The 51484-nt window shown below is 37.6% G+C and carries 46 protein-coding genes and 1 tRNA gene (1 of these 47 only partly in view); 7 read left to right on the top strand and 40 right to left on the bottom strand.

Going from position 1 to position 51484, the window contains the following annotated elements; all coding sequences use genetic code 11:
* Nucleotides 1–348: 348 nt before the first annotated feature.
* The 7 genes from AC6UDF_RS02000 to ykzS all read right to left on the bottom strand — a co-directional run bounded on the left by AC6UDF_RS02000 (nucleotide 349) and on the right by ykzS (nucleotide 8108).
* A complete protein-coding gene (locus AC6UDF_RS02000; protein WP_500693603.1) occupies nucleotides 349–2409 on the bottom strand; it encodes an LTA synthase family protein in 2061 nt (686 codons plus the stop codon).
* Nucleotide 2410: 1 nt separating this feature from the next.
* Nucleotides 2411–3475 (bottom strand): lysylphosphatidylglycerol synthase transmembrane domain-containing protein, encoded by a 1065-nt coding sequence (locus AC6UDF_RS01995; protein ID WP_500693602.1) that lies wholly within the window; start codon nucleotides 3473–3475, stop codon nucleotides 2411–2413.
* A gap of 4 nt (nucleotides 3476–3479) precedes the next feature.
* On the bottom strand, nucleotides 3480–4502 hold the full coding sequence (locus AC6UDF_RS01990; protein ID WP_500693601.1) for a glycosyltransferase family 4 protein: 1023 nt from the start codon (nucleotides 4500–4502) through the stop codon (nucleotides 3480–3482).
* 12 nt (nucleotides 4503–4514) lie between these two features.
* Complete coding sequence (locus tag AC6UDF_RS01985) at nucleotides 4515–5699, bottom strand: glycosyltransferase family 4 protein (RefSeq protein WP_500693600.1); 1185 nt, start codon at nucleotides 5697–5699, stop codon at nucleotides 4515–4517.
* Nucleotides 5700–5801: 102 nt separating this feature from the next.
* Nucleotides 5802–7532 (bottom strand): phosphoenolpyruvate--protein phosphotransferase, encoded by a 1731-nt coding sequence (gene ptsP / locus AC6UDF_RS01980; RefSeq protein ID WP_500693599.1) that lies wholly within the window; start codon nucleotides 7530–7532, stop codon nucleotides 5802–5804.
* Between the two features lies 1 nt (nucleotide 7533).
* Nucleotides 7534–7800: a phosphocarrier protein HPr gene (locus AC6UDF_RS01975; RefSeq protein ID WP_500693598.1), complete on the bottom strand. Its 267-nt coding sequence runs from the start codon at nucleotides 7798–7800 to the stop codon at nucleotides 7534–7536.
* Between the two features lie 113 nt (nucleotides 7801–7913).
* Nucleotides 7914–8108 carry a protein YkzS gene (gene ykzS / locus AC6UDF_RS01970; protein ID WP_500693597.1) on the bottom strand — a complete coding sequence of 65 codons (195 nt, stop codon included), beginning with the start codon at nucleotides 8106–8108 and terminating at the stop codon, nucleotides 7914–7916.
* A 163-nt stretch (nucleotides 8109–8271) separates the two neighbouring features.
* Between ykzS and AC6UDF_RS01965 the strand changes: the two genes are divergently transcribed.
* Nucleotides 8272–10287 (top strand): ATP-dependent Clp protease ATP-binding subunit, encoded by a 2016-nt coding sequence (locus AC6UDF_RS01965; RefSeq protein ID WP_500693596.1) that lies wholly within the window; start codon nucleotides 8272–8274, stop codon nucleotides 10285–10287.
* Between the two features lie 90 nt (nucleotides 10288–10377).
* On the top strand, nucleotides 10378–11241 hold the full coding sequence (locus tag AC6UDF_RS01960; RefSeq protein ID WP_500709625.1) for a MucBP domain-containing protein: 864 nt from the start codon (nucleotides 10378–10380) through the stop codon (nucleotides 11239–11241).
* Nucleotides 11242–11271: 30 nt separating this feature from the next.
* Here AC6UDF_RS01960 and AC6UDF_RS01955 read toward each other — a convergent pair whose 3' ends face one another.
* From AC6UDF_RS01955 to recX, 7 genes are all read right to left on the bottom strand, one after another.
* Nucleotides 11272–12693, bottom strand: a complete 1422-nt coding sequence (locus AC6UDF_RS01955; RefSeq protein WP_500693594.1) for a C69 family dipeptidase — start codon at nucleotides 12691–12693, stop codon at nucleotides 11272–11274.
* 58 nt (nucleotides 12694–12751) lie between these two features.
* The gene (locus AC6UDF_RS01950; RefSeq protein ID WP_500693593.1) at nucleotides 12752–14329 is read right to left on the bottom strand and encodes a peptide chain release factor 3; all 1578 of its coding nucleotides are present in this window, start codon (nucleotides 14327–14329) and stop codon (nucleotides 12752–12754) included.
* A 75-nt stretch (nucleotides 14330–14404) separates the two neighbouring features.
* The gene (locus AC6UDF_RS01945; RefSeq protein ID WP_500693592.1) at nucleotides 14405–16429 is read right to left on the bottom strand and encodes a CDP-glycerol glycerophosphotransferase family protein; all 2025 of its coding nucleotides are present in this window, start codon (nucleotides 16427–16429) and stop codon (nucleotides 14405–14407) included.
* Between the two features lie 9 nt (nucleotides 16430–16438).
* On the bottom strand, nucleotides 16439–17314 hold the full coding sequence (locus AC6UDF_RS01940) for a hypothetical protein (RefSeq protein WP_500693591.1): 876 nt from the start codon (nucleotides 17312–17314) through the stop codon (nucleotides 16439–16441).
* A gap of 59 nt (nucleotides 17315–17373) precedes the next feature.
* Nucleotides 17374–17784: a glycerol-3-phosphate cytidylyltransferase gene (tagD, locus tag AC6UDF_RS01935; protein ID WP_500693590.1), complete on the bottom strand. Its 411-nt coding sequence runs from the start codon at nucleotides 17782–17784 to the stop codon at nucleotides 17374–17376.
* A gap of 106 nt (nucleotides 17785–17890) precedes the next feature.
* Nucleotides 17891–19054 (bottom strand): AI-2E family transporter, encoded by a 1164-nt coding sequence (locus tag AC6UDF_RS01930; RefSeq protein WP_500693589.1) that lies wholly within the window; start codon nucleotides 19052–19054, stop codon nucleotides 17891–17893.
* Between the two features lie 14 nt (nucleotides 19055–19068).
* Nucleotides 19069–19884, bottom strand: a complete 816-nt coding sequence (gene recX, locus AC6UDF_RS01925; RefSeq protein WP_500693588.1) for a recombination regulator RecX — start codon at nucleotides 19882–19884, stop codon at nucleotides 19069–19071.
* Between the two features lie 84 nt (nucleotides 19885–19968).
* Between recX and AC6UDF_RS01920 the strand changes: the two genes are divergently transcribed.
* Nucleotides 19969–20418: a flavodoxin gene (locus AC6UDF_RS01920; protein ID WP_500693587.1), complete on the top strand. Its 450-nt coding sequence runs from the start codon at nucleotides 19969–19971 to the stop codon at nucleotides 20416–20418.
* 21 nt (nucleotides 20419–20439) lie between these two features.
* Here the strand turns inward: AC6UDF_RS01920 and AC6UDF_RS01915 are convergent, their stop codons facing one another.
* Together AC6UDF_RS01915 and wecB are read right to left on the bottom strand one after the other, a co-directional pair.
* Nucleotides 20440–21363 (bottom strand): YihY/virulence factor BrkB family protein, encoded by a 924-nt coding sequence (locus AC6UDF_RS01915; protein ID WP_500693586.1) that lies wholly within the window; start codon nucleotides 21361–21363, stop codon nucleotides 20440–20442.
* A gap of 3 nt (nucleotides 21364–21366) precedes the next feature.
* Nucleotides 21367–22470, bottom strand: coding sequence for a non-hydrolyzing UDP-N-acetylglucosamine 2-epimerase (gene wecB, locus AC6UDF_RS01910; protein ID WP_500723786.1), 1104 nt, complete (start codon nucleotides 22468–22470; stop codon nucleotides 21367–21369).
* Nucleotides 22471–22662: 192 nt separating this feature from the next.
* Here wecB and AC6UDF_RS01905 point away from each other — a divergent pair, with 192 nt between their 5' ends.
* Nucleotides 22663–23601 carry a glycosyltransferase family 2 protein gene (locus tag AC6UDF_RS01905; protein ID WP_500693585.1) on the top strand — a complete coding sequence of 313 codons (939 nt, stop codon included), beginning with the start codon at nucleotides 22663–22665 and terminating at the stop codon, nucleotides 23599–23601.
* Between the two features lie 92 nt (nucleotides 23602–23693).
* On the opposite strand, the gene AC6UDF_RS01900 is transcribed toward AC6UDF_RS01905, so the two are convergent.
* From AC6UDF_RS01900 to AC6UDF_RS01870, 7 genes are all read right to left on the bottom strand, one after another.
* Nucleotides 23694–25055, bottom strand: coding sequence for a gluconate:H+ symporter (locus AC6UDF_RS01900; protein WP_500693612.1), 1362 nt, complete (start codon nucleotides 25053–25055; stop codon nucleotides 23694–23696).
* A 134-nt stretch (nucleotides 25056–25189) separates the two neighbouring features.
* Complete coding sequence (locus AC6UDF_RS01895; protein ID WP_500693584.1) at nucleotides 25190–26077, bottom strand: GRP family sugar transporter; 888 nt, start codon at nucleotides 26075–26077, stop codon at nucleotides 25190–25192.
* A gap of 132 nt (nucleotides 26078–26209) precedes the next feature.
* A complete protein-coding gene (locus AC6UDF_RS01890; RefSeq protein ID WP_500693583.1) occupies nucleotides 26210–27097 on the bottom strand; it encodes a GRP family sugar transporter in 888 nt (295 codons plus the stop codon).
* Nucleotides 27098–27241: 144 nt separating this feature from the next.
* Nucleotides 27242–27314 (bottom strand) — tRNA-Arg (locus tag AC6UDF_RS01885).
* Nucleotides 27315–27364: 50 nt separating this feature from the next.
* Nucleotides 27365–28633, bottom strand: a complete 1269-nt coding sequence (locus tag AC6UDF_RS01880) for a DEAD/DEAH box helicase (RefSeq protein ID WP_500693582.1) — start codon at nucleotides 28631–28633, stop codon at nucleotides 27365–27367.
* A gap of 1 nt (nucleotide 28634) precedes the next feature.
* Nucleotides 28635–29630, bottom strand: a complete 996-nt coding sequence (locus AC6UDF_RS01875; RefSeq protein ID WP_500693581.1) for a Gfo/Idh/MocA family protein — start codon at nucleotides 29628–29630, stop codon at nucleotides 28635–28637.
* Nucleotides 29623–30435, bottom strand: coding sequence for a GH25 family lysozyme (locus AC6UDF_RS01870; protein WP_500693580.1), 813 nt, complete (start codon nucleotides 30433–30435; stop codon nucleotides 29623–29625). The genes AC6UDF_RS01875 and AC6UDF_RS01870 overlap by 8 nt, the downstream gene beginning before the upstream one ends.
* A 205-nt stretch (nucleotides 30436–30640) precedes the next feature.
* On the opposite strand from AC6UDF_RS01870, the gene gntK reads away from it, so the two are divergent.
* Together gntK and AC6UDF_RS01860 are read left to right on the top strand one after the other, a co-directional pair.
* Nucleotides 30641–32206, top strand: coding sequence for a gluconokinase (gene gntK / locus AC6UDF_RS01865; protein ID WP_500693579.1), 1566 nt, complete (start codon nucleotides 30641–30643; stop codon nucleotides 32204–32206).
* Between the two features lie 107 nt (nucleotides 32207–32313).
* Nucleotides 32314–33654, top strand: a complete 1341-nt coding sequence (locus tag AC6UDF_RS01860; RefSeq protein WP_500693578.1) for an APC family permease — start codon at nucleotides 32314–32316, stop codon at nucleotides 33652–33654.
* Nucleotides 33655–33680: 26 nt separating this feature from the next.
* On the opposite strand, the gene rlmD is transcribed toward AC6UDF_RS01860, so the two are convergent.
* From rlmD to AC6UDF_RS01810, 10 genes are all read right to left on the bottom strand, one after another.
* Complete coding sequence (rlmD, locus tag AC6UDF_RS01855) at nucleotides 33681–35057, bottom strand: 23S rRNA (uracil(1939)-C(5))-methyltransferase RlmD (RefSeq protein WP_500723780.1); 1377 nt, start codon at nucleotides 35055–35057, stop codon at nucleotides 33681–33683.
* 42 nt (nucleotides 35058–35099) lie between these two features.
* On the bottom strand, nucleotides 35100–36119 hold the full coding sequence (locus tag AC6UDF_RS01850) for a diacylglycerol kinase (protein WP_500693576.1): 1020 nt from the start codon (nucleotides 36117–36119) through the stop codon (nucleotides 35100–35102).
* A gap of 12 nt (nucleotides 36120–36131) precedes the next feature.
* A complete protein-coding gene (gatB, locus tag AC6UDF_RS01845; protein WP_500693575.1) occupies nucleotides 36132–37553 on the bottom strand; it encodes an Asp-tRNA(Asn)/Glu-tRNA(Gln) amidotransferase subunit GatB in 1422 nt (473 codons plus the stop codon).
* 2 nt (nucleotides 37554–37555) lie between these two features.
* The gene (gene gatA, locus AC6UDF_RS01840; protein ID WP_500693574.1) at nucleotides 37556–39010 is read right to left on the bottom strand and encodes an Asp-tRNA(Asn)/Glu-tRNA(Gln) amidotransferase subunit GatA; all 1455 of its coding nucleotides are present in this window, start codon (nucleotides 39008–39010) and stop codon (nucleotides 37556–37558) included.
* Nucleotides 39011–39012: 2 nt separating this feature from the next.
* Nucleotides 39013–39321 carry an Asp-tRNA(Asn)/Glu-tRNA(Gln) amidotransferase subunit GatC gene (gene gatC, locus AC6UDF_RS01835; RefSeq protein ID WP_500693573.1) on the bottom strand — a complete coding sequence of 103 codons (309 nt, stop codon included), beginning with the start codon at nucleotides 39319–39321 and terminating at the stop codon, nucleotides 39013–39015.
* Nucleotides 39322–39352: 31 nt separating this feature from the next.
* A complete protein-coding gene (locus tag AC6UDF_RS01830) occupies nucleotides 39353–40510 on the bottom strand; it encodes a CamS family sex pheromone protein (RefSeq protein ID WP_500723777.1) in 1158 nt (385 codons plus the stop codon).
* Entirely contained in the window at nucleotides 40491–42509 is a 2019-nt protein-coding gene (ligA, locus tag AC6UDF_RS01825) for an NAD-dependent DNA ligase LigA (RefSeq protein ID WP_500693611.1), read from the bottom strand. The genes AC6UDF_RS01830 and ligA overlap by 20 nt, the downstream gene beginning before the upstream one ends.
* 30 nt (nucleotides 42510–42539) lie before the next feature.
* Complete coding sequence (gene pcrA / locus AC6UDF_RS01820) at nucleotides 42540–44795, bottom strand: DNA helicase PcrA (RefSeq protein WP_500723775.1); 2256 nt, start codon at nucleotides 44793–44795, stop codon at nucleotides 42540–42542.
* 88 nt (nucleotides 44796–44883) lie between these two features.
* Nucleotides 44884–46017 carry an ATP-grasp domain-containing protein gene (locus AC6UDF_RS01815; RefSeq protein ID WP_500693570.1) on the bottom strand — a complete coding sequence of 378 codons (1134 nt, stop codon included), beginning with the start codon at nucleotides 46015–46017 and terminating at the stop codon, nucleotides 44884–44886.
* Between the two features lie 30 nt (nucleotides 46018–46047).
* Complete coding sequence (locus AC6UDF_RS01810; RefSeq protein WP_500693569.1) at nucleotides 46048–46659, bottom strand: glycoside hydrolase family 73 protein; 612 nt, start codon at nucleotides 46657–46659, stop codon at nucleotides 46048–46050.
* Between the two features lie 119 nt (nucleotides 46660–46778).
* On the opposite strand from AC6UDF_RS01810, the gene AC6UDF_RS01805 reads away from it, so the two are divergent.
* Complete coding sequence (locus AC6UDF_RS01805; RefSeq protein WP_500693568.1) at nucleotides 46779–47090, top strand: DUF2187 family protein; 312 nt, start codon at nucleotides 46779–46781, stop codon at nucleotides 47088–47090.
* A gap of 28 nt (nucleotides 47091–47118) precedes the next feature.
* On the opposite strand, the gene AC6UDF_RS01800 is transcribed toward AC6UDF_RS01805, so the two are convergent.
* The 7 genes from AC6UDF_RS01800 to AC6UDF_RS01770 form a co-directional block, all read right to left on the bottom strand.
* Nucleotides 47119–47700, bottom strand: a complete 582-nt coding sequence (locus AC6UDF_RS01800) for an ECF transporter S component (protein ID WP_500696540.1) — start codon at nucleotides 47698–47700, stop codon at nucleotides 47119–47121.
* Nucleotides 47701–47766: 66 nt separating this feature from the next.
* The gene (gene rpsI, locus AC6UDF_RS01795; RefSeq protein ID WP_010022758.1) at nucleotides 47767–48159 is read right to left on the bottom strand and encodes a 30S ribosomal protein S9; all 393 of its coding nucleotides are present in this window, start codon (nucleotides 48157–48159) and stop codon (nucleotides 47767–47769) included.
* Between the two features lie 13 nt (nucleotides 48160–48172).
* Nucleotides 48173–48616 carry a 50S ribosomal protein L13 gene (rplM, locus tag AC6UDF_RS01790; RefSeq protein WP_500693566.1) on the bottom strand — a complete coding sequence of 148 codons (444 nt, stop codon included), beginning with the start codon at nucleotides 48614–48616 and terminating at the stop codon, nucleotides 48173–48175.
* Between the two features lie 119 nt (nucleotides 48617–48735).
* Nucleotides 48736–49536, bottom strand: a complete 801-nt coding sequence (truA, locus tag AC6UDF_RS01785; RefSeq protein WP_500693565.1) for a tRNA pseudouridine(38-40) synthase TruA — start codon at nucleotides 49534–49536, stop codon at nucleotides 48736–48738.
* Nucleotides 49537–50319 carry an energy-coupling factor transporter transmembrane component T family protein gene (locus AC6UDF_RS01780; RefSeq protein WP_500693564.1) on the bottom strand — a complete coding sequence of 261 codons (783 nt, stop codon included), beginning with the start codon at nucleotides 50317–50319 and terminating at the stop codon, nucleotides 49537–49539.
* A gap of 13 nt (nucleotides 50320–50332) precedes the next feature.
* Nucleotides 50333–51196, bottom strand: a complete 864-nt coding sequence (locus AC6UDF_RS01775; protein WP_500693563.1) for an energy-coupling factor transporter ATPase — start codon at nucleotides 51194–51196, stop codon at nucleotides 50333–50335.
* Nucleotides 51175–51484, bottom strand: the end of a protein-coding gene (locus AC6UDF_RS01770) for an energy-coupling factor transporter ATPase (RefSeq protein ID WP_500693562.1). Its footprint extends 524 nt past the window's final position; 310 of the gene's 834 nt are visible here — the last part of the coding sequence; its start codon lies beyond the right edge, outside the window; it ends in the stop codon at nucleotides 51175–51177. Before AC6UDF_RS01770 ends, AC6UDF_RS01775 begins: the two co-directional genes overlap by 22 nt.

Raw genomic sequence — 51484 nt, 5'->3', positions numbered from 1 at the left:
CTCATTATTATTTGTTGTTATTCTTTTTCAAAAGAATTAAAAAGCGAATTGACTTCGCAAATGTTTAATTTTAAGTTCTACAACTTAAAATTACCTTACACTTGTAATCAAAATCTTGTTCAGTTTTCAAAGATCTACTCTGACGCAACGTCGTCTTATTGTATCTCAACGCCGCATGTAATAATATACCATGTGGTTAATTTATTGTCAATAGAAAAGTTTGACTAATTTTAACCAAATTGTTTTGGCGCACTTAACGACAAGAACTACTATACCAAGGAAACAAAATTACGTCAAGACTTTTTTACAAAAAAAGCACTTAGATCTTTATCTAAATGCTTTTTCTAATTATTTTAGTTCAGGAGCATCAGTATGATACATCGGAACCGTGGATTTGCCACCATTCTGATCAATTAGATCAGTTTTACGTTCTTTGTCAGCCTTATCCAACTGTTCCATTGCATTCTTCGGCTTATAATTATAGTCTTTTCGATCCACAGGCTTAAATCCTTTAGGATGATAGAAACGAAGTAAATCACCATAGATAACTCTATCAGAAAGAGACAAATCACTAGTTACATAGTTCTGAATTCCATCTACTTCCTGTTGTTGTTGCTTATTCGGCTTAATAACTTGACCAGTCTTAGAATCATAGATTGTTCCCCCAACCTTAGTGTATTTAGGAGTTACAAAATCTCCATCCCTAAATGGAACAATTTGATTAGGATTATTCCCCAACAAATCATGTCCAAACTGGATCATATCATCATTCTTAATTCCTAATAAATGAAGCAGCGTTGGTAAGACATCGATTTCTCCACCATAAGTATGATCAACGTGCCCATCCAAATTATCAGCATGGATCATAAATGGCACCTTCTGAAAGTTAGCCAAATCATAGTTATTAACCGACTTTTTACCTAACATCTTAGCAATTGCAGGACGATGATTATTAGAAATCCCATAATGGTCACCGTATAAAACAATGACACTATTCTTCATTAATCCCGTTGCTTTTAGATATGCTTCAAACTCACCAAAAGATTGATCTAAATAATGAGCCGTTTGGACATAAGGATCAACGGTACTATCCCCCGTTTTAAGAGCAGGAAAAGAAACATTTTGTTTATCTAATTCATAAGGATAATGATTAGTCAAAGTGATAATTTTGGCATAAAACGGCTGTGGTAGCTTTTCAAGATAAGGAACTGAATCTTTAAACATAATCTTATCTTTCATTCCATATCCAACATTATACGAAGGTTTCTTCTTATAGTAGTTGCTATCGAAGAAGTACTGATATCCCCAAGACTTATAAGTATTATCTCTATTCCAAAAGCTCGGAACATCTCCATGAAAGACAGCCGTCGAATAACCCTTTTGGTCTAAAATTGCTGGAGCCGCCTGGAAAGTATTCTGCGAACCATAAGTAACCATCGCAGATCCCTGGGGCAATCCATACAATGAATTTTCAAGCATCATTTCAGCATCTGAAGTCTTACCTTGAGCAACTTGATGGTAAAAGTTATCAAACGAAATCGTATGCTTATCACTATAAAACTTATTAATATTCGGAGTAACTTCCTGTCCATCAACTTTATAGTTGATTAAGAACTGTTGAAAACTCTCCAAATGAATAATAAAAACGTTTTTACCCTTTTCTTTCCCAAAATATTTAACGCTTGGATACGTCTGATGTTGATTAATAAATTTCTTGACACTATTCAAATCTGAAGCTTTCGCCTTTGCTCGCGTAGAACTCTCTTGGTGAGTTTGATATGCATTAAAAGCAGCGTATTCATTTAAGCCTAAATACTTAACGATATAATTATTATCAAACGTCCGAGTTAAAAGACCACTCCGATCCGAATTAGCAAGAGAATATTCTCCCCCCATAAGCAAAATCGAAAGTAAAGTAATTCCAATGGCATAGCGATACTTAAAGGGACGGTAATCAATTTTAATAATCCTGAAGACTAATAGTAAGATTAAAACCACAACATCCAAATAAATCAAAAAATCCGTTGGATGAAGAATTTCCATCATACTCTTGCCCAAATTATTTTGGACGTCTCCGGTTCCTTTAATAATACCAATTGACAAGAAGTCAGAGAATTCTCGATAATATAAAACATTAGCAAACATCCAAGTCGACTGTAGAAAATCAATTATCAGCATCAGCCAATAAGAAAGCTTGCCGCGAAAGTATAAAGCAATCCCAAACAAGAGCAGTCCTGATGGAATTGGATTAACAATCATCAAAAAGGTTTGCATGCCACCCTTAACACCCAAACTAAAGTCGACGTTATAAACAACCAAAGTAGTTATCCAATATAAAACGACTACCAGCACGAAGAAACCGATAGTAGTATTAAAAAAATTACGAATGCTTTTTAATATTCGAGACATTCTAGTTTCCTCCAAAACTCTTATGACTTTCGCTTTTAAGTATTTTCCTATTCTTTTGTGCCTTTTTACTTGGCTTCATCACGAGGGCAAAGGCTCCCAAAATCAAACCTAAGTAATACGTAAGAATCCGCCACAGGATCATCGCAAGTACTAGCTTACTTCCATTAGTAATATAACTTCTAAAAATCATCTCAAAGCTATACTCAGCTCCACCTGCTCCTCCAGGAATGGGAAAAATCGAGATAATCATCACAATCAAAATGTGGAGACTGGTTACCATTACCACATTAGCATTGGTATAACCTAACGAAAGCATAATAAAGTAGGGAATTAAGTAATAAAAAAGCAATTGAAAAAAAGTGATTATGAATATTTTAGCCATCAACTTCCCTTGGTGACCAATTCTCACACTCTCTTTATAAAAGTTATCAATCTTCTTATTTAATGTATTTACTAACTTATAAAATGTAGCATCTTTTACAAACCATTTCACTGGTTTGATACAAATATTAACAAATTTTTTAGTAAATGAATGCCAATACATGATCATAAGTAGTGAGACGATCACAAACATGTGAATTCCAAATCCGAACACAACAAACCATGCCAGAGCGTGCATTTTATCAATAACGTAGTTAAAACCGATTATTAACGCAATAAAAAAATTAATTACTATCATGGCTTGGTAAACAACAAACTTCATAAGTAGTGCAGAACTAGCCCGACCACCATCAACTCCCGATTGAATTAAAACAAATAGTTGAGCCGGCTGACCACCAGATGAAAACGGAGTGATCCCATTAAAAAGTTGCTCCACTAAAGGTACCCGGATTGCATCCCGAAAAGTAAAATTAGGATCACTATTTCGAACTAACATGTAAGTAATCACGGATTCAAGAGCAAAATAAAGCAAAATGCACCCTAAAGCAACTAATAACCACCATGGATTAATCTCAACAATATCTCTTATAAGAACGCTAAACTTAATGTCTCTAGCTGCATACCATGAAATAAGTAATCCAAGGGCAATCATGATAAGTAGTGAGACTTTATTTCTCCTGGACATTCAATTACCCCTTTTTCGCCTGGTCAAAATAAAAATCATGCCAAATCTTGGCTAGATGATCCTCGGAATAATAATCAGATGCTTTAAGTGATTTTTCAGCATATGCTTTCAGAAGCTTAGGATCATTTAACAACATCTTAAGTTTTTTATCCATTTCGGCCTCATTATTTGCTGAAATGTAATACCCGTCAATAATTTTTTTATAAAGGGATAAATCCCGCAACATAACAGGAATTCCACACGAGAATGCCTCTAAGACTGACATCGGGAATAACTCATTATACGACGGTAAAAGAAATAAATCAGCCATATTATAATAATTTACTAATTCTTTACGATCAACGATTCCGGGAAAACTCAGGTTTTGAGGTGGATTATCAACCAATTCTTTCAACTCAGAATATCCAGCTGTCATTTTTCCAAATGAAAATCCTCCTGCCCAAACAAATTGAACGTTTGGATTTTGCATTGCTAATTTACCAAAATCAAGAACGCCCTTTCTGGTCTGAACTTGACCGGTTCCGAGCACCGTAAACCGTTTTGTTTGATAACCATAACTACTTCTAAGAGCTTCTTTCTGGCTCTTTGAAACCGGATAAAATTCTTTTTTACTTACAAAATTTGGAATATATGTAATTTTCTTTTTATCAATCCCATATTTTTCAAGTTTAGGTATAAAAGTTGGATTTACAACGACAATATGATCCATCCGTTTATAAAAGGCAATTACATACTTATAAAAAATTTGTCGAAATGGAGTAGGAATTTTTAAACTCCCCTCAAGCGTTTCCGGCAAAAAATGAACGTATCCAATCTTTCGTCCCATTTTTTTTGAAAATGTAGACAAATAAAACGTTGGATTAATGGTGTGATAATGACTAATGTTCGCTTGATTAAATTTATTAATCTCAATGTCAAACTCGTTTGGAAAATGTTTCTTTAACATCTTAATTAACTCAATGTATGCACTACCAACTCCTTGACCTTTTACTTTGTCAGCAGTTGAAAACATATCTATCTTTAACATCAACAAAACTCCTCAGTCAGATGTGTTAGTTTGCTTAGCTTTAGTTCGATCAAACTCTTTGATTGTATCATCATAAAAGCTCAACATCTGATCCACAAAATACTCAGCTGAAATTTCGTGTAATTTCTCTTCACGGACATTTTCGGAATCGGGGTATTCACCTCGGTGTTGCAAATAATCCACCGTTTCAGAAACAAACCTTTCTTCTGACTCAAACGTCATTCCAATTGATTTATCATCAATTAAGTCATCGGTGTACGGACTTCTTGCAACGACAACTTTGGTGCCAGCAGCAACTGCTTCAATGTACGTTAACCCCTGAGACTCAGAATTAGACGTAGAAACAAAAACATCTGCCATTCGATAATAATCATTGACATGATTATTATTAATTTCCCCGGTGAAAATAACATGGTCGTTAAGTTTCATGTCAGACACTTGCTTCATTAAATCATCTTCGGCAGGTCCTTCACCCACAATTACAAGCATAGCATTTGGAACTTGATCCAAAATTTTAGGTAGTGCATCGATCATTTCGGAGATGTTTTTTTCATACGCAACTCGACTAACGGAAACCATCAATGGGGTCTCATCACTAATGCCTAATTTTTTTCTAATATCAACATGGTCATTTTCTTCATAATGCTTAACGTCAATCCCAGTTGGAATAATTCGAATGGGACTCTTAACCCCATAATCAGTAAGCTTGTCCAAGACACGCTTACTTGGTGCCACCACACCGTCCATGTGATGGCAAAAAGCTAACATCATTTCTTTTACGTGCACTGGTTTTAATAATTTGCCGTTAGCAACATAGTGCAAATAATCTTCATACATTGTGTGATAAGTGTGAATACAAGGAATATTCAAATTTTTAGCAACGAACTTCCCGATAATTCCAAGTGAAAATTCAGTTTGGGTATGAACGATATCTAATTTTAATTGCTTAGCAATTTGATAAGCCTGAAATATTCCTCTGACGGCGATTCTTCTTTCGGTAAAAGAAATAAAGGGAACACTTGAAAAACGGTAAATGTCTTTTTCATCGTCATCATTTTTTTCAACGTTAGGATCAGTTGTAGTAAAAATATAGACATGATTTCCACGCCTTTCTAACTCATCTTTTAACGTTTTGATTGACGTAGCAACTCCGCTAACTTGTGGAAAATAAGTATCTGTAAACAAACCAATATTCACGTTGTTTTCCCCTCTCTCTTTAACGTTAAACAAATGTAATTATATGGGTTTCCCGCATGGTTTGCAACTTTGTGCCTAACTACTCAAACCTAAGTAAACCATCTACTCTGGCATCTTAGAGATAAAGTCATCAATCATCTTATTAACGTCACTAGTGGTATCTGCATTTTTAATGACACTATCAGCTAACTTACTTGCTGATTTCGAATTAATTTTACTAATGTATGCTTTAGTTTTTAAAATTTGAGTTGGAGTGGCTGATAATTCATCCACTCCTAACCCAATCAAAAAAGGAATCACTTGTGGATCACACGCAACCTCACCACAAACACCCACGGTCTTAGAAGCGCTATGAACGATCCTAACGACCCTTTCAATTAAACGAAGCACGGCTGGATCACAAGCTTGGTACAAATAGGAAACACGCTCATTTAAACGATCAACGGCAACCGTGTACTGAACTAGATCATTAGTGCCAATACTTACAAAATCTACTCTTGAAATGATCTTATCAATCATAATTGCTGCCGCCGGAACTTCAATCATCGTTCCTAATTGAACATCTCCAAGTTTAACTCCTTTATCAATCAAATTCTGGCGTTCTTCAGTGTAAATCGAAAGAACCTGATCCAGCTCTGAGACCGTTGATATCATAGGAAACATGATCCGAATTGGTCCATAAGATGAAGATCTAAGGAGTGCCCTGATTTGAGTGCGAAAAACCTTGCTTTCACCTAAACTATAACGAATGGCACGATAGCCAAGAAAGGGATTCGTCTCATTATGGGAAATATTAGGCAAATAATTAACTAGTTTATCTCCACCAACATCCATTGTCCTAAAAGTTAACTGCTTTCCTTTTACTTTTGAAACAATGTTTTTGTACATCAAAAATTGTTCGTCTTCGCTCGGGAGATGGTCAGAATCCATGTAAATGTATTCGGTACGAAATAATCCAATTGAATCAGCCCCAACTTCTAAAGCATTATCAACTTCATTTTCGTTACTAACATTAGCCCCCAATAGCAGAGGGTGCTCATCTAATGTCTTGGTCGATTGGCCCTTGAACTTTTCCCATGACCTTTTTTGTTTTCTAAATTTTTCAAGCTTTGTCTGGAATTTCTCGATTTCATCTGAATTGGGACTTTCAATAACGTTTCCACTACTTCCGTCAACAATCAATTGTTCATCATTTTTTAAATGATTTAGGCTGTCCTGCAACCCTAGTACAGCTGGAACGTCCATACTTCTAGATATAATGGCTGCATGAGAATTCTTGGTTCCAACAGCTGTAACAATCCCTTTAATATTTTTCTTTTGAACTTGTGCAATCTGAGTTGGAGAAATGGAATTAGCAACAATAATAACTGGCTGGTTAATAAGTGATAGATCGGGAGTATCGACGCCAAGTAGACGTCCCAAAAGCTGGTCTCTGATATCTTCAATATCATGAACCCGTTCCCTTAAATACGGATCATTCATATTCAAAAAAATAGCTGCATATTGATTGAATACACGATTCAATGCAAATGCAGCATTCTTTTTTTCTTCTGTTATGACTCTTTTAACCTCATTAATCAACTCTGGATCAGATAAAACTTCTAAATAAAAATCTAAAATATCAAGATATTTCTCAGCCATTTCAACTCTATTACTTTGTTTGATTTTTATAATAGTAGTTTTGGTATCTTGAAACGTTTTTTTAAGGCGTGCTTTTTCTTCGTCTATACCCAAAAAGGCTTCTTTATTAAAAGTTAAATCTGGTTTAGTTAAACAATAAGCTTTTCCAAATGCGATCCCATCACTAACACCAATACCCTTAAAGGTAGTCATATTAGTCGATCAATCCTTCATCTTTCATGGTTTTAGCAATTGCATCAAGGGCTTCTTTAGCATCGTCACCATCGGCTGAAATAGTAATATCAGCACCTTGGCCAACTCCTAATGACATAACACCCATGATTGATTTTAAGTTTACAGATTTATCACCATATTCAAGACTAATATTTGAATCAAATTTGCTAGCGGTCTGAACTAACAAAGTTGCTGGACGAGCATGAATGCCAGTTTCTGCCGTGATTTTGAATTGACGTTTCTCCATAATGAACGCACTCCTTTAATCGTTTATTTAACTCTATTTACAGTTTAAGAATATCAATTTATCATCTAAAAAACAAGTAATTATCATAAATCGCTTACATAATTGTTATGACGCTAATTTTCAGACGAATAATGATAGGTTAAAATGCCCTTTTCGCTGGCTTTCCCTACGATTCTTTTCCGTGTTGGAAAGCTCATAAAAGCCTGCTGAAATTTCGGAAAATCCTTTGGTTCAACCGTCAAATATTTGATTTTTCCATCCTTTAATTGGTTTAAGAGTCCGGTAAAGTCATTTTCGTTTTTATCCATAATTATTGCCTCCTAATCGGTTTCAATGTTACCACATTAAAATAATTTCTAGATCAGTCAAAATACTTGATTGAATGTTATTAGTGCGTATAATATTCATGAATGGTCAATAAAGGTCAGACTTTCGTCTGACAATTTAGTTAAGCAAAAGGAGGCTTAAACTATGGAAGGACAAGGTTCATACGGATTTGGTAGTCTAGATGACTTTCTTCGTGCCATGCAAAATGGCCAAGTCAATGATTATCAAGTTCCACCACAAAGTGGACGCGGCAACGGCCGAAATGGTTCAAAATCAATTCTTTCAACTTACGGAACTGATTTAACTAAAAAAGCTAAAGCCGGAAAACTTGACCCAGTAATCGGTCGTGATAAAGAAACGGCTCGAGCAATCGAAGTTTTAAATCGTAGAGGCAAGAATAACCCAGTCTTGATTGGTGAAGCCGGAGTTGGAAAAACAGCAATCGTTGAGGGTCTCGCTCAAAAAATTGCTGATGGTACTGTTCCAGAAAAACTTCAAAACAAACAGGTAATTCAATTAGACATGGTTTCAATGGTTCAAGGCACAGGTATTCGTGGTCAATTTGAAAAACGAATGCAACAATTAATTAAAGAGGTTCAGTCAAACCGTAACATCATCTTATTCATTGATGAAATTCATGAAATCATGGGTGCAGGTAATGCTGAAGGTGGCATGGACGCAGGTAACGTCTTAAAACCCGCTCTTGCTCGTGGGGACTTTCAATTAATTGGAGCAACCACCCTAAAAGAATACCGTGACATTGAAAAAGACTCTGCTCTTTCAAGACGACTTCAACCAATCATGGTCAAAGAACCAACGGTTGATCAGTCCATCAAGATTCTAAAGGGTCTACAAAATCGTTATGAAAACTATCATCTAGTCAAGTATACCGAGCAAGCAGTGAAAGCGGCAGCTACCCTTTCCGATCGTTATATCAGTGATCGTTACCTTCCGGACAAGGCAATTGATTTACTTGATGAAACTGGTTCCAGAAAGAATTTAACTTTAAACATTGTTGATCCAAAAACAATTGACAAAGAGATTGACAGTGCTGAAAACGAAAAGAAGACGGCTTTAGATAAAGAAGACTACGAACAAGCCGCTTACTACCGTGATAAGATCAAACGACTTCATCAAAATAAGGATAAGGGTGCTACAAGTGAGAAACACAACACCGTTACTGAAAAGGATATGCAACAAGTTGTTGAAGAAATGACCAATATCCCAGTTGGAGAACTACAAACCAAAGAACAACAACAATTAAAGGACTTAGCTCCAAATTTAAAGCAACATGTGATCGGACAGGACAAGGCTGTTGATTCTGTTGCTAAAGCCATTAAACGAAATCGAATTGGTTTTAATGGTAGCGGTCGTCCGATTGGTTCATTCCTATTCGTTGGATCCACTGGGATTGGTAAGACTGAGATGGCTAAACAACTTGCCAAAGAATTATTTGGATCCGAAGATTCAATGATTCGATTTGACATGTCAGAGTATCGTGAACCACAATCAGTTGCTAAATTGATTGGTTCACCGCCTGGCTACGTTGGATACGATGAAGCTGGCCAATTAACCGAAAAAGTCCGTCGTAATCCTTACAGCTTGATTCTGTTAGATGAAGTTGAAAAAGCTCATCCAGACGTTCTTCACACATTCTTACAAATCTTAGATGACGGTCGTTTGACTGACTCACAAGGTCGAACGGTTTCCTTTAAGGACACTGTCATCATTATGACTAGTAACGCCGGAAGCAATGCCGAAGCAAGCGTTGGGTTTACACCAGAAGCAACTGGTAAAACTCATTCTGTGATGGATAAATTAGGACTTTATTTCAAACCTGAATTTCTCAATCGTTTTGATGACATCGTCGAATTCAACCAGCTTTCTAAGAATAACTTAAATCAAATTGTCGATCTGATGATTAAAGATATGAATAACATGTTAGCGTCAAGAAACGTTCACATTGATGTTTCCAAATCGGCCAAAGCAAAAATTGTCGAACTCGGTTACAATCCGTCAATGGGTGCCCGTCCGCTTCGACGAGTAATTCAAGAACAGTTAGAAGACCAAACGGCCGACTACTTCTTGAATCATCCAGAAACTAACAATCTTGTTGCTGATACAGACAAGAACAACAATATCGTTATTAGTACTAAGTAGTGAAAGAGACTTAGATTAGAATTCTAATCTAGGTCTTTTTTTATTTCCAGAAATGGTAAAATCAATATAAACCATCTTTGGAGGAAAATTATGTTTAATTGGATGAAAAAAATCTTTTCAAAAAATAATCATAACTACAAGCATTCAAAACATCGGATGAAAAGACCAATCAGACAAAACAACGTTAAAAAGACGACAACCTCCATAGATCCATCCGAAATTTCTTTAAACAAACCAAAATCAATTCATACCACCACTCCATTACCTGCCGAAAATCATCAATCAACTCCTAAAAAAGAGGTTATCAGAACCCCAAGTACAGTTTTTATGGAATTTGTCGATCAAAACGGGAATCAATTAAAATCAACTGAAATCATTAGTGGTTCAGTTGGTGATCCAATTAATTTCATCGTTCCCAAAATAAAAAACTACATATTAGTTAGTGTTGATGGAATGACTAAAAAAATGCAAGCAAAAAAACAACTAATCAAGTTTCATTACATCCCTAAGTTAAGCCAACCAGTTAGCGTTTACTGTTTTGATTTTGATTCATTTCGCTTGCTTCTCCCTCCCAAAATCGTGAATGGTCCATTAAACCAGCAGTTTACACTAAAGGCTCCTGTGATTCCTAACTACCAGCTTCACCTATCGGTTGGTGACTTAACCGGTCAATTCACAAATAAAACCAAAAATATCATCTTATATTACCGACGTTCTAACTGGAAAGTGGTTCAGTCAGTCAATTATTTAGTCAAAATGAAAATCCCCACTTCCGTTTATGATTCACCGGTGCGAAAGCAAAAATACGATCAAATTTTGCCAGCTGGATCAACTTGGCGTGTCTTTACAGAAATTCGAACTAATCAAGATGATTGGTTAAATCTCGGCGGATCACAATGGATCAAAAAGCGATCCACGATTCGTACCCATAACAATGACAAACGTCTAACCTAAAAAAATCCCACTCTTATTGAGTGGGATTTTTTACAAATTTTTATCCATGTTATACGTCAATTTAGAGAGTGTAAGACCCTTTTCCATCAATTCATGCATAAATTGATAGATTCGACTCCTCATTTCTTTGACCAATTGCTGATTCTGATCTTTCAAAAATTCAGATGCGTCCTGATCATTCATATTAGCAGCTTGACCCATCGTATCTGATATATGCCCTAAAAATAACTCGTTAGCATGTTTCTTAAAATCACGATCCTGTTGAATAAAATTACTGTAATGAGATTCAACGATCATCGATAGTTTACGATACATCCAGTATGCGCTCTTATCATCCATCGTTAGAGGGGTAACCTCATAACTTGGATCAGTCTCGTCAACGTTCGCAAAAAAAGGAACATATGGACTAAAGGCGGGAATTCCAAAATTTAGCCACATAATTGCCGAACATTTATCACTTACATCATTTCTAATTTGCAGAACATGTGAATTTTGGGTTCGATTCATTGAAATTGGTCTAAACTGAGTATTCGATTCCTCTGGATCCTTAGCTAATGGATCATATTTGGTTTCGTTATAATGAGAACTCAAAATAAACTCAACATCACTAACTTCAATTTTACGGCTTGCTTTTCTAATAAACGGGAGGTCATTTGAGGTTGGCTCCTGCTCAATCTCGGGATTCAGCACCCTTTGGCCATACCAAACTCGAGGTGTGTTGTAATGGTGATCAAATTCATTATGAGTTCCAAAGATGTGTCTAAAATTAAATCCCTCTTTATCAGGATTTAACTGGTACTTTTCAACAAACTCTTGTAACCCATCGGAATACATAAAATTTTCTGGATCATCAAAGTCAACCTGTTGAATTGCAACTTCGTTTGCTACGACCGCATAACAATCGTCAGGAATTCGCTGTGCGACCCAGTGGTGACCAGTAACGATCTCCATGTACCAGACTTCGTTATTGTCACTAAAAAGGACCCCATTTCCCTCTGGTGAACCATACTTTTTGATTAAATTTCCCAGATAAGTAACTCCATCCCTTGCAGAATTAATGTAAGGGAGAACCATCGATTGTAAAGAATCTTCAGCCAGTCCGTGCTGAACAAGCGGATCATGAGCTAAAGCATGCTCGTTTCCATAAACACTTTCAGTGGCACTCATTGCAACATTCTTTTCATTAAATCCACTTTCAGCATAAACGCCTTCTTTTTTAACGTCAGCGTTCGGTGTCATCAAAATTCGGTAACCCGACTTTGGCATTGGGGCAGTAAAACCATTTTGGTTGGATTTCCAAACTTTGTCCTCGTCATGATATGCAGGTTGAACATAAAAACGTTGAGGAGTTAATGGTAAAAAGGTATCATCATTTCTAGAAATCATCGTTGACCCATCAACACTAGCGTCTTTACCAACCATCACACTGGTACAAGCACTTAACTTTTTCATAATTCATATCCACCTTTCACAAAAACTAGTTTATATCGAATATTACGTCAATTCAATCCTAAAGCTTGGCAGTTAACTTGACATCAGGATATTTATCTTTAAACCAGCGTTCTGCAAACTCATTTTCAAAAAGGAATAACGGATCCCCCTTTTGATCCCGTACTAAAATATTTCTAGACGAAGACATCTTTTCGTCCAGCTGGTCAGGGTCAATCCACCGGGCAATTTTATGCCCCATTGGTTCCATCACAACATCTGAGTTATATTCATTTTTCATTCGAAACTGAAATACTTCAAACTGAAGCTGACCAACTGCTCCCAAGATATACTGTCCCGTGCTGTAATTAGTGTAGAGCTGAATGGCTCCCTCTTGTACTAATTGTTGAATGCCCTTATGAAACGACTTCTGCTTCATAACGTTTTTGGCTGAAACTCTCATAAATAGTTCTGGAGTGAACTGTGGCAGCTTTTCAAACGCAATCGGTTTTTTGCCGGTATAAATGGTGTCGCCAATCTGAAAATTACCAGTATCATAAAGACCAATAATATCTCCAGCAACCGCTGTTTGAACGTTTTCACGCGTATTAGCCATAAATTCAGTAACGTTTGATAAACGGATCGGCTTCCGGGTACGATCAAGGGTAACATCCATGCCTTTTTGAAATTCACCAGAGCAAATTCGTACAAAGGCAATTCGATCACGATGACGTGGATTCATATTAGCCTGAATCTTAAACACAAATCCAGAAAATTCTGGTGCTGTTGGCTCAATTTCATTTCCTTGAAGAGTTTTGTGAGGACCTGGAGCTGGTGAGAGCTTCAAATAAGCGTCTAAAAAAGTTTTAACCCCAAAGTTAACCAACGCTGAGCCAAAGAAGACTGGTGTTTGATCACCCTTGGCAATTTTTTCTCTGCTAAATTGATTCCCAGCTTCAGAGATTAAATCCATTTCACTTCTAGCATCTTGATAAATGCTATCGTCTGCTAGTGAGTTATCTCCAATAAGATTGCCATCATCATCTAGTTTAATAAAGTTCTGACCATCCGTTTCTGGTTTATAAAGTTCAACTCGATGATCATAACGGTCGTACAGCCCCTTTAAAATTCGACCAGAGCCAATGGGCCAGTTCATCGGATAAGCCTCAATTCCCAGTACATCTTCCAATTGATCGATTAATTCCATGGGATCCTTGCTATCACGATCAAGCTTATTCATGAAAGTAAAAATTGGAATTCCACGCATTTTACAAATTTTAAATAACTTTTTAGTTTGCGGTTCAATCCCCTTAGCGGCGTCAATCACCATCACGGCAGAATCCACTGCCATAAGAGTCCGGTAAGTGTCTTCTGAAAAATCTTCATGTCCCGGTGTATCAAGAATGTTAATCCTTTTTCCCTGATAATCGAACTGCATAACCGAACTAGTAACTGAAATTCCACGCTTCTGTTCAATTTCCATCCAATCTGACTTAGCAAAATTTCCACTTTTTTTAGCCTTAACGGTTCCAGCTTCCCGAACAATCCCACCAAAGAGGAGTAGCTGTTCGGTGATAGTGGTTTTCCCAGCATCAGGATGGGAAATAATGGCAAACGTTCTTCGTTTATCGACTTCTTTTTCTAGGTCTGCTTTTTTCATCTTTACTTCCTTTCTGTTATAGATTAATTGTATACCATCAAACAAACAAAAAATCCGGAAAACTCCGGATTATTTTTAACGAATTTGTTGCATCACATAATCAATCGTCTTAATCGAACTAAGTCCATCGTTAATCCGACAGAAGCGATTGTAAAATTGCATAAATTTAGGATCGTTTTCAACGTTTTCGTCTTTTAAATCAGTTGAGATTCCCTTCATTAACTCATCAGAATCATAGACGATCCTTCCAGGCAAATCTCGTTCATAATTCAAGTAAAAGCCACGCAACTCATCCTTATACACGTGATAGTCATAAGGATAGAACAAAATTGGCCGTTTAAGGTAGGCGTAGTCAAAAAAGACTGAGGAATAGTCGGTTACCAGCAAATCTGAAATTAAATATAAATCAGAAATGTTGGAATAGTTCGATAGGTCATAGACGAACCCTTTGTAATCAGAGACGTCTAATGCATTCGAAATCAAGTAGTGCATCCGTAGAATTAGGACAGTATCACTTCCAAAGTGTTGTTTGAACTCTTCCAAACTAAACGGTAGCTTAAAAGTATATTTCCCCTTGCTCTCAAACTGATTATCTCGGTAAGTAGGAGCATATAGGACAACTTTCTTGTCCCGTGGGATTCCCAATCGATCCTTAATCTTATTAATCTCAGTAGGATTATTCCCGTTAATCAATTCATCATTTCTTGGATATCCCACCTTTAAAATCTTGTTTTCATACCCGAAGGCACTTCTAAAGACCTTGGTTGAAAAATCATTTGGTGAAATCAATGCATCCCAACGATTAGCTTCTTTAACAAAGTTATCATGGTACTTATTGGTTGTCGTACCAGGCATTGAAACTCGTTCAATATCTAACCCTAACTTCTTTAATGGTGTGCCATGCCAAGTTTGAACATACGTTACATAGTCTGGTTTAACGACCCAGGCAGGAAATCTAGCATTGCTAATCCATACCTTAGCCTTTCCCATGGTACGAACCCAACGTCCCGTATTTTTAATTACATAATTAATGTTATGATCCTTACAAAATTGCTTTTGTGACTTTTGAATGGACCACACAAAGTTAATCTTAGGATGTAATTTTTTAAACACCTGATAGATAGCATAAGGACTATCACTCACCTGACGTCCACCAAAGCTCTCAAACACGATCGTCGTAGTAGCAAATGGTGTATGCCCCCGTTTAAACAACTTTCGTAAGCGCAAACGATTAACTTTACTTAATAAGATTTTAAACAATTTCCACAAATGCTTAGCTTTTCCGTAAAACTTAGTAAGTCTTTTTGTAGGAGACGGCCATCTTCTTTTAATAACACGAAGTTGACCCTGCTTTCCCTCTTTTAATACTAATTCACGATTATCACCTAAGTGAGAAACGGTTTTAAACGATGAAAGCGAAACATCCATCACCAATCTTTGCTGAAAATGCTTACCATGATAGTCATACCTGATATACAAACGATATGTATCTTCATCCTTTAGCTCTTTAAGCGGAATGGTAATCGCAAAAATCCCTTGAAAAGGTGAATCGGTAATCGGATAAAGTCGTTTGCTTTGATCACTTGCTTGCTTAATTACAATTGCCATTTGATCAAGTTTTTTACCGTCAATGTGGTTAAACCCCGTTAATCGTAAATTACCGCCACCAAGCAAATTAACCGAGTTCATCACAAATTGCTTTTTAGATCGGTTCGTTCTGACATAAAAGACTGCCATGCCAGACGGGTCAATCTCATATTGATAATAAGCATTTAACCCAATCCGCCGAACGGCATTCACGTATTCACTTTCAACTTGAATAAGGGTTCGATGGTCACTATTACCACACGAATAATAGAGTTGCCATTCAAATTCATCCTGTCCCACGGAGTCAAAGTGAAATTTATTTGGATCAATTATAATTGCTGCCTCATTGCCACTTACATCCCCTTTAAGAATAGGGACGGTGATTGAGGCTAAGCTTTCTTTTTCAATCAAAGTAACAGTTGCATCTTCATCAGCGTAACTAGGATTAATTAACTCAAATTCAATTTTCAACTTTGTTTGTTTTGGTATAACGTTAGAAAGTATTGCTCGCATTATTTCTCCTTAATAGTTGAAAATCACGTTTTGACCAAGATATTTAGAAAAGTTAACCATATCATCCAAATCGATAAAAATGGTAGTCTCCTTACCTTCAGCATACTTATTAACTAAAGCAACGTTAAATGCTGAAATATCACTATAACGGCTTGCATTGCCATAGTCTGAAATGACATATGATCGAGCATCTGAACCTTTAGACAAATACTTCAAATTACCAAGATTAACATCATAATCGATTAAATCACTAGTTGGTCTAGCAATCTTTAAACTTGTTTCTGGAGGTGAAACAACCGAGGTTTTACTAAGATAAAAAATCTGAGCTGCTCCACCGTTACTTTGATCCACCCGACATGCCACGTCACCACGTTGATTTAAAAATTTAATTACTTGATGTTCATCATTAATCCGTTTGAAAACAGCAGTAGCGTTATCATGATTGTCATAATAAATCGTTTTACTAACGTAGGGCCCATCATAAAAGATCACTTTGAATAAGCCTGACCCAGCCAAAATTTCCTTTCGTTCAGCTCGAACCACCCCATTATGGTCACTGTAGACTTGAACGGACTGACCCTTAACCACTCTGTCGTGAACGTCAAATTGGGTTAAATCGTTATTTAAATCATGATTTTGATCAAAAATTCCACGTTGTTTACTAAAAACGTCAAACAATTGGATGATTTCTAATTGCACTTGCTGATGAAAAGAATCAGATAACTTCCTAATCAAAGTGGCCACGTACTGTGATTGATCATAGTTTAAAATGGAAATTACAACTTTAACTGAATTCCCGTCATCGATCATTCTTTCCAATCGTTCTTTAAATCGGGGCTTTTCAGCTCCATGAACTGAAGTTACCAAAAAAAATGCTTGTTTCATTTTGCTCCCCTTAAACTAAAACATTCTAAGAAATAAAACGAAGAATCCTTGGACTCAAACTAATCTTTCCAATCCTTTTGGCTCGTGACGCCTAAATCAGACTTGATCTTAGACGTTGAAATTCCTTGGGTTCGCGGCAAATAAATTACTTTACAATACTCTTTAAGAAAGTCAAACTTACCCTTCCAATCGTCACCCATCACAAAGATATCAATCTTATGATCTTTAATATCTTGAATCTTCTGGTTCCATCCCTTTTCAGGAATTACTTCGTCAACGTAGCGGATAGCGTCTAAAATGTACTTACGATCCTCATAAGAATTATAAGCACGTTTCCCCTTTACGGCATTAAACTCATCCGTCGAAAGACCTACCGTCAATGAATCACCTAATTCACGAGCACGTTTTAATAAACGCACATGACCCTTGTGAAGCAGATCAAATGTGCCATACGTAATTACTTTCGTCATAATATCTCCTGTCAGAAGACCATAATTAATACTCCTATTTATCAACAACTAAATGTTAGCATATCTTCCATTATCGTCAATAAAATTCACGATCCATAACTAAAGTTTAATTTGGCTCATTTTCAGATGAATTAGTTTTTGCTGAATTAGTGGAGTTCGAATCGTCATGTTGAACTAACCAAATATTGTAACAATATTCAATCACAACCTTCGCAATCGCATAAACTGGAATGGCTAGAATCATCCCAAACAACCCAGCAATGTGGCCAGCTGCAAGTAAAATGATAATAATAGTTAGTGGATGAATCTTTAATGATTTCCCAATCACATTCGGGTACACCAAGTTTCCATCAATTTGTTGAACAATAATGACTACCACAATTACCCAGATAACTTGCATAATATTATCTGAAAAAGCAACAAAAAGTGATGGAATAATTCCAATGTAGGGACCAACGTACGGGATGATATTACATAATCCGGCAAAGACCCCGAGCAAAAGAGCATACTTTTGGCCGATCAGAAAGTATCCTAAAGTGGTAAACGTTCCAACAAACAGACACTCAATAACCTGGCCACCGATGTAACGTGAGAGGGTATGATTCATTTTTTTAAGTAGCGTTACCGTTTGTTTCCTGTGGTGTTTGGAAAGTCCGGGAGTTAACTTTTCAATGCTTGGAAGTAGTTTGTTTCCATCCTTTAACATGTAAAACAGAATGACAGGAACAGTAATTGCCGTGATAACCACGTTCGTTGCCATCGAAATAATCGTTCCCGCACTATTCGTCAAATTAGCCAAAACTGTTTTCAAATACGATGAATATGAGGACTGAATCTTGTCAACAATGGGACGCCAGTCCACTTTTTTTAAAAATCCATAACGTGTGATTTTAGTTAGTAATGTCTGCCCTTGTTTAGCAAATTCAGGCGCTGCCCCTACCATGTTAGCCACCTGAGTAATCAACCGTGGTACAAATGAAAACGCCATGTAAACAATAACCCCAATCACAATCAAAAATACGATGGCGGTGGCCCAGGTACGATTAATGTGTTTTGTTTTTGTGATTTTTATTTTCATTAGGAGGTTAACGATCGGATTTAACATGTAATACAAGAATCCCGCTAACAAGAGTGGAACGAAGATCGTTGACACAAAAATTACAATCGGCGAAAAAACAAAACTAATTTTGGAACATAAATAAACGATTCCAACTGCAATCAAAATCTCAACCGTCCAAAAAAATAAAGCCGAATTTTTAAATCTATTCATTTGATTCACTCCAATTAATTTTCTTTTGTGTCCAAAAATTGATCAATATCATCAAGATCAAAGCCCTTTCGATATAACAACTGCTTGGCTTTCTGACGTCGACTCATATCATTATACTTCTTATACTTATTCCAAGCCTTGTTACCCTCTTTAGCAAGTAACTCATTTTGATGATCGACATCACTTTGAAAGTCTAATTCACTAATGATTGTATCAATATAATCAAATGAGTATCCCTTTCGGTACAAAGCCGTCTTAGTTTTTTGCATCCGTTTGTTAAAGGGATATCGCTGATTATGAGCAAAGATTTTTTGGGCCTGCTTTTTACCATTTTTAAGCGTCATTTCGCTCGAATAATTAACTGAAATTGCCTCATTTATGTATTCATCTGCAATTCCCTTTTGTTTTAAATACCTTGAAACAGCCATGGGACCCTTATTCTGTTGTTCAACAATTCCTTTGACGTAGGTGTCAGCATAATGTTCATCATTAAGTAGATTAATCTGTTCTAGTTTTTCAACCGCTTCATCGACTGCTTCAAGGTTGTCTGAATATGATTTTAACTTATCTCTAACCTCTTTTTTTGAACGAGTCTGATACGAAATAAAATCAATAGCCTTATTATATAACTTTGAAACATCGTCCGCCGCCTTAATTTTGTCAATCTCACCTTGGCTTAACTCAGATCCCTTGAAGATCCCAAACTGAATCATCACTTCTTCACTCACAGGAAAAGCATAATGATCATTGACGTATACATTATATCTTCCCGGTCTTTTTTGCGAAGCAATTTTTGTGACCTTTAATTTATTTGCATTTTGCTTATCCATCAGCGCTAACTCCCATCAAATTAACAATTTGAAACTATTCTGATATACTTATTTGAAAACACTACAAAGGAAGTGGTTTCACTCATGCCAAAAGCACACGTGATTTACGCCACCATTACTGGTAATAACGAAGACGTTGCTGATATCGTCACCGAGGGACTTGAGGACCTCGGCGTAGATGTCGAAGAATCTGAAATTTCTCAAACCGACGCGGACGAACTTAAAGATACCGATATTATTGTTATATGTCCATACACTTACGACGAAGGAGCTCTCCCTGAAGAAGGGATGGACTTTTTTGAAGATTTAGATTCACTGAACCTAAAAGGAAAAGTTTTTGGAGTGGCTGGTTCTGGAGACGTTTTTTATCAAGAATATTATAACGTTGCCGTCGACGCATTTACCAAAGCTTTAAGGAAAACTAACGCTACTCAAGGAGCTAAAAGCGTCAAAATCAATCTTGAACCTGATGAAGATGACATCAAAGTTCTTGACCAGTTTTCTCGTGAACTGGTGAAATCCACCGAAAAATAATTTAGCAAAAAACATCACCACCTAATCCTGGGTGGTGTTTTTCTTTTTGGAACGAAATTTACGTGCACTAGAAATAATAGACCGAACGGATCCGTTTGTTGATTCAATGTTACCAGTAAAGTACTCTTGTACACTGGCATTAATAACGGCACCAAACATCAGCACGAGTCCAATAAAATATAACCACAACATCACTACTATAAAAGTTCCTAACGTCTTATAAGCGGTAATATTTCTAAAAAAGTACTCAATGATTAGCGAAAAAGCTTGTGACAAAATCATTAAACCAAGCACAGATATCGCTGATCCTAGAATTGTATAACGAATCTTGGTCTTAACACTTGGCACAAAATAGTACAAAAGCATCACAACTATGAAAGACCCAGAAATAATAAATGGAATTCGAATGGATGCCACCACTTGCGTTGCAATGGTTGAAAGATGCAGAATTGGTCTCAAGTACGTGATAATTTCTTGACCAAACCCTTGCAAAATCATTAAAACAATCAATAAGAGTACCAGTAAAAGCATCCATACAAATGAAATTAAACGATTCGTGATGGCATTCTGAGTGTCAGCTACTCCGTAAGTTCGGTTAACCGTTCGTTGAAATGCTGCCATCGCCTGACTAGCTGACCAAATTACCAGCAACAACCCAATCGATAAGCTACCACCACTATTATTATTATCAAAAGCTGACTTAATCATGGGCAAAAGCATCGTATAAATCGATGACGGAACCGCGGTTCTGATATACATTAAGATATCATTAGGATCTCCATGTAAAAGTTTAATGATGCTACCAATCATAATTAAAATTGGAAACAGTGATAAGAGGGAATAATACGCCAAGACGATGGCAGAATCAGAAACGTTTCCCATCTTAAAATGTTTCATAACTAACTTAACAAATGAAATTACTTTTTGATTTGTTTTTAGTTCCACAAGCTAGGACTCTCCTTTAAAAGTTGCCTCAATTGCAGATAAAATTTGCTTAGCTGCCGTTCCATCCCCATAAGGATTATGAGCATCAGCCATCTTTCGGTATTCATCTGGATTATCAAGTAAGTCCTCCATCGCATCTTTAATGGCCTTAGGATCAGTCCCAACTAATCTCAAAGTGCCCGCTTTAACTCCTTCGGGGCGTTCAGTCGATTCTCTAAGAACCAAAACGGGCTTTCCAAGTGAAGGAGCTTCTTCTTGAACCCCACCAGAGTCAGACATAATAAAATAACTCCGAGCAGCCATATTATGAAAATCAACCACATCTAAAGGTGCAATCAAATGGATACGAGAATCGCCCTTAAAAATCTGTTGGGCCATCTTTTGAACCACTGGATTAAGATGAACTGGATAAACCACATCCACATCAGGATGTGAATCAACAACTTGTTTAATTGCTTGAAACGTTCGTTTCATTGGTTCACCTAGATTTTCGCGCCGATGCATTGTAAGTAAGATGATCCGCTGTCCATCATCAATGTTATCTAAGATCGAATGATGATAATTATCACTCACCGTTTGATGAAGGGCATCAATGGCAGTATTCCCGGTAACAAAGATGTTTGACCCCAGATGATTCTCTTTTATTAAATTTTGCTTACTTAACTCCGTGGGTGCAAAGTACAAGTCAGCTAAAACATCCGTTAATTGACGATTCATTTCCTCTGGATATGGGGAATATTTATTATGAGTACGCAGCCCTGCTTCAACGTGACCTAACATTTTTTTATGATAAAAAGCAACCACTGAAGCGGCAAACGTACTCGTAGTATCACCATGAACTAGAATAATATCTGGATTAGTTTTAGAAATAATTGGACCTAACTTAGTGATCACAGAAACAGTAATATCTCCAAGTGTTTGATCATTCTTCATAATGTTTAAATTATAATCGGGGGTGATTTTGAAAATATCGAGAACTTGCTTAAGCATTTCACGATGTTGACCCGTGACCACTGTGATTGGTTTAAACTTGTTTCGATTTCGCTTCATCTCTAAAATAATTGGAGCCATCTTAATGGCCTCCGGTCGAGTTCCAAAAACAGTCATAACTTTAATTGGTCTGGTCACATTTAATCCCTCCCATTTGCCTAGTACCTTAAGTATATCAAAAGATTTACCCAATTCCGATGCCAAACCACTTTAAATAATGATAAAATGATATTAAACAATCTGTAAATAATTGGTAATGTATTTTTGAATTTAAAAGTTTAATTGCCAAGTACTAAGGAGTAATTAATTTTGGAAAAAATTAGTCTGATTGTTCCTTGTTATAATGAACAGGAATCAATTGAACTTTTCTACAAAACTGTGGAAAAGGTTTTTGCACAAATGAATAAAGACGGTGAAAAGTATGAGCCTGATTACCTTTTTATAAATGATGGATCAAGTGACAATACCTTTAAGATCATTAAAAATCTTCACGAAAAACATCCTGACACCGTTCACTTCATCTCATTTTCAAGAAACTTCGGGAAAGAAGCTGGAATGGCTGCTGGGCTAAGAAATGCCAAAGGCAATTACATTGCATTAATGGACGTTGATCTCCAAGATCCGCCGGAACTCCTTCCTAAAATGCTCAAAATTATTCAGACCCGGGACTATGATTGCGTTGGGTGTGTCCAAACAAGCAGAAAGCAAAATCCAGTTCGAGCTTTCTGTTCTTCGATGTTTTATAAGATCATCGATAAAATGTCAGACGTTAAAATTAAACCTAACGTTCGAGATTATCGTCTAATGTCTCGACGTTACGTCGATGCAGTAAATGAACTAACAGAATACAATCGATTCTCAAAAGGAATCTTTGCTTGGGTTGGTTTTAACACCAAATATTTAGAATATCAGGGGGTCCCTCGGGCTGCTGGAGAAACTCATTGGTCTTTCTCACAATTGGTAGAATACTCGATGGAAGGAATTATTGATTTCTCTGATGCCCCACTAACCTTTGCCACTTACGTTGGGATAATCTCATTTTTACTCTCACTCGTTGGGATTGCTTTTGTCGTTATCAGGGCATTATTCTTTGGAGGAGCCGTATCTGGTTGGCCTTCTTTAGTATCAATTATTCTCCTAATCGGTGGAATCCAACTCTTCTGTTTGGGCATTCTAGGAAAATACATTGGAAAAATTTATTTAGAAACGAAACACCGTCCTCAGTACATCATTAAGGACGAAGCATAGTTTAACTGGTAGCCACCTATAAATTATAGGTGGCTTTTTTATACAAAAAAGACTTCACATAAAGTGAAGTCTTTTTGAATTTATTAACTAACTTAGAACATTCCCAGAATTCCATTCAGAATCAAGACCATTATTAGCCCCACAACTGAAATCACGGTTTCTAACACCGTCCAAATTGAGAAAGTTTGTTTCATAGTTAAGTCAAAGTATTCTTTGAACATCCAGAATCCGGCATCATTAACGTGTGATGCGGCAAGTGATCCAGCACCAATGGCTAAGGCCATCATTACTGGGTTAACGTTCAATGAAGACATCAGTGGCATAACAAGTCCGGCAGCAGTCATTCCAGCCACCGTAGCTGAACCTAGCGATACACGAAGAATAACGGCAACTAACCAGCCAAGGATGATTGGAGATAGTGATGAGTGCATCATGATGTTCTTAACGGCATCACCAACACCACCATCAATCAAGACTTGCTTGAAGGCACCACCACCACCAATAACCAATAGAAGCATGGCAATTGATTTAACGGAGGCTTCAATACTCTTAGAAACGTCACTCATTTTCTTACCACGATGGAAGCCCATTGACCAGATGGCAAATACTAAAGCGATTACCATGGCAATCATTGGGTTACCTAACATCGAGATAATAGCATCAAATCCTGATGGCTTAGCAACTGCTTTCCCGCCATGGAAAACTAACTGGTAAATGGTATTAACCGCCATGAAAATAGCTGGTAATAATGAAGTTAAAACCGAAAGACCAAAACTAGGAGTTTCATCTAATTTGTATTCTTTAACTTCACCAAAAGCTGGCAGGCTCTTCTTGACTACGAACGCGCTCGGAACAAACTTCTCAGCAAACTTCGTAAAGACAGGACCCGCAATTAAAACAGCTGGAATTGCAACAATGATACCAAAGAGCAATACCTCACCAATATTAGCGCCCAAGGCTGTGGCAACAGCAGTTGGAGCAGGTTGTGGTGGTAAGAATCCCTGGGTTGCTGACAATGCAGCCGCCATTGGAATTCCTAGATAAACAAATGGTACATCGGCTTCAAGGGCAACCGCGAAGACGATTGGGGTAAGTAATACCAATCCAACTTCGAAGAACAATGACATTCCGATAATGAACGAAGCAATTACGATCGCAATCTGTAATCGCTTCTTTCCAAATTTGTCGATCAGCGTCTTGGCGATTCGATACGAACCACCAGAATCAGAAACCAAACGACCGATCATGGCACCGAATCCGAAGACGATGGCCAATTCACCTAATGTACTACCAATACCAGTCTTAATGGCATCGGCAATTGATGCTGGGTTCATTCCTAATCCAAGCGCAACTAAAATAGCTGTGATGATCAAGGAAACAAAAGTATTTAGCTTAAGTTTGATGATCATGAAAAGGAGAAGTGCGATTCCTAAAATCAACACTATGAAGGGCATGTATGACATTTCTTTTCCTCTTTCCAATTATTAAATTAAAACAACGCTATAAATTAATTGTATACGGTTTCATGCCAGTTTTCAACACCATCTTTTAAAATTAAGCTTTAAAATAGCACTAGCCACCTCTTCTTTTACTTAATAAAACTAGTAATGACTCCTCCGATAATGACGAAAATCATTCCAATGGTAATATATAAAAGTTCTCTTTTAGTTTTGTGTTCGTGTAAAAAGATGATTCCACCAAAGGTTGATATGACAACACACATTTGCGAAATCGTAAATCCAGTTGCTACTCCATTTAATTCGGTTGAAATCAAATAGGTTAAAGCACCAAATCCAAACAAGAAACCACTGATAATATTTTTATAGGTAGCCACTTCTTTAAACGGATTAACCTTGGTTTTAAATATTATAAAGCAGGCAAAGATAGTTCCCATCACGACCATTCCAATGGTTTGAGGGAGAAACGCTGCCCATCCATTAGTATTAGCAACTTTTGGGAATGCCGAATAGCCAACATACCCAAAAGTTCCGACGATTAAAACTAAAATACCCTTTCTAATATTAACCTGTTGCTTTTCTTCCTCAGTTTTTGGTGCTAACGTTCTGTCTTTTTTGGTAGTTAGTAAAACACCCAAAATAATTAAAATAATCGATCCGAATCCAGCTAACTTTGGAATCAAACCCGCCCATTCACCAAAAACAATTACTCCAGTTAATGAATTGCCAATCAACTGAAGACCAGTTGACACTGGCATGGACAACGAAACTCCCATCAGTGAAAATGCAGTGTACTGAGTATATTGTCCAATTGCCCATGCCATCCCAGACAGAAGACAAAGCCAAAAAACTTCTTTTGAAATCACTGGTTGCTTAATGAAATAGACAATAACAGCAATTAAAATGGCTCCATATGTAGAACCCATTAGTTGATTAATTGGCTTTCCACCTAGCAAACCGATTGAAATTGGTAAGATACCCCAAGCAATAGCTGGTAATAATGCAATTAAAATATTCAAACTTAATCCCCCGAATTAAAATAATTTCTAACCATTCTCTTCAAGTTCAATATACTACCTTTTAAATCAAACCGATATTCAAAGTCACAAAAAAAGGACACCAAATGTGTCCTTTTTTGAAAAGATAAAATTTTAAATAAAACTTGTAATGACACCACCAAGAATGACACAAATCATTCCAAGTGTGACAAATACTAGTTCTTTCTTTGTCTTGTGTTCGTGAAGAATTATAATTCCACCAAAGGTTGAAATGACAACACACATCTGTGAAATCGTAAATCCAGTGGCCACTCCGTTTAATTCAGTCGAGATTAGATAGAAGAAGGCACCAAATCCGAACAAAAATCCGGTAATAATGTTTTTATATGAAACAGCTTGTTTAAACGGATTAACCTTGGTTTTATAAGCACTAATAATAACAAAGATCGTTCCCATGATGACCATCCCGATCGTCTGGGGCAGAAAGGCTGACCAACCATTGGTATTAGCAATCCTTGGAAAATCAGAGTAACCGATATATCCAAACATGCCAATTACTAACAGAATTAAACCATTCCGAGTATGCTGAGCGGCATTCTCTTCAGCCGTCTTGGGTTCATTACTGCCATTGTCTTTCAAAGTTGTTAGTAAGACCCCAATGATAATCAAAATAATTGATCCAAAACCAGCTAGCTTGGGAATTAAGCCAGCCCATTCACCAAAGAAGATTACTCCGGTAACTGAAGTACCAACTAACTGCAAACCAGTTGAAATTGGCATCGTTCGTGATACACCAATTTGAGTAAAGGCCATGTACTGAGTCATTTGACCAACTGCCCAAGCCATCCCTGAAAGTAAACACCACCAAAAGTCCTGCATGGTGATCACTGGCTGTTTAAAAATAAACACAAGGATGGCAATAATTAACGCTCCATATGTAGTTCCCATCAACTGATTAACTGGTTTACCACCGATTAACCCAGTTGCAATAGGAAGAAGACCCCAACCTAACGCTGGGAGTAAAGCAATTAAGATATTCAATATAATTTCCTCCTAAAATATAAATCCGTGTAGAACACATTATAATCGCCCATAAGCCCAAAAATCAATTAATTAATTATTATCAGCAACATTTGCCCAAATAAAAAACACCTCATTTAGATGAAGTGTTTTAGCGCATATAAATGACCCCACTCAGACTCGAACTGAGATCGACCGCTTAGGAGGCGGTTGCCCTATCCAGTTGTGCTATGGGGCCAAAAACATTTTCTATTCTCTCACGAATAAAAAATTTAGTAAAGAACCAAACTAATGGTGATTTTTATGACTACTTGGTTTACCCTTATCTTTTTGTTTTCGTTTTCGGTGTTTATTCTTTTTTGGTTTAGCCTGGATAGCTTCGTGCACCTGTCTTTTTTTAGTCAGTGCCTGTTGTTTGATTTCTTTTTGATGCTCTAACTGTGAGTCATCAATGTGATCAACGATCTCCCCATTGAAATAATAAATTGGTTTTAATTCATATTCACTATTATCTAAAACGTGCTTTAAATCGCGAAGATCATGGTCATCTCCAAAATTAATTACTAACCCTGGCTCACCCATTCGACCTGTTCGACCAACACGATGAATGTAGGTATTCGATTCATTTGGCAAATCATAATTAATCACAGCTGGTAATTTTGCAATGTCAAGTCCCCTTGCAGCCACGTCAGTCGTTAATAATAATTTAATTCTTCCCAAACGAAAATCATCCAGCGCCTTTTTGCGGCTCTGTTTACTTTCACCTGCGGCTAATTTTTGTACCTTGCCATTTCCCTCGTGTTTGAAGAAATTAAAAGCCCGATTAAGCGTATCAGTCTGATTAAAAAATACTAATGCTTTAAAACCTTGCATTTTAGATAACCGGTTTAACATTTCATTTCGCTTGGCTCGTGAGATTTGAAAGAGGCCATGGGTTACCTTACCCCTGGTTTGATCAATATCCCTAACGTCAATTATGTCGGCACTTTTACCCATTTTTTCCTTTAGATGATACAAAACATCAGTGTCTGTAGCAGAAAAGTAGGCAGCCTGAGCATCTCTTGGAACTGCAGCAATAATATTTTTAACCTGATCTAAAGAAGTATCGTTGAGCAAATCATCAGCTTCGTCAATGACCACTGTTTCAGCGTCATTAACCTTTAATTTTCGTTCATTAATCAAGCTAAGAATTCTTCCGGGAGTTCCCACAACAATCTCTGGATGTTTTTTTAACTGTTCCTGTTGCCGTTTAACGTTTGCTCCACCAATCAATGGCAAAATTTTCACTTTAAAAGGAACCGCCCAATCTCTAATCACACCTGCCACTTGCATAGCAAGTTCTTGAGTAGGTTCGATCACAATGACCTGTGTGCCAACACCTGGCATCGAATTAGCCAAAATCGGCATTGTAAACGCCACGGTCTTGCCAGAACCAGTTGGTGATAGTGCGACAATGTCATTTTCACCCTCAATCATCGGTGCATAGACTGCTTTTTGGATTGGGGTCTGTTTTTCATATCCTAATTTTTCAAAACGCTTAACAAATTGTTCGAGCACACTATTCTCCTATTTGTAAATAATGAATTCCAGCACTATCAGCAAGACGTCCCATTAAAGCATTAACTTTCTGCATTAAATTCAGTCCTCCAACGTATCGATTTTCGTAAACAGGATTCCCTGGATGATTTATGACTTCAGCAAAATCATTTGCTTCTGGAATCATCGGATTGTCGGTATAAAGAGGAGAAATCTCACTTTCTTTACCCTCATTCATTAATTTAGCTGCCGTAAACTCACCAGCATTATCAATTAAGACCGTTTGCTTTCCACAGTAGATCTCTGATTGTTGATACGAAGTAGTAACCTTACTAAAGTTTAAAGTAACATCAAAAGTACCATAGTTTAAAACAGCGACTCCACCACCATCAGCTCCGGTTTCAATGAATTTAGGATAGTACATCTGTGTTCTTGGTAATCCAAATAGAGCAACGGCATCATACACAGGATAAACTCCGAGGTCTTCCAAGGCTCCGCCACCAAATTGAAGGTTAAAGACATTCGGAACTTCACCCTTAAGAACCTTATCGTATCGAGAAGAATATTTGCTAAAAGTAAATTCTGCCCCATCAATTTTAATATCATCAATTTGATCTTGAACCGCTTTAAAAGCAGGCATGTGAATGTTCCGTGCTGCTTCCATTAAGCGAGCTTTGGGATGTTGCTTTAACGTGTCGATGGCAGACTGGAATTGATATGGTCCAATAAAAGCAGGCTTTTCAACAATGACATTCTTGTCATGCTTAAGTGCTTCAATGACTTGTTGATAGTGAATGGCATTTGGTGAAGCAATATAAACGGTGTCGAATTTGTCAGATTCAAAGAAAACCTGTAAATCATCAAAAATGTTGTCACAATCATTTGGCTGAGCAAATTTCCGCGCCGTATCTAATTTTCTTGAATAAACAGCGTTCAACTTATACTTGCCAGTACTAACAGCAGCATCAACAAACTTTTGTGTGATCCAGTTAGTTCCAATTATTCCTAATTTAATCATTATAATTCTCCCATTGTACTTCTTCATTATTCACAATATTTACCTGACCTAGATACTGATTCCACTGCTTCTGGTTCCCATTAAAAGCTACGGAATCAAAGCTTCCCTTCTGCCCATCAATGTTTAAATGATCGGAAGAATTCATGTTGATAAAGCGCACGTGCGGTTTCTTTGCATCGCTTTCACTATTTAACCAAAAAGCGGCATGTGGAATTGATCTAAATTCTCGGTACATCTTCTCGTTAGTATTAATAATAACAGGTCGATCGTATCTCTGGTACAAAAACTGAACGAATTCATTAATCCGTTTCTTTTGTTGCTTTAAATTCACGTTGTTTTCATCATACGGATAGTAATATTGAACTTGAATGACGATTGGAAGCGTCCCGGTATTATCTTTGACTTGAGTTATAAAATTACTCTCCTGGTCCTCAATACTACTCTTAAATCCATAGGTATGATAAACCCCAATCTTTAAACCAGATCCCTGACTGCGATTGTAATTATTGTCAAAATTATCGTCAGCAAAGCTTGCTCCTTGAGTAGAACGAATGTACACGAACTTTTGGCCTTTCTGTTTAAGTGCCGTAAAATCGATGTACCCATCGTCTTGATTTACCGTCACACCCTGAACTGGATACTTTTTCAAAAGTAATTCGCGATCACGATTTTTATGAGCAAAGTACATCCAAATGGAAATAACGATAACTAGTAGCAGTACACTAACCAGTCCAATTAATGCCCACCTAGTTAATTTTTCTTTTCTTGCTTTTTTTCGAAGGTTGGACCGGTTAATCTCAGTCATTTGGACCTCCTCAATCATTTCTTATAATTAGTATAATTATAAATCAATATTATCACTATTTATTGATATTCGCTTGAATTCAAACGTTGATTTCAATATAATGAAAGCGTTATAAGTAGTATAATTTTTTTACTCGATCACTTAATAAAGTTGGCATGAAATCTGTCATAGAGTGCATCAACTAGCATGGAAGGGAAAGATTATAATGGAAAACGTAATTGGGGTCGACATCGGAACTACAAGTGTCAAAACCGTTTTATACGATGACAAAGGTGAAGTTAAAGGTTATTCAAACGATGGATATACTTTGTATCAAGACACTGCCGACATGGCAGAAGAAGATCCAGAGGAGATTTTCTCAGCGATGATTCAAGGTCTACAAAATGTTCTTAAAAAAGTAGACCCTAAAAGAGACACCATCAAGGGAGTTTCATATTCGTGTGCGATGCACAGTTTGATCCTCTTGGATGAGAACCACAAGCCACTCACCCGCGCAATCACTTGGGCAGATAATCGTGCCGTTGAATACGCAGATAAATTAAAAGAAAACGGCATTGGAATGGAACTTTACAAAAAGACTGGTGTTCCAACTCATCCAATGACACCACTTGTAAAGGCCATGTGGCTCAGAAATGAAAAACCTGAATTGTTTAAAAAAGCCCGTTATTTTGTTGGTGTTAAAGAATACATCAACTATAAATTATTTGGGGTTCTAAAAGAAGACTATTCGATCGCTAATGCAACTGGCCTATTCAATATTTTTGACATGGACTGGGACGATGAAGCCTTAAAAGTTGCTGGCATCAAGCGTGATCAACTGCCTGAATTAGTAGACACCACTTATCAATTAAAGGGCTTAAACGAAGAATACGCCAATAAAATTGGAATTGATAAAGATACACCATTTATCATTGGTGCTTCTGACGGTCCTCTGGCTAACTTAGGGGTAGACGCCATTAAACCTGGTGTAGTAGCTGTCACAATTGGAACTTCTGGTGCCGTTCGTGTCGTTAACGACAAGCCAACGATTGATCCTAAGGGCCGTGTATTCTGTTACTACCTAGCTAAGAATATGTGGGTTGTCGGTGGACCCGTTAATAACGGTGGAATTGTCTTCCGTTGGGTTCGTGACCAACTCTGCTTGCCAGAAAAAGTCACTGCCGAACAGATGAACATTGATGCTTACGATCTTCTAACTGAGATTGCTTCTAAGATTCCAGCAGGATCCGAAGGGTTAATCTTCTTGCCGTTCTTGGGTGGTGAAAGAGCTCCAATCTGGGATGCCGACGCTCGTGGAACATACTTCGGTTTGACCAGAAAACACACTCGTGCCCACATGATTCGATCTGCTCTTGAAGGAATCGTGTATAACCTCTACACCGTTATGTTAGCCCTTGAAGAAGTTGTTGGCGAACCAAAGAGTATTCAAGCAACTGGTGGTTTTGCTCGTTCAGAACTTTGGCGCCAAATGTTAGCCGACATCTTTGAACAAGACGTCAACATCCCAGAAAGCTTCGAAGGTACGGCTCTTGGAGCTGCTACCCTTGGAATGTACAGTTTAGGCATGATTGACAGCCTTTACGACGTCAGCAAGTTTGTTGGGGTTACCAATACTCATAAACCAAATCCAAAGAATTACCAAGCTTATCGTGAATTGATCCCAATTTACATTCGTCTAAGTCGTCATCTTCAACCAGAATACAAGAACATTGCTAATTACCAACGTGAACATGAAAATGATTGGAAAACCGGTCCAAAAGACGAAGACTAAATCAATATCACTAAAAAGCATCCAATTGGATGCTTTTTTATTTTATGTACTGACTTCGATTTGGCCCCATGCTATAATTAACCATTACGCAAAAAGGAGTGGATCAAATGCCTCAAAGCAACTTAAAGAAAAACATTGGAATCGGTGCTGCCCTGTCAACTGTCATGGGAACCGTGATCGGTGCTGGAGTCTTTTTCAAAACTGCCAGTGTCGTATCTAATACTCATTCTGTCACTCTCACCATCCTAGCATGGATCATTGGTGGCCTTTTAACAATTTGTGGTGGACTAACGGTTTCAGAATTGGCTGCGGCCATTCCTAAAACTGGAGGAACCATTCAATACTTAAAATATACTTATGGACCGCTAACTGGATTCCTACTGGGATGGGCCGAAATCCTTGTGTATTTTCCGGCCAACTTAGCGGCTCTCTCAATTGTTTTCTCCACTCAACTAATTAATTTGTTTCACTTATCAACATCACTCTCAATTACCATTGCAATTATTTGTGCATTAAGTGTTACGTTAATTAACCTTTTAGGATCAAAAGTGGCCGGAAGAGTCCAATCTTTGACACTAATTGTCAAATTAATTCCTATCTTTATCATTGTAATTGCTGGACTATTACTCCCGGGTCACGTTGACGTATCTTTTTGGCCTCCAATCCAGAACCATGGCTCCACTAACCTATTAACTGCTTTTGGTGGCGGATTACTGGCCACAATGTTTGCCTACGATGGATGGATCAACATCGGAAGCATCGCCGGCGAAATGAAAAATCCCCAAAAGGACCTTCCTAAGGCCATTATTTTGGGTTTAACTTTTATTATGATCATCTACGTTTTGGTAAACTGGGTTTTCTTAAAAAATATGCCACTTGACCAAATTGCAGGAAACCAAAACACCGCCTATGAAGTTGCTATGAAACTATTTGGTGGCATTGGCGGAAAATTAGTGACCATTGGCATTTTAATTTCCGTTTATGGCGCTATGAATGGTTACATCTTAACCGGGATCAGAGTTCCGTATGCAATGGGTAAAGACGATCAATTACCATTTAGTAAATACTTTGCAAAACTTTCTAAACACACTGCTACTCCCTATATTTCGGGATTATTTATGTTTATGATCGCTGTCATTATGATTTTCATGGGTAGTTTTGATATGCTAACTGACATGTTAGTTTTCGTGATGTGGATATTTAACTGCCTTTTGTTCGTTGCTTTATTCATTTTAAGAAAACGTGAACCGGAGTTGGTTCGCCCATACAAAGTACCTTGGTATCCAATTGTCCCAATTCTCGCACTAGCCGGGGGAATCTTTATCTTAGTTTCAACGATCCTGACCCAAACCGTTTTGGCTATCATTGGTATCATAGCCACTTTAATCGGAATTCCAGTTTATTACTGGCATAAAATGATGAAAAACAAAACTTCAACTGAAAAATAAAAAGAATCTAGCTCGCTAGATTCTTTTTATTTACTCTTTTCCAACACCGTTACACTTTCAACATGCGGTGTTTGCGGAAATTGATCCACTGGTTGAATTGGTTGTTTAATTTCATAGCCACCATCAATTAAAGCCTGACAATCCCGTACAAGAGTAGCAGGATTACATGAAACATATACTAATCGTTCTGGCTTCATCTCTAAGACACTAGCAATAAAGGTTGGATCAAGGCCCTTTCTTGGCGGATCAACTACCACGACATCTGGTCGAATGTCCTGCTCTGCCCACTTCTTCATCTGGTCCTCAGCCTTTGCAACCACAAAGCTAACATTATCAATATGATTTAATTTAGCGTTCTTTCGGGCATCTTCAATTGCCTCAGCAACTACATCAACTCCGTACACATGCTTAACTTTTGGTGCCATTGCCAGTGAAATTGTCCCAATCCCGCAATACGCATCAACCACCACATCATTTTTCGATAATTGCGCCTTATCGATGGCCAAAGAATAAAGTTTTTCAGTCTGAACCGGATTAACCTGGTAAAACGACATTGGTGAAATCAAAAACTTGGTGTTTAAGAGTTCATCCTTGATGTAAGCTTTACCTGATAACAGGATGTTCGTGTCCCCCATCAGTCGATTCCCGTGAGAATCATTAACATTTTGAATTAAACTATCTAAATCAGGCAACTGATCATTAATGGATTTAATAATTTCATCTTTATGTGGCAAGTTTTTACCATTGGTAACCAAAACTACCATCATCTCGCCGGTTGCTTTTCCATAACGGACCATAATATTCCTGATACAACCCTTGTGAGTTCCCTCATTGTAAGCACTAACATGATAATCTCGTAAAACATCCCTAACTTTAATAATGGCTTCATCGATGTGAGGATCTTGAATGTAAAAATCTTCAATTGGAATTAAATCATGACTGTGGCGCCGATAAAAACCCGTTTCCAATTGACCATTCATCTTCCTAACCGGAATCTGAGCCTTATTTCGGTATTTTGATGGATTATCCATTCCAATTGTTTGAGCAACAGCAACGTTTAAATGAGCCTTCTTAAACAATTCCTCAATCTGATGTTGTTTAAACTCTAATTGTTTTGGATATGCAAGGTGTTGTAATGGAGCAATCCCAGACTGCGTATACCGTCGATCAATTGCTTGAACTCGATTGGGACTTGGTTCGATAATCTTTTCTAATTTTCCAAAGGCCAAGTTCTTTTTAACTTTAATCACCCTGATCTGGACTTTCTCACCTGGAAGAGCATCCTCAATGAAAATCGGAAAATCGGAAACCTTACCAACCCCCATTCCCTGGTAAGTCAAATCAATCACGTTTACCGTGAGGTCTTGGTTTTTCTGTACTGGAGCTTCTTTTTTAGCGCTCATTTGTTCTCCTTACTAAAAAGTTTTGCCGTTACACGGCAAAACTTATTTTTTACTATCAGATGGAAGTTCATCGACTTTTCTGACAAACTTCTTTTCAACATTTTTGACCTGAGGAGCGACACTAGCCGACTCACTGATATCATCAGTCTTAAGGTTGGAATAAATACTAATTCGCTGCTTTAGATCGACAAACTTCATCGGAGCATCACCACCGTATTCGCCATCAAGATTAATCTGTAAGCGACTATCATCCCCAGGAAAAGCCTCAAATGTATTGGTCTTTTTGTATATAATCCTAGGATCATCAATGTGCCGACCGCCATTAAACGCTTTAGCAATTAATTGCAACATTTCAACTAAATTACCGGTTTTAACAATAATCATGGTAAATTTACCATCATCCATGGTTGCGTTTGGAACAATTTGTTCAAAACCACCCACTGAATTAGTCATGGCTAAAAAAAACATTGAAGCCTTCCCACGATATTCTCCACCATCATACTTTAATAACATCGGAACTGGCTTCACATTTGGCAACATTTCTGCTCCCTTTACCAGGTATGCAAGATACCCAAAAATAGTCTTTAAATCAGAAGGAACATTGTAAGTTAATTCTGTCATAAACCCACCAGCCGCAATATTAATGAAATAATTAGTCACTTCATCATTGTATGCTTTACCAACGTCCATCTTTGAAACATTGCCCTTAGTGATCACTTTAGCAGCTTCAACGTAATCATCTCGAGGAATGTGCAATGCACGCGCAAAATCATTGGTAGTTCCAGCGGGAATGATTCCTAATTGTGGTCGATAATCACGTGGAGCAATGCCATTAATTACTTCATTGATGGTCCCATCTCCACCTGCCGCAATGATGAGATCAAATCCCTCTTCAGATGCACGGGCGGCTTCATCACGTGCTGAATGTGGTTTGGGGGTGGTCGCAAAAGCACTGGCTTCATATCCACCATTCTCCAAAACATCCAAAATATTAACCAACTGCGGTTTTAACATTTCACGTCCAGACGTTGGATTGTAAATTACTCGTGCTTTTTTGACCATTCTTACATCACCCTATTTATCTAAAGAACCTTTCAATAATTTGTTTACAACTTGCGGATTAGCTTGTCCATGAGTTTGTTTCATAATTTGTCCAACCAAATACCCAACAGCTCGATCTTTACCATTATGATAATCATCAACTGACTGTTGATTATCTTTTAAGACCCCATCAATAATTGGTTGCAGTTTTTTAGGATCAGATAATTGGACCAGTCCTTTTTCTTCAACGAATTTCTTTGGATCTTGCCCCTTAGTAACTGCCTTAAATACTTTTTTAGCCATTTTACTTGAGATGGTATCGTCCATAATCATTTTAATCATGGTAGCCATCGCTTCAGGCGTGATTTTGGTGTCTTCCAAGTTAGCTTGATTATCGTTCAAGTACGCATTGACGTTATCTTGAAGGTAGTTAGCGGCTAATTTAGGATCAGCACCTAATTTAACCATTTTATCATAAAAATCAGACATTTCTTTGGTCTGAGTGATAACCATTGCATCATAATCAGTGATCCCTAATTCATTAACGTAACGATTACGACGTTTGATAGGCATCTCAGGCATGGATTCTTTTAATTCATTAATCCATTCATCAGAAATACTCAAAGTTGGAAGATCTGGTTCTGGGAAGTAACGATAATCATCTTTTCCCTCTTTGACACGCATTAACTCAGTTTTACCAGTAGATTCATCAAAACGACGACTCTCAGAATTAATCTGACCGCCGGACATCAACACCTGTTGTTGACGTTGTTCTTCGTACTCAAGTGATTTTCTGACATGATTAAATGAATTTAAGTTCTTTAATTCAATCTTTTGACCCAATTCTTTACTACCAATGGGTCGAACTGAGATATTAACATCAACCCGCATTGACCCTTCTTCCATCTTGACATCAGAAATTCCGGTAAATTGAATCCGTTGTCTTAATCCTTCCAGATAATCATATGCCTGTTGCGGAGTTGTCATCTCAGGCTTAGAGACAATTTCAATAAGCGGAGTCCCCTGACGGTTTAAGTCAACGTAAGAATATTTTTGTTCATGGGTATTCTTACCAGCGTCTTCTTCAATATGCATCTCTTCGATTCCAATTTTTTTCTTACCATTTTCTGTCTCGACTTCAATCCATCCGTTTCTAGCAGTGGGTCTCTCGTTTTGAGTAATCTGATACCCCTTCGGATTATCCGGGTAGAAATAATTTTTACGATCAAAATGAGGGTGCTTTTCAATATGAGCATGTAAAGCCAGAGCCGCAGTGATACCATCCGCAACGACCTGTTTGTTAACGACTGGGAGCGTTCCAGGATAGCCCCAGTCAATCACGTTAGTATTACTATTGGGCTTGTCTCCGAACTGTGCAGCAGATGGACTATAAATTTTTGAATTAGTTTTAAGCTCAACGTGGACTTCTAGACCAATGGTCGTTTCAAAATTCATGACTATTTACCTCCCATCTTTGGTGTTTGCTTGTGAAAATCAGTATTCTGTTCAAAAGCGTATCCTGCTTTATAAATGGTACTCTCATCAAACGGTTTCCCCATTAATTGCATTCCGATTGGCAAACCATTACTGGATCCAGCAATTTGAGACATAGCAGGAACTCCAGCCATATTGGCTGGGATCGTCAAAATATCATTCATATACATTTCAATGGGATCTTGATCTTCTACTCCAATTGTAAAGGCAGTAACTCGAGATGTTGGACTCAAAATTAAATCATGGTCAGCAAAAACCTTTTTAAAATCATTGATGATTAAAGTCCGAATTTTAGCAGCCTGTTTGTAATATTTATCAACATTATCGTAAGAAAGCGATAATGTCCCTAGCATAATCCGTCGCTTAACCTCATCCCCAAACCCTTCTGATCGTGATTTAACGTACAATTCATCAAGTGTTTGAGCATCTGATGCTCGATATCCATAACGAATTCCATCGAATCTTTCTAGGTTAGAAGATGCTTCAGCGGTTTGAAGCGCATTATAAGCAATAACGCCATATTTAGAATTAGGCATCGAAACCCAGTCCACCTTTGCACCTAATTTTTTAAACGTTTCTGCGGCATTTTTGATTGCTTTTGAAACATCAGGAGATAACTTATTAACGTATTCCTTGGGAATGCCAATTCTCATCCCCTCGACCCCATCTTTAATGTGTTCGGTGAAATCCGGAACTTCCTGTTTTGAACTAGTTGAATCGTGTTCGTCATGACCTGAAATTGCGTTTAAAACCAGAGCATTGTCAAAGACACTTCTAGTAAGAGGTCCGATTTGATCAAAACTTGAAGCCATCGCAATAAGTCCAAAACGTGATACTCGCCCATAGGTTGGCTTCATTCCAACAATTCCCGTGAATGAAGCTGGTTGTCTAATTGAACCTCCGGTATCTGATCCAAGTGCAACTGGAACTTCACCGGAAGCAACTGCGGCAGCCGAACCACCGGACGAACCGCCAGGAACTTTGCTATAATCCCACGGATTGTGAGTGGTTTTAAGGGCTGAATTTTCAGTTGAACTTCCCATTGCAAATTCATCCATGTTGGTTTTACCAACGTTAATGGTACCAGCATTAGAAAGTTTCTTGGCCACCGTTGCATCATAAATTGAAGTGAAATTTTCTAGCATTTTTGAAGATGCAGTAGTTGGTAATTCTTTAGTAACGATGTTATCTTTCAAAGCTAACGGAATCCCATCTAAAATATTATTAGGATCAATCCCACGTTCATCAATGGCTTTAGCATTTTCAAGCGCTTTATCATTTAGATTATTAAAAGCATCAATGTTTTGGTCAGTAGTTTTGATGTTGTCCATGGTCTCTTTTACTAAGTCAACGGCCGAAATTTCCTTATTTACCAACATCTGGTGAAGTGAACGCAAATCCTTATCTAAATAGTTCATTATTATTCATCCTCACTTTCGTCAATAATTACTGGAACTTTAATTAAGTCATCTTGAATATCAGGAGCATTCTTTAACAAAGCATCTTGTTCGTGCCAATCTTCTGCCACGTCTTTTCTAGTAACGTCAATTCGATCCGTTACCGTATAAGTGGGCTCAACACCCGATGTATCAACTTTTTCAAGTGTATCCAACATTTTCAACAAATCATTTAATTGTTGGGTGAATTCAGGTAATTCATCCTTTTTTAATTCAAGCTTAGCTAACCCAGCAATATGTTGGGTTTGTTCTTCCGTAATCTTATCAGCCATTTTATCCCCTCTTTTACTAAATCACTAAATCTTAATAGCTATTAAACACATGCGAACTGAAGGACTTTCCTCCCGCATTTCGGTTCAAATAACTTTGAATTCCATCAGTTGATTTTACGGTAATATCAATTGGTACACTGCCAGGAAGATATTTTTGAGCAGCATTCTGTAGGTATTGAGTAAAACTGATGATTTCAGTTTGACTATAAAATTGAGTTGTAATGTTAATGTGCATGCCTTGAAGTTGCTTCCCCTTGTATTGAGCCTGTGCGGTAATCCCACTCAAGTTAGGGAAGAAATTTTGAACCTGTGACTTAAATTGATTAAAAGCAGATAAATCATTCGTATTAGGTCCCTTAGAACTATTAGCAATCGGGAACACATATGATTTTTCATTAATTGGTTTCCATGAGTTTACAGACGTCGTGCCCGGATTGTTAACCGATGAGGCAAAGAAATTACCACCAGTCAAACTATCGTTTGGAGCTTGCTTGTACAATGCAATCACGATTGGAATATTCTTTAATTCTTTATTCTGTCTCAATCGTTTAAGGATCGTGTTAGCCATCTCCTTACCTTGTTTCTCAACCACATCATCGGGGATCTTCTGTTGATACTGGCTCCCATACTTCTGTTTAGTGTAGTAGTACACTGAATTGATCCCAAGGCCAATGGTCATACCCTTCATGGTCATTTTATTACCATTTGGAACTAAGAAGTCTTGTTCATCCATTTGTTGCAAGTACATTGGGGTTACTTTTCCCTTTTGTTGCGATGGATTTAGTCCCTCCGGGTTTTGCTTTGACTTACGGTCAAGCCACTTCTCGGCAGTGTCAGTAGAGATGTATTGTCCCTCCTGAAAAACATACTTATCAGTCGAAAAATTCTGCTTGGAAATTCCAAGCAAACCGTTCTGAAACCCTTTCAAGTTAAACTGATTATCATTTTGTTGAATATCAACTCCACGCGATTTACTGGTTTGATAATGTCCATCCTTAATAACACTCTGATAATTCTTACCACCAGTTTCCCCGGTTAATTGTGTATTCTTATTATTTGTATTAGTGGTACTCTTGTTAGTACTCCCACAAGCTACTAACATTAACGCACTAGCCGCCACCATTAAAATTACTTTTAAGCGTCTCAACTTAAATTCCTCCGACTTCTTATCATTCTTTTTGCATTTCATTTTTAAAATGATCTTCATCCCAAACCGGAACCGAAAGAGATTGAGCTTTGGTTAGCTTACTACCTGCATCCTCTCCCGCAATTACTAGGTCGGTATTTTTAGAAACACTACTTGTGACATCCGCTCCATGGTTTTCAAGCCATTCACTGGCTTGACCCCTAGTTAAATCAACCAACTTTCCGGTCAATACAACTCGTTTACCATTGAAAAAGTTATCTGGTTGTACTATCTCTTCATTATTTACATAGTCCATATTAACACCAACATCAACGAGTTCGCCAATTAATTCTCTACTATCAGCGTTTTCAAAATAAGTATGAACACTATCAGCAATAACTTGACCAATGGTGTCAATTGAGGCGATTTCTTCGACACTTGATTTCATGAGAGCATCCATGGTTTTAAAGTGGGCAGCAATTAATCGCGCTGCTTTAGCACCGACGTGTCTGATGCCTAATCCAAAAAGCAATCTTTCAAGTGAATTGCTCCGACTACTATCAATGGCAGAAAGTAAATTGTTAGCAGACTTGTCACCAAACTTATCAAGAGTGAGTAGTTCATCATAACTAAGGTGATACAAGCTGGCCACATCCGAGACCATTTTTTTATCAAACAACTGCTTCACAATCTTAGGACCCAAACCATCAATATCCATTGCATTTCTAGAAGCAAAATGATTAATTTGTTCCACCAGCTGTGCTGGACACTTCGGATTAATACAACGTAAGGCAACCTCACCATCTAAGTGGACTAATTTAGCACCACATGAAGGACATCGATCTGGGATAACATATGGCTTAGAATCTTTTGGCCTTAAATCAGGAAGATACCTTTCAACCTCCGGAATAATGTCGCCAGCTTTATACAAAACAACTGTATCATCGACACGGATATCTTTTTTCTCAATATAATCAGGATTATGAAGTGACGCTCTTGAAACGGTAGTACCGGCCAATTGCACTGGATCCATGATTGCGGTAGGAGTTACCACTCCCGTTCTTCCAACGGTCCACTCAATCTTTTTAATTTTAGTATGAACTTCTTCTGGCGGAAACTTGTAAGCGATCGCCCACTTCGGGACTTTAACCGTATGCCCAATTTCCATTTGTAAAGGAAGCGAATTGGTCTTAATCACAATGCCATCGATACCAAAGGTGAGATTATCTCTTGCTGCTGAATACTTTTTAATGTAAGCATCAATCTGATCCATATTGTCAGCCACTTGATAATGCTCATTGATGGTAAAGCCTAATTCTTTTAGTTCCTCTAAAAGTCCACTTTGAGTGGTAGCCTTTAAATCGTCATAATTAGCAACGTTATACATAAAAGTACTTAAGTGGCGATCCTTAGTAACTTTTGGATCCAATTGTCGAAGACTCCCGGCAGCAGCATTTCTCGGATTAGCAAACGTTGGTTTTCCGTCATCTTGTCGTCGTTCATTTAACTTTAAAAAGGCTTCTTTTCCCATATAACATTCGCCACGTACTTCAATATCAATGGGTCGACTTAATTTTTTAGGGATTGATGGGATGGTTTTTAAATTTTCAGTGATATCCTCACCAATTTGTCCATTTCCCCTAGTCGATCCCTGCACGAACACCCCATGCTCATAACGAAGTGAAATAGCTAGTCCATCGATCTTCAACTCACAATTATACTCAGTATCTTGAGGATAGTTGTGCTTGAGTCGAATCACAAAATCCTTAAGCTCTTGGGGTGAAAATACGTCACCTAGTGAAAGCATTGGAATCTCGTGATTGACCTTTGTAAATTCATTCGAAGTTGCCCCACCAACGTGCTGAGTCGGTGAATCAGGAGTGATAATTGCTGGAAACTTAGCTTCCAGATCCTGCAAGCGAGCATAGTTTCGATCATATTCCGCATCTTCTACGGTTGGCTGATCCTGTTCATAGTACTGTTTTCCCCACTTAATTAACTTTGGTCTCAGTTCTGAGGCCTCTTTTTTTGCTTCACTTTCATTAACCTGATCCATTGGAATCTTAAACAATCTTAACACTCCCTTACTAAGCTATTGAATTTTTGATATGGGTGCAAATGCAGCTAATAGACGTTTAATTCCTTTTTCTGGAAAGGCAATGTCAAGTTCCATATCTTCACCAGTTCCATTAATTTTAACAACAGTTCCAGTTCCCCACGCCTTGTGTTTGACTTTATCACCAATATTCCATGCCTTCTTGTCAGCACCAGTTCCTTTAGGCTTTTCGACTCGTTTGTTAGGTCGATGATATGGTTCACTAAAGGCTCGATTGGTTCGTTTATTATACTCACTACTGGTGTCAAATGGAGTTTTAGGTCCATTCGGAATTGAACTTTCATTATCAAGGACATCCGAATTAATTTCATCCATAAATCGTGACTCGGGATTATTTTGCATTCTCCCATATAACATTCGTGAATATGCATTTGTCATATAGAGTTTGGTCTGAGCCCGCGTAATTCCCACATAGGCTAACCGTCGTTCTTCTTCTAACTCACTTTCCTTTTCAGTAGCTCGACTAAGAGGAAAAATTCCTTCTTCCATCCCAACCATAAAGACGACCGGAAATTCAAGTCCCTTAGCAGCATGCAAAGTCATTAAAGTCACCTGTTTGGCCGATTCATCAACATCGTCTTGAGCCGATACAAGGGCCAGATCCGCCAAAAAATCTGTCAAACGACTATCACTACTACCAGTCTGTTCATCATACTTTAAATCAGAATCTTTTGTGACAGAAAGAAATTCTTCAATATTCTCAATCCGTGTCTGTGACTCCAGTGAATTGGTTTTCTTTAGATCAGCCATATATCCAGATTGATCCAAAAGTGCTTCGGTAATTTCCGTAACGGTCATATCCTTTTGCTTTTTTTGAACGTTTGATATGACATTAGCAAAATTAGCAATGGCATTTCGAGCACGACTGGAGATATTATTGGCCAAGTCAACATTTTGAGATGCTTCTAGTAGACTCCATCCATTATCTGCTGCAAACATTCTCAACTTTTCCACACTCGAACTGCCAATTCCACGCTTAGGAACGTTAACAACCCGTTCAAAACTTAATGAATCACTGGGATTAGCAATGAGAGTCAAATACGAAAGAATGTCCCGGATTTCCTTACGGTCGTAGAATTTATGCCCACCAACCATCGTGTACGGAATATTTGATTTCAAGAAGGTCTCTTCGATTACACGCGACTGGGCATTCGTCCGGTACAAGACCGCAAAATCATTATAAGAATAATGATGTTTACTGACCTCATCTTTAATCTTAGACACCACGTAATGGGCCTCACTAGCCTCACTTTGAGCACGATAGTACGTTACCTTTTCGCCAGTATCATTTTCCGTCCACAAATTCTTATCTTTTCTCTCGGCATTGTTTTGAATAACGTCGTTTGCGGCACTTAAAATATTCTTAGTTGAACGATAATTCTGTTCCAGTTTCACAACGTGTGCATTTTTATAGTCATTTTCAAAATCCAAGATATTATTCATGTTAGCACCACGCCAACCATAAATGCTCTGATCAGCGTCACCCACTACACACAAATTTTGATACTTTTTGGCAAGCATTGATACTAATTTATACTGTGCTTCATTGGTATCCTGATATTCATCGACATGGATGTAATGAAACTTATCTTGATAATAATTCAAAACCTCTGGATATTGTTTAAACAATCTAATCGTAAGCATAATCAAATCATCAAAATCGACAGCTTGATTTTCTTGAAGTCGCTTTTGATATTCGAAATATACCTGTGAAACCACTTCTTCAAATGGACTGTTAGCTGAATGTGACTTTTGATAATCTCGTGGAGTCTGTAAATTATTCTTAGCGTTTGAAATGGCACTTAAAATAGCCCTTGGATCATTCTTTTTCGGGTCTAGATCTAAGTCTTTTAAAATTCGTTTTACAAGGGTCTTTTGTTCTCCTGAATCAGTGATAGAAAAAGCACGATTATAACCTAATTTATCAATGTCACGTCTCAAGATTCTCACGCCAAGTGCGTGAAAAGTTGATACCCAAACATCGTCACCACCGACGCCAAGTAATTTACTAACACGTTCCTTCATTTCGCGAGCAGCTTTGTTGGTAAATGTAATCGCCAAAATATTCCATGGCATCACACCTTTTTTCTCAATTAGATAAGCAATTCGATGAGTGAGCACCCTGGTCTTACCACTTCCAGCACCAGCCATAATCAAAAGTGGACCTTCAGTTTGTTCTACCGCCTCTTGTTGCTTATCGTTCATTGTCTTTAGTAGGTCTGTCTTTGACACGTTAACCAATCCTCTCGCTTTGTAAATCCATCATTAATTATAGCAAAATAGAGCCGACAAATTGCCGACTCTTCAATTTTAATAACATTTAATTTTTGGTCCAAATTCCTGTATTCACAATTCGATTAAACGTCTCTTCGACCGAATTGGTTGGAATTAAAATCACTCCAACCACATCATCATCACGTGCATTACTGTGATAATTAAAATAAAATTGCCAGTTTGGTTGAAGGATTCGTTGTCTAAGAACCTGTTCATATTGCTTTTTCGTAAACAAACGAGCAACCACATCACTAATCTTATTAATCTTAGCTAATGGCAACCCTGAAATGGCCCGAAGATGTTGATCATACTCGCTGATATCAGTAGCTAAATTAAACAAAAAACCGGCATTATTAACGGTTGGATCAATGTTTGTAACGTAAATGTTTTGATCAGCCGTTACACCGAACGATACCTCAAATGAACCAACGTATTTAACATTTTTGCCAATTTGATTAACAATTCTAATCATTTCGTTAATAACGTTAGAATCTGTTTTGGAAGTATCAGTACTTACCGTTTGGAGCATGTTCCCTAAATAACTGGTTTTAACGGCGGGAAATTGTTGTAAATCTTCTTTTACTGATTTAGTAGCAATAATTGCGTATTCGAAACGGTAAGGAACGTAAGATTCCAGTATATATGGACCCCTTTTTAACATATCAGAAGCAAGTGCAATATCATTTGATTCGTTAATAACTAGTTGTTGGTTATTAGTCATGTGTCGCTGAATTGGCTTTAAAATTGCAGGATATCCAATTGAATCAATTGCTTGATAGATATCTTCCAAGTTAATAATAGTGACGTATGGTGACGTATTGACGTTAATTTGATCAAAAAAGGCCCTTTCCATCACACGGTCCTGACTAATCTCTAAAAGGGATTCGCCTTGAGGAACATAAGTATACTTTTCGATTTCACTAATAACCTGAGGATCAATGTCATTTGAAACGTATGTAACTAAATCACACTTCTCAGAAAATTCCCTTAAAGTATCAACATCATTAACGTCACCTGTAAATGCGTAATCAGATTGTCTAGCGATCTCGCTATCTGAATTAGAACTATAGGTGGCGATTTTTAATCCCGCGTCGCGGGCCACGTTAACTAGTTGCGTACTACTAAAATAGTCACCAATAATTCCAATTGTGCTTCCTGGGTAGAGTAATACTGAATCCATAGTTTAACCTCCAATAAATCTTTTGCTACATCATTGTTTATCGTATTGATTAAGATGATACTTTTTAATGATTTTAATTATTTTGTCTGCATAAGCCGGGTCTGTTGCATATCCATCGGTACTGAGAGCCTTGGCAGAATCAACGTAATTGTCCGCCGACACAACTTCTTTATATTGCATGGGGTTCCAGTCTGTTCCATGAGCTAGTAAAACAGCATGATCTTCAATTGACTCATCCCAATTATCGTAAACGCGAAAACTTCCGTGAACCATTGCGGGTGATCCACTCGTATATTCAGTCGTGTCCAAAGTGACACTCTTTTGTCCAGCACCCGCTTTAACACCAAAAAGATTATTATACTTTGAAGCCAAAGTACTCTGGCCCCAATCTGATTCTAAAATAGCCTGAGCAAGGGTAATGCTAGTCAAAATTTTATACTTCCGTTGCATCTCAACTGACTTCGGTAAAATCTTGTTGATAAATTCCTTATGTTGAACACTAACATTATTTTGTTCATACTGCGGGTTAAAATGAGAATTGCCTAAAATCATCACAGCACCAACGAACATGACTAACAGGATTAGCACGGTCAGGACATAAGCAACTAACTTATTTTGCTTTTGCTTCTTTTTCCTAGCCAAACTAACCCTCCTTACAAATAAATTTACTGTTTAAATTGTACTACAAAAATGTTAAAAATTGACAAATGTTAATTATTCGTTTATATTTCATTAGTTGAATACAATTGGAGGTGGTCAGTTTGGCAAAGAAACACGATGAACAAACGGAGACCGAAAAATCACCCTTTGAAGTTGGCGATGAAGTATCGTTTAAACTTGAAAAGAATGATTTTACTGGTTATATCGATAAAGCTTACAATAATGCCTTTTTGATTACATTTGAATCTGATGATCCAGAAATAATTGATAAGTATCATAACAAGACCGTTATTAATCACAAAGATCTTAAAATGATTAAGCAAGCTCCACGAATTCAAAAAGATCCTGATGAGGGACCAGATGACGATTCAAAACAAGATGGTGACAAAAAATCATCGGACGCATCAAAGTAACAAAAAGCAGATCGTAATGATCTGCTTTTTATTTTTGGATTACTTTATCTAACGAAATAATGATAATTGGACAAACAATTGCTGTAATAATCATTTCTATCAGACCATTGGTTCCAACTACCCCTAATAAGGCATAGATAATTTTGTCAACACTCACATGGTATAGGATTGGAGCTTGCTTTCGATTAAAAATATAAATAAATAACAGCACTAAAATTGTATTGGTCATGGAACCCAAAGCGCATGCAATCACAAGTGAAAGCTTATTATTAAGTAATTTTTTTAACCATTTGTAGGAAAAGTAAGCAACTACCGGAATTAGGGCCCGCGGTAAAATGGCCGTAATCGGATTCTCAAAGACAAGTGGAGCAATTGGACTAGTAGGCCACGTAAAGGCCCTGACAAACACAATTACACCCCAGAGCGTGCCAAGAATAAAGCCATCCTTTAAACCAAGCACTAAGGTTGCCACAATCACGGTAATTGGAATTAACGTAATGCTTAGTGGACCAACCGGAATATATCCTAAAATAGGAACAAAATTTTGAATCAAAATAATGGCAATAAAAACTGACAAAATTGCAATATGATAATTTCGTGTCTTTTTCATTTTAAATTCACCCATTTAATAAAAAAGCGCTCATGCGGACATGAGCGACAAAATATAATCTTCTGATTAACGTTTTGAGAATTGACCAGCCTTACGAGCTTTCTTAAGGCCGGGTTTCTTACGTTCCTTCATACGAGGGTCACGTGTTAATAAACCAGCCTTCTTGAGGGATTCTCTAAAGTCTGGATCAACTTCAAGTAAAGCACGTGCAATTCCTAAACGAACAGCACCAGCTTGTCCTGAATATCCACCACCATTAACGTTAGCTAATGTGTCATAGTTACCAAGTGTCTCAGTAACATTGTATGGTTGTAAAATGATTTCTCTTAAATTAGGAAATGGAATGTAATCTTCAACATCTTTGTCATTGATTACAACTTTTCCAGTACCTGGTACTAAGCGTACACGAGCAACTGAATCTTTACGGCGACCTGTGCCGGTATATTGTACTTTAGCCAATTGTGTTTCCTCCTTAAATTAGGTTCTTAATATCAAGAACTTCTGGTTTTTGAGCTTCATGAGTGTGATCTTCACCTGCATAAACGTGAAGTTTTTTAGCGATTTGACGACCTAATGTACCGTGAGGAAGCATACCTTTAACTGAAGTTTCGATAAGTCGATCAGGCTTCTCTGCTCTCATTTGACCAGCAGTAATTGACTTAAGTCCACCAATGTAAGATGTGTGGTGATAATAAATCTTGCCACTAGCTTTCTTACCAGACAATGCAACTTTAGATGCATTGATTACAATAACATTGTCACCTGTATCTACGTTTGGCGTAAATGTAGGTTTGTTTTTTCCGCGTAAAATAGAAGCAACGACACTTGAGAGACGACCTAATTCAACGCCATCTGCGTCAATAACGTACCACTTGCGATCTACTTCGCCGGGTTTAGCCATATATGTTGTATGCACTTTTAATTCCTCCATGTTTCCGTGTTTGTTCGACACCTAATAAGTTTCCGGGGCTTATCGTGGGGCAAACAATACCAGTTACAATAGTACTAACATTTCTTCTGAAAGTCAAATTCATTTTAATCATCTGGATGATGTTTTCGTTTTGAATGTTTTGGATCATCTCCTGGATAATAAACCTTTTTTAAGTACAATCCATTAGCTGGCATTGTTAAACGTGCTTCGTTTCGATCCTTCACTTTGAACAATCGTTGGATATCATGAACTGGCCGCTTTCCCCGTCCAATCTCCATCAGCACCCCAACCATAATCCGAATTTGATTATACATAAAACCATCACCATAAAACTCGAACTGCATCTCATTAGTAACTTTATCTAAGTTAGCATCAACCGAGAAAATTGTACGAACCCGACTCCCCTCCTTTGCACCAGAAGCAACAAAAGACGAAAAGTCATGTTTGCCAACGTAATCATGAATGGCCTCTTCGATCCAATCGAAATTAACGGGAAAACGCCAATGAGCAGTATAATTTCTTTTAAATGGATTGGTAAAGCGCCCTAAATCCAACCGATACAAGTACTTTTTCCCCGTTACATCATAACGAGCATGAAAGTCAGCATTAACCTTTTGCACACTTATTATTTCAATATCCAAGGGACACATACTGTTTAACCCCTTTAACATACTTTCCTCACCTAAATCATAGGGAAAGTCAAAATGGGCAACCTGACCTAGGGCATGAACACCTGCGTCAGTTCTGCCAGATCCATAAAGTAAAACATGCTTGCCACTTTTTTGGGCCATTTTGTTAATAATATTAGTTAAAGTTCCCTCCACCGTTCGCTGCTTGGGCTGCGTTTGAAAGCCAGCAAATTTAGTCCCATCATATGCAAATGTAATTTTATACCGAGTTTTCATCTAATTCCTCACTAAAATAATTACAACCGTTAAAACCATCATGACCCCTAAAGCAACCCAATCAAGGACCGTCCAAGAGACGAGCTGATAATGAGTTCGCTTGACCTCATCAGAATATCCACGAGCTTCCATGGCATCTGCAAGGTGTTCAGCATGACGAAAAGAAGAAACAAACAAGGGAATAATCAGCGACACTAGGCTTTTAGCTCGTTTCATTAATTTGCCTTTACCAAAATCAACACCCCGTGCCCTTTGAGCATTCATAATGTCATTTAACTCATCGATTAGAGTCGGAATAAATTGAAGTGCAATTGAAACCATCATCCCAATCGTTTCAGTGGGAACTTTAACCCACTTAAGCGGTCTCAGAATCGTCTCAACACCAAGTGCAATCATCGATGGACTGGTCGTGATGGTCAAAATAGTAGCAATCGTGATAATAAGGACCAATCGAACAAATATCATGACCGCATTAATAATTCCCGATGAAGTGATGGAGATAAACCATAAATGAAAATAAACCGTTCCGCCATGGCCAAAAAACACTTGAATCAAGACCGTAAAAATAATTAGCCACAGAATGGGTTTGACCCCCTTTAGAAGCATCTTAATTCGAGAATGGGATAAGTATATCAGCACCAACGTAAAAAGCGTCATACATCCATAACTGACCCAATTATTGCACATCAAAATAAGCGTAATAATGATAACGGAGCCTAAAATCTTAAACGCTGGATTTAAACGATGAATGAATGAATTTCCAGGAAAGTATTTTCCAAACACAAATTGATCGATTCTACTTCACTCCACTTCGTTTTTGCGTAATTTCGTTAACAACTTCATCCGCTGTTAACGGAATCTTTTTTAATCTGATGCCTCGATTAATTAAATCATAGTATATCTGGACAGAATCAGGAAGCGCTAATGAATTTTGATCGATTAACTTGTAATTGCTGAATAATTCCCTAGGAGTTGAATCAGAACACACTTTTCCATCATTCATAACCACAACACGGGTAGCATTTTGTGCCACCACATCCATATCGTGAGTAACCATGATGATGGTTACTCCATTTTTGTTTAGTTGCTTGATAATCTTTAATATCTCGGTCTTGCCACTAGGATCCAATCCCACCGTCGGCTCATCTAAAATGAGAACGGTTGGATCACATGCAATCGTTCCAGCAATTGCGACCCGACGCATTTGACCGCCAGACAACTCAAAGGGTGAACGAGAATACAGTTCTTTACTAATGCCAACAATTGAAAGCGCCTGAATGGCTCTCTTTTTTGCAACTGCTTCATTTTCGCCAAAATTAAGTGGACCAAAAGATACATCTTTTAGAACATTATCTTCAAACAGTTGTTTTTCCGGAAACTGGAAAATCATCCCGACTTTTTTTCTGAGCTCACTTAGGTTATGGTTGTTAGTTTCACTGTTAATTTTGATTTTGCCAACGGTAACACTCCCCGAAGTCGGTTTCAATAATCCGTTAATCATCTGAACTAACGTTGACTTTCCGCTACCAGTTTTTCCAACAACACCCAAAAATTCACCCTTATTAATCTTTAAACTGACATTACTTAAAGCCTGTCTTTCTGATGGCAGACCGGGTTGATAGACAAAATCAACGTTACTTAAAATAATGTGCTTATCCATTGGCTCATCCCCTCATCATCCACGTACTTGTCAGTAATGTCATATCCTGCATCAAGGAATTTCTGCCTTAACTTCTCACTAAAGGGAAGATCTAGATCCATATCAGCAATTAATTGATGCTTCTGAAAGAAAGCACTTGGTTTTCCGTCAAATACAATTTTATTATTATTAAGTGCTAATATCCGATCGGATTTAGCCGTCACATTGATATCATGCGTAATGGAGAGAATTGTCATATTTTGTTTTTGATTTAATTTGTTGACAACTTGATGAATTTGTCTAGTAGCT

The organism is Fructilactobacillus sp. X2R6C1, from assembly GCF_059901295.1.
This window is presented reverse-complemented; position numbering and strand designations above follow the sequence as displayed.

Coding starts and splice junctions, on each gene's coding strand:
- recX (WP_500693588.1), bottom strand. CDS start 19,884: ATGGATAAGCAAAATGCAAATAAATTAAAGGTCACAAAAATTGCTTCG.
- gatB (WP_500693575.1), bottom strand. CDS start 37,553: ATGAATTTTGAAACGACCATTGGTCTAGAAGTCCACGTTGAGCTTAAA.
- AC6UDF_RS01990 (WP_500693601.1), bottom strand. CDS start 4,502: ATGTTAAAGATAGATATGTTTTCAACTGCTGACAAAGTAAAAGGTCAA.
- gntK (WP_500693579.1), top strand. CDS start 30,641: ATGGAAAACGTAATTGGGGTCGACATCGGAACTACAAGTGTCAAAACC.
- AC6UDF_RS01950 (WP_500693593.1), bottom strand. CDS start 14,329: ATGAAAAAAGCAGACCTAGAAAAAGAAGTCGATAAACGAAGAACGTTT.
- AC6UDF_RS01860 (WP_500693578.1), top strand. CDS start 32,314: ATGCCTCAAAGCAACTTAAAGAAAAACATTGGAATCGGTGCTGCCCTG.
- ykzS (WP_500693597.1), bottom strand. CDS start 8,108: ATGGATAAAAACGAAAATGACTTTACCGGACTCTTAAACCAATTAAAG.
- AC6UDF_RS01830 (WP_500723777.1), bottom strand. CDS start 40,510: ATGAAATGCAAAAAGAATGATAAGAAGTCGGAGGAATTTAAGTTGAGA.
- AC6UDF_RS01940 (WP_500693591.1), bottom strand. CDS start 17,314: ATGAAACAAGCATTTTTTTTGGTAACTTCAGTTCATGGAGCTGAAAAG.
- AC6UDF_RS01995 (WP_500693602.1), bottom strand. CDS start 3,475: ATGTCCAGGAGAAATAAAGTCTCACTACTTATCATGATTGCCCTTGGA.
- AC6UDF_RS01800 (WP_500696540.1), bottom strand. CDS start 47,700: ATGAAAAAGACACGAAATTATCATATTGCAATTTTGTCAGTTTTTATT.
- AC6UDF_RS01900 (WP_500693612.1), bottom strand. CDS start 25,055: ATGCCCTTCATAGTGTTGATTTTAGGAATCGCACTTCTCCTTTTCATG.
- AC6UDF_RS02000 (WP_500693603.1), bottom strand. CDS start 2,409: ATGTCTCGAATATTAAAAAGCATTCGTAATTTTTTTAATACTACTATC.
- AC6UDF_RS01930 (WP_500693589.1), bottom strand. CDS start 19,054: ATGAATAGATTTAAAAATTCGGCTTTATTTTTTTGGACGGTTGAGATT.
- AC6UDF_RS01945 (WP_500693592.1), bottom strand. CDS start 16,429: ATGCGAGCAATACTTTCTAACGTTATACCAAAACAAACAAAGTTGAAA.
- AC6UDF_RS01960 (WP_500709625.1), top strand. CDS start 10,378: ATGTTTAATTGGATGAAAAAAATCTTTTCAAAAAATAATCATAACTAC.
- AC6UDF_RS01965 (WP_500693596.1), top strand. CDS start 8,272: ATGGAAGGACAAGGTTCATACGGATTTGGTAGTCTAGATGACTTTCTT.
- AC6UDF_RS01975 (WP_500693598.1), bottom strand. CDS start 7,800: ATGGAGAAACGTCAATTCAAAATCACGGCAGAAACTGGCATTCATGCT.
- AC6UDF_RS01955 (WP_500693594.1), bottom strand. CDS start 12,693: ATGAAAAAGTTAAGTGCTTGTACCAGTGTGATGGTTGGTAAAGACGCT.
- AC6UDF_RS01850 (WP_500693576.1), bottom strand. CDS start 36,119: ATGGTCAAAAAAGCACGAGTAATTTACAATCCAACGTCTGGACGTGAA.
- truA (WP_500693565.1), bottom strand. CDS start 49,536: ATGAAAACTCGGTATAAAATTACATTTGCATATGATGGGACTAAATTT.
- AC6UDF_RS01870 (WP_500693580.1), bottom strand. CDS start 30,435: ATGACTGAGATTAACCGGTCCAACCTTCGAAAAAAAGCAAGAAAAGAA.
- gatA (WP_500693574.1), bottom strand. CDS start 39,010: ATGAACTATTTAGATAAGGATTTGCGTTCACTTCACCAGATGTTGGTA.
- AC6UDF_RS01775 (WP_500693563.1), bottom strand. CDS start 51,196: ATGGATAAGCACATTATTTTAAGTAACGTTGATTTTGTCTATCAACCC.
- AC6UDF_RS01920 (WP_500693587.1), top strand. CDS start 19,969: ATGCCAAAAGCACACGTGATTTACGCCACCATTACTGGTAATAACGAA.
- gatC (WP_500693573.1), bottom strand. CDS start 39,321: ATGGCTGATAAGATTACGGAAGAACAAACCCAACATATTGCTGGGTTA.
- wecB (WP_500723786.1), bottom strand. CDS start 22,470: ATGACTGTTTTTGGAACTCGACCGGAGGCCATTAAGATGGCTCCAATT.
- tagD (WP_500693590.1), bottom strand. CDS start 17,784: ATGACGAAAGTAATTACGTATGGCACATTTGATCTGCTTCACAAGGGT.
- ptsP (WP_500693599.1), bottom strand. CDS start 7,532: ATGACTACCTTTAAGGGTATTGGTGTTAGTGATGGGATCGCATTTGGA.
- AC6UDF_RS01875 (WP_500693581.1), bottom strand. CDS start 29,630: ATGATTAAATTAGGAATAATTGGAACTAACTGGATCACACAAAAGTTT.
- rlmD (WP_500723780.1), bottom strand. CDS start 35,057: ATGAGCGCTAAAAAAGAAGCTCCAGTACAGAAAAACCAAGACCTCACG.
- AC6UDF_RS01815 (WP_500693570.1), bottom strand. CDS start 46,017: ATGGATTCAGTATTACTCTACCCAGGAAGCACAATTGGAATTATTGGT.